We start from the raw sequence: 48,964 nt of genomic DNA on the forward strand, positions 1-48,964 counted from the left end.
CGCGCCGAGATCGATGAAATCTACAAGGCTCGCGACGAAGGTCGTCCCCCAGTTGAGCGCCAGAGAACCGGCGCGGACCTGGGGGCCGCTCTGGAAACCGTCAGGCACAAGGCGTTGATCTACCGTGGGCTCGCGGCGGAGGCGTCACGTTCGAATTTCGACGACGTGGCCGAAGCGCTCGAGCGGGCCAGCACCATCCTTGCCAGTGGCGGTCAGATGCAAGCTGACGGAGCCATCTACATGTCCCAAGACGAAGCAGCGTTCGACACGCTGATCACCGAGTTTTCTCAGAACATTCGCCAGATCGAGGCGGCGATCGACAGGGCGCCGGCGGCCGAGAGGCCGGTGATCGAGCGCAAGCTGACCGACGTTCTGGCCTCGGTCGCGCATTTGAACCCGCTCGGGGATCGCTCCGCCGCCCTGGTCGATGCTCCGTCCCGGGACGGCATCTATGCAAGGCCAAACGCCAGTGAAGATCACCTCGCGCGTCTTGACGATGGAGAGGTGGCACCAAAGCTGGCCGAAGCGTTGCAAGGCACGGGCATCGATGCCGAGGCTGTGGCCGCGCGCCTGCGGGAGGGGGCAGGCAATGCCGCATTGGAGCGCCAGTGGCTGGCACAGGATCTGCAGGGGATTGCCAAAGCAAGCGACCTCGATCTGGAGAAATCTGCGGACCGGGAAGACGCGCTCGACCGGCTGGAAGCCGTGCATGTTCGGCTGGGCGATGTTTTGACCGATGTACGCGTCCTGCGCGCGCCAACCGAGGTCGACGAGGTGGATGACGCTGAGGCAGCGCTTGGTGAACGGTTGACGACACCTGGGAGTGATCTCGCGCAAGATGGGTCCGACATCTTTGCCCCATCGGAGCGGCAGGCGTTCAGAGCGCTGGTGGCGCAGTTCCGCCGGACGGATTTCGATCATCCGTTCTTCGACGACCCGTCCGTCCGGCGGGCAGGTGCCGTGGAGGTTGAAGAGGCCCGCGCCGCGTTCGACGTCTACGCGCAGAAATCGCCGCAACATGCCGAACTGGCCTCAATGGCCTGGGAACAGATCACCGACAGTCGAATGCCGCCGCAATATGCGGTATCCGAGCAGGACCGCACGCTTCATGCTGGCGACATGGACCTCGCCTTGCGGGATCCTTCGGATCATCTCGGTCCGATTGCCGAAGAGCTCCGCACCCTCGCCCGCTATCGCACGGAGATGCCGGATGATGAATTCGGGAAGGCCGTCCAGGACGAAATCAATCACCTTCGTTCGCTAGGCGCGTCGCGTGCCTATATCAGCGAGCGCAGTTTCGAGATCGAGGACCAGGCGCGACAAGACTACGCCGAGCGCCGGTATCTGGAAGAGACAGCGCCAACCGTCATGGCCTTTGTGCGAAACGCCGACGTCGAGGGCCCGCTCTCCGAGTCAGAGCAGCAGGACATCGTCCGGCAGATAAACGAGCGACTAAGCCACGACGCAATCGACGCGCTGCGGGCCGGTAACGCGGACGTCCTGGACACATTCACCGAGGATCCGCTGCGCCAGCTGGAACTCGCCAAGACCTATCTCCAGAGCAGCGAGGTCACTGCGCACGGCCCGGCGATGGAGCGCGTTCTCGATGCATTGGCGGAAGAACAGATAGAGGCGCAGCGCGCACGCCACGCTGCGGCAGATGGCGAGAAGGGGATCACCCATGGATAAAGGCAAGATTGCCTTAGGAGTGTTGAGCCTCGTGCTGGTCGGTCTCGCCATGGGCTATGTCGTGGCGACCGGCTTTGTCATGTTCCGCTATGGGCTTTCTCCCACCCGTTTCGACGTCACCCTGCTTGCCCGCGAATATCGGGGTCTGTCTCAGTCTGCACCGAAAGACTTCCTCTGGGTGAACCTCATCCTTGGCAGCTTCGGCCTGGCATCGCTGATGCTGAGCGTCACGCTTCTGGGGGATGCATTGACCCGCTTCGGGACGACGCATTGGCAGACCCGCAGCGAGATGAACAGGAACGGTTTCTTTGCCAAGCCCGACGGTGGCTTCCTTCTGGGCAAGCTCGGCTCCCCGAAATCCAAGCGCCCGTTCCTAGTCTCAAAAACCTTCCCCCACGCGCTGATCGTGGCGCCTACAGGCCGGGGCAAGGGCGTGGGGTTCGTGATCCCGAACCTGCTGACCTACAAGGGCTCCGCCGTGGTGCTCGACGTGAAAGGCGAGAACTTCCGCGAGACCTCGCGCTTCCGCGCCAGCATGGGGGACAAGGTTTTCCGCTTCGCGCCGACCGACTGGGACCGACCAACACATCGCTATAATCCGCTGGCGCGCATTGCTGCCATGACCAACCCCGACCGGCAGCAGATGGAGCTTAAACTCACCGCGAAGCTCTTCCTGCAGACCGACAACGAAAAGCTGAGCGGCCTTCTCGCAGGCGGTATCGACTTGTTCGTGGCGGCCGGTCTTCTGGCCTTCGAGCGCGGCGTGCCGACCATCGGCGAGATCTACCGCATCACCGCCTCGGGGGGCGACAAGCAGAAGGAATATCTGAAGCGTTCGCAGGAGGTGAAGAACACCTCGGCCAAACTGATCTTCGAGCGTATGGCCTCGACCAACAACGACACCCTCACCTCCTACCTCTCGCTTCTCATGACATCGGGTCTCGACACCTGGGACAACCGCGCGATCGACGCGGCCACCGCGACCTCTGACTTTTCCTTCCGGGATATCCGCCGTCGCCCACATGCGATCTATCTTGCGGTCGAATCCGAGATGATCCGCCCGCTTGCCCCGCTGATCCGCCTCTTCTTCTCGGACCTGATCGCCTCGCTGCAAGCACAGGAACCCGGCGATGACGAGCCCTGGCCGGTGATGATCATGCTCGACGAGTTTGACCGGCTCGGGAAAATGCCAATCGTCGCCGAAAGCATAAAGACGCTGCGCTCCTTCGGCGGCAACCTCGCCATCGTGACCCAGACGATCCCGGCGCTGGACGAGATCTATGGTGAAAACACCCGCAGGTCGCTGCAGGGCGGCGCCGGGGTAAAGCTCTACCTCACCCCGTCCGAGCAGAAGACCATCGAGGAATTGAGCCAGGCTGTCGGCAAGACCACCAAGCGTGTGGTGACCCGCTCCCGTGCTGTTGGACGCAATCCATTCGAAGGGCGCAGCGTCTCGGAGAGGACAGAAGATACCCCGCTCCTGACCGAGGATGAGGCCCGACGCATGGACCTCGACGAGGTCATCCTCGTGATCGACGCGCAGATGCCGATCCGGGCAAGAAGGGTGAAGTATTTCGAGGACCCGGCGTTGAAGGTTCTGCACGCCTGTCAATCGGGAAGCTTCCCATATCCGGACGAGGACGGCCTGCGGCGGGATCGGCAGATGTCTGAGACCCGGGAAACGGTGGAGAGGTTGAAGCAAGAACTGCAGGAAGTGCGGGCGGCTGCGGGACCGCGGGAAGTCGGCCACAATGTGCCTAACGCATCGAAAACTGACCCTGTCAGCGCAGCGAAGGCCCGCGGCCGCGCGGCTCGTGCTGCTGCAAGCGGAGGTGGCCAAGGTCAACTGTCGCTTGATGTTGAGGGCCTAGGTATCACGAACACAGACCGGACAACGCTTGCTTCGGCAGTTCAGACAACGAGAGCTATCATCGCGGAGCACGGATGAGTTTCGCAGGAGTTGACGTTCATTCTCCTCGCGGCGAATGTAACTGAAGAGCCCAAAATACCGGATGCTGCGGACTCGTCGAACGTCCTGTCTAGCCAGGTGACTTCAAGCAAATCGTCAATTCGGTCTTAGCGCGTGCCTACCGAAATTGAGGGTTTGAGATGCAGGTGATTTCTGATCTAGGCTGACGAGATCAATTCATCAGGTAGCAAAACAGCATGATAAATGAGACAAGTGACCTTGCCCGGTCTGAAAGGCCCAAAACGCTGCGGGCCAGAACACTCGGTCTGAAGCTCGACGGTAGCACAGGGCAGTGGAATTCGATTACAGATGTCGAAGGTGTTTCAGTTGGGTACACGACGCTGATCAGTGGCAGCGGCGCACTCGAAGTCGGTTCTGGGCCAATTCGAACCGGGGTGACAGCCATCTTGCCCAGACCGACAGATCAGCTTTGCGATCCAGTAATGGCAGGCATATTCAGTTTGAACGGAAACGGAGAGCTTACCGGGTCGCACTATATCGAGGAAACTGGAAAGTTTTCCTTGCCTATAGCTATTACGAACACGCATTCCTGCGGTCTTGCACGTGATGCGGTCATCAAATGGGCTGCCGCAAGGTTCCCTGATGTCTATGCCGACGGATTTGCGCTTCCGGTCGCCGCCGAAACCTATGATGGATTTATGAATGACATCAACGGGTTTCACGTCACAGACGCACATGTAATTTCCGCAATCGAACATGCCACGACTGGCCAGATACAAGAAGGCAGCGTTGGTGGCGGCACGGGGATGAAGTGCTTTGGTTTCAAGGCTGGATCAGGGACTTCCTCGCGGTTGGTGCAGTTTGATGGCCACACTTATACGGTCGGCACATTTGTACAGGCCAACTTTGGCGGCCGGACAGACCTGACCGTAATGGGCTATCCTCTGGGTAAAGAGATGAAAGAACCCGCTATGGTCAGGAATACTCATGACCCTGATTTAAGTTCGATCATCGTCGTAGTCGCGACTGACGCGCCAATTCTGCCGCATCAACTGAAGCGTTTGGCGCGCAGGGCGACGCTTGGGGTCGGCAAAACCGGCGGCATTGGCCGACACGGGTCCGGAGACATCTTCTTGGCATTCTCGACAGGGAACACAGTTCCGGATTTTCGCGCTTCCGAGCGCTTGCTTCGCCTTGAGATGGTACCGGATGAACATCTTGACAGGTTCTTCGAGGCGGTCGTCCAATCCACTGAAGAGGCGATACTGAACAGTATGATCGCAAATTCGGACATGACCGGTCGCGACGACAACTTTGTGCCAGCAATTCCACACCGAGAACTCTTGCGCGTAGGATTGTAGGTCCAAGGGGATAGCCCCCCGACCAGCCACAAAGCCGACCTTGGATCAACAGCGTCGAATTCACACTTTGTCCCGCATTGTGTGAGTTCATGCACAGTGCGGCGAAAGGCTGCTTTCTCCTTTCTACTCTCGCAAACGTTTTGCTCGTTCCGCCATTCTGACCACCTGCGCGCTTGTCGTTGCCGCGGCGCTCCGCACAGCGGCAGGCGTCTGCACCGCGCCTCGTCCGATTACTTCGCTTGTCGTGAGCGCACCGATCCGCGCCCGGCCCTTCACGCCGTCGGTATTGAAGATCCCCCGCATGATCCCGGTCGATCCAGCGACCACAGCGGGCGCTGCGGCTACCATCAGGTTCCCAGAGATCCCCCGCACAATCAGGGGCGTTGCAGCGACGAAGCCCTTGGCTAGGAACACCATGACGAAGAACGGCACGAGCGATCCGATGTTGGTTGCCGAGTTTGGATCACCGAGCTGCGCGAGAAGCGAATTCGCCATGCCGACGACGGTCGAAAACATTGCTGCGATGACGATGGGGTAGAAGGCATAGCTGACCGTCGTCGAGACCCACCTATGGAAGAAATCCTTGGTCGCGTCGAAGAGCGACAGAGCGATCATGATCGGAGCAAGGCCGAGCATGAGGGTCAGCATCATCTTGGCGAATATGAGGACGATGCCGGTCATGAAGCCAAGGAGGCTCAAAAGAATAAGCCCGATGCCGCCTAGGATCGCGCCCGTCATCCAGTTCAAATTGCTGCCGATGGCATTCAGGTACTGGCTGAATTTTTCGATCAGGATGTCGAATTCGCCGGCAAAGTGTGTGGCTCCGGCTCCTCCGCCGCCAACCGAAGACACCAGCGCGCCAGCGACGTAGTCCAAGCCTCCAATGACGGCGTTCGCTACTGCATTGAAGTTTGCCCAGTTGAAGGCGAAGAGCCCTATCAGCATCAGCTTGATCAGGTACCAGAAGAAGCTGGCCCCATCCATGCTGCGGAACTGGAATGCCATGTTGATGCAGACGCCGATTAGCGAAAGCGTGACCATCAGCAGGACGATCGTGCCGGTATTGCTTGCCACGGCCCCGAACTGGGACTCAGCCGCATCGACAAGGAACGCGTCTGCCGTTCCGACCATCCAGCTGACGACGCCCATTACCAGTTGCCTTGAGCTTCGCAGATTGTACGCACGCTCGGCTCGAGTTGCTTCCTTACTTCAATCCAGTCGCGGCGAAACGCTGAATGCTCGGCTTGGCTAAGGCCTGCATACCTTTCATGATACTCGCCATCGGAGCTACCCCAAGCGGGAAAGCGGGTTTCACAGCCGCAGTCGCCAGATTCAGCGATCTCCTCCCAGGCCCGAATTTCGTACAATTCCATCAAAGCTGCTGCCTTGTAGGCTTCCCGCGGATTGATTTCGTCCATCCAGGTCGGGCGCGCCGGACGATCGTTGCAAATCCGGTACTTTTGAGGCGACATATCGACCGTGAGATCGTTTGAGATCGGAGGCGAAGTCTGCGCCACAAGGGGGCCCGCCAAGGCGGCAAGCATGAGTGCGAGAATTGGTTTTCGCATCTGGGGGGTTCCTTTTTTACTCAGCGGCAACGGAGGGGCTCTTGTTGCCTCTGCCGTCGACCGTGTCGAGGTTCAAATCTGTGGTTTGACCCGGGAGGAAGAACTCGGTGATCCCGCGCGCGCCTTCATGGCGGCCTGCCTGAATGATCACGTCGATCGAGCCCTCAATGTAATCGATCATGTCGGCATAGGTCATCGGCACATCGGTTTTCAGGGCGGCGATGGCGAGGCGGCGAACAGCAAGTTGTGGGGTCTCGGCATGCAGCGTAGTCAGCGATCCACCGTGGCCGGTGTTGATTGCCTCGAGAAACGTCATCGCCTCGCGACCGCGGACTTCGCCTAGGACAATCCGGTCGGGTCGCATGCGAAGCGTTGAGGCCAAGAGCACATCGGCACTGCGGGCATCCGTGTCCCGGTCCGCGATCAACGTCACGGCATTGGGCTGCTCGGGGCGCAGCTCGGCCGCCTCCTCGATGGTGATGATCCGCTCTTCGGGCGGAATCAGCGAAAGGATCTTGCGCGCCGCAACCGTCTTGCCGGTCGACGTGCCACCCGAGACGATCATGTTGAGCTTGTTCTCGACGCAAAACCGCAGCGCGGCGCCGATGTCGCCGGATGTCACCACATCGCGCAGTGCGGCGTTACGTTCGCGGCGCAAGCCTTCGAGGCTGCGCTCCTTGCCATAGAGAAATCCGAGCCGGATCGCCTCTAGCGGCAGGGAGGAGAAAAACCGCAGTGATATCGAAAACCCGCCCTCGACTGCCGGCGGCTGGATCACCTGCGCGCGGATCGGGCGATCTCGATATAGGATCGAGACCGAGACGATAGGCTTCTTGGTGCTGAGTGTGGTCGAGGCGGCGGAGGCAATCTGGTTGCCGAGGTCCTTGATCTCGGTTGGGCTCAGCGGGCTGCCGAGACCTCGCATGAAGTGGTCGCCCTGGAATTCGCCCCAGATTTGTCCGTCGGGATTGATGCAGATCTCGATCGTGTCGTCGCGCAGGACCTCGGGGCCGAAACGGTCGAGCGACGCTTCCAGATAACTTGCAGCCATGTCAGAAAATCTCGAGGTCACGATCAACCATGACCGTGATCCGTGTACCCTGATCGACATGTATCACTGGCCGGATCGCCAGATAGTCCTGCATCACGCTTTGCGTGCTATCGCGCAGGTCGCTGCCGACATCACTCGCAACATCGGCCGCCGCCTCGCTGTCGATTTGACCCGCTGCAGCCGCAGGCAAGGCGCCGATCAAGGAGATCAGCGCGGCGGAGCCGAAGCGTTGCGCGAAACGGGTGTCGACAAACCCGGTGGTGCCAGTACGGCCGAGTTCGTCTCCACCGAAGGCGCTGATCTGCACGGTCTGATTATCGGGCAAGATGATCCGATCCCATGCCACCATGACGCGCGATTGGGCAAGTGCGACATCGGAGCGGTAGCGCCCGATCAGCCGCGCGCCGCGCGGGATCAGGATACGCGTTCCATCGAAAGAATGGACGTCTTCCGAGACGATGGCGCGGATCGCGCCGGGCAGTGTGCTGTCGAGGGCCGTCTCTGTCACAGCCTGAATCATGGTGCCTTGAACAACCGTGTTCGATGGGTTCGCGATCACTTCGGCACGTGTCACCTGTGCTGGTTGCGCGCCCGAACGAACAAAGGCTTCATCTGCATTCAGACGCGCGGCTTCCAGCGTATTCTCCCTATCCGCACCCGCGCCCATCCCGGAGAACGCGATCATAGGAGACGCGATGCGCTCTGCGCGGGCCTCAGCTTCGGCTGCGCGCCGCCTTTCGAGTTCGGCCAGCCGCAATTCTTCTTCACTTGGTCCCAATGAGCTCGGCTCTGGTGGTACAAGCCGTGCAAGCTCCAAGTCCATGCGGAGCTGATTCAATTCGCGATCCCGCTCGGTCAGTTGCCGCTCGAGGGCACGCTGCGCCTCGGCGGATGCTTCCTGTAAGGTGGCAATTTGCGCCGTCAGGTCCGCAATCGCCTGCTCCGCCCCGCTATCCGCGGCCTCGGCCGGTCTTGCGCGCAGTTCCTCGAGTTCCGCTCTCAATGTCGCAAGACTTTCCATCAGCGCGAGTTCCGACTCGCTCGGACCTGTGTCCGCAGGCGGGGCTTGGCTGGGCTCCGGGGCAGAAATCAGCGCCAGATCTCCGAATCCGGGGCCGCTGCTCTGGAACTCTTCCGGCGCGGCGGTCGCCATTGGCGCTTCTGCCGACGGCTGCAGGGCAGCCCATGCCAGACCGCCTGCTGCCGCGATGCCGACGACCCCAAGGATCGCGGCAAGCGGCGCAGGCCGCTTGCTTGCCTTCGCTTTGCCTGTCGAGCCTTCGAGAGCCGCGAGGCGCGCGGCGAGGTCTTCCGTACCTTCGGTCATGATGTGGCCTGTCCTGCGTCCTGGACGCAAACCACCTCTTCGCCAAGTCGAAGGACCCATTGTCGGTTGACGCCGGACACGCGGATGACGCCGTCACTCAAGGCTTGGCTGTTCACCGCGCGTTCCCTGCCGTTCGAATAACGGAAGATGGCGGGCACCGGCGCATTCCGTGCGAACCGGAAATACGTGAAGGTACCATCATCCCAGATGGCCGTCGGCGTGAACTCTTCTCGGGCGCTGACCGCATAGTTCGCATTCGGCGCATCGGCCGCAACCGCCCTGGTGGGTTGCACGCGGTTTTCAGGATAGCGGAACTGCACGACATAATGCGGCGTCTCCCGGGCTTCGACGACATGGAAGTAGTAGGAGCGGCGGTTGGTGTAGACGGTGATGTTGGTGGCGACGCCAGATGCTGTCGGCTTAATGGCGAAGGCACGGCCACCCGGGACACCGTCGAATTGAAACCCGACCGTATCGCCGGCGATGATCGAGCGGATGGTTTCACCCTCACCGAATTCGACCGTGGTGACGCGGGTCAGAGTCGTGACGACACGGTAAACTTGGCCTTCAGTCCAGGTCGCTACGCGCACGCGGTTGTCATGAGAACCTGGGCGGGGCGTGGTCTCGGCCAAGGCAGTCGATCCCGCGAACGTGAGAAAACTGGCGGCCAACAAGGTAAAGATTGGAGTGCTAGTCATTCGGAACGGTCCGATCGGATGGCATATTGGGTGACGGTGAAACCGAAAGGGTTTTGCCAGACATCGTCGATCGCGCGGGTCCGCTCGGGCCGGAATTCGAACATCAACGTGGCAGTGAACGATCCATCCTGTACCCCCTGCGGGCTTGTCAGGCGCTTTCTGAGCCGGACCTGGGCGCGGTTATCGCCAATAAGGGTGATCGATGCGATCTCAACGGCCATCTCGGCCGCAGCCCCGTATCGCGTCGGCGGATAGTTCTCCTGACCCGATGTCCACATCTCGCGCATGCTGGCCTCGACCGACCCGGAAGACTGCGCCAGGACACGGCGGACACGAAGATCGTTGTCGAGCTGGTTGTAGGTTTCGCGGTCGAGAATGTAGCGGTAGATTTGCGCTTCGATCACGGCAGGGCGTTCGGCGAGCGACACGGTTTCAACCGTGGCATTGGGGAGCGCCATCCCGGTCGCGGGATCGTAGGGGACAACCACGGGAGGCGGCGTCTCGACCATCAGCGCGACAGCCGCAGCTGTCAAACAGCCGAATACACCAAAGCCTGCTCCAGAAAGGCCGATCATCCGCCAAAGCTGTTCCCGGCGCAGGGCACCGTAGACAAGTTCCTCTTCCACGAGTTCGCGCGCAGTCATCACCCCTGCCCTACTCATGGCTCAAGGTCCGGCAAGGTGAAGTCCATGTAGCGGCGTTCTTCGGCAACGGTGGCGGCGTCAACCACGCCTGCATTGCCTGCGCCTAGGGTTTGAATCGCTTCCAGCTCCCACATCCGGGTCATAGCGATGGCGAGTTCCGCCGTGACGCGGGTGTTGTGATCCATCGAGGCTTTGAGATCCTCCATGTCCGGGATCATCTCGACCAGACGTTCCACCCGTTCGAGAGACTGTTCCGCCTCTGCGTGGCTGTTCTGCGCCGCTGCCGACATCACAGCACCTGTGGTTGCCCGCGTGGCCACGCCTTCAGCGCCCGGATTGCCGCTGGTGGCGATTTCGCGGAGAGAATCCTCGTCGAACCCGGCACTTGCCAGCGCCTGTTCCATCTGCGTGCGCATGGGCCCGGCATTGGGCCCGATGAGAGCGCTCCAATCGCCCGCCTGGATGCCTCGGATCAGGCCGGGGATGTCTTCGAAGTTGGCCTCAAGCAAGGTGTCGAGGTCCCCGCCCATGGCAAGTCCGAGGATGCTGCGCGGCCCGGTGAGCGAGGCATACATCTCGTTCAGCTGATCGAGTTGGCTTTGCAGCATGTCCAGTTGCTCCAACGCATTGTCCAGAAGATCCGTCTGGATCCCGAAATCCTGCAGCATCTGTTGAAGCTGGCGGATTTCCTGAGCAATGTTCTGAGTGTCCACCGTGGGCACACCCTGTGCCGCGACAGGTCCGGTGACATTGAGGGTGAGCGCGAGAGCAATGCTACCGGCGAAAAGGGAACGGGGCAGGCGCAGGTTCAACGCAAATCCTCCTGACTGAAATCCATGAATTGCCGCTCGGCAGCCTGGGCCGCCGCCAAGGCGATCTGCTCGGCACTGAGTGGCTCGGTTCGGGCGGCCTTGATCCGGGTCCGGATTGCGACCAGCCGGGCCTGTTCGGCCCGGGCATAGGTGTTGAGCGCGATGGCCTCGTGGAGATCCTCGGTCTCGCCAATGCGGGTGATGATGTCCTGCACGCGCAGGGCGGCCGCGCGGACTGAGACCAGCGAGTAGTCGCCATAGACCCCTGCGCCGTGGGCCGAGAGGCTGAAACTCGCATTCGCCAGAAGGACCGGGTCGATGGTGCCGAGCGCATCGATGCCGCCCATGGCCGCGAGGTAGCTGTTGTACTGCTGCGGGATCACCACGACATAGTGCTGGGTTTCCGCGAAAGGCGGCACACCGCCATAATCCTGCACATTGCCAGGACCGGCGTTATAGGCGGCGAGCGCATGGATAATGTTGCCATCGAACATGTTCAGCATTTGTGCGAGGTATCGCGCACCGCCGGTGACCTGCAGATAGGGATCGTCGTAATAGGCCGGGTAGATCCCGAGATCGCCCGCGGTACCGGGCATGATCTGGGTAAGTCCGAAGGCCCCCACGGGTGAGCGTGCCCCGATCTGGAAACGACTTTCCTGCCAGATCAGCGCCTGCAAGAGACAGCGCCATTGCACGAGCGAAAGACCTGCGCGGCCGACCCCGGACAGACTATGGGTGTCGCGTGCTGCGCGGATGATCAGCTCCTCGATCCCCTCCCTGGCATCGCCGAACATCCGCGCTGCCGCTGGATTGGTGTCCTCGGGCGCATAAAGACTGGCGGCCGCGCTTTCGACGTCGTCGACCGCCCCCTGCCCCGCCTCGAGCCCCGCCACGGTTCCGGCCACGTCTCCAGCGCCAAGCGACATGGCATCCATCAGCCCTTCGAGGGAGGCGAGTTGCTGGCGCTCGATTTCGGCCAGTTCCTCCTCTCGGCTTAGCCGGACCTGCTGCAGTGCCAGGTCCCGATCGGTCTGCTCAAGGATGGCCTGCCGCTCTGCGAAGAGGCGCAGATCGAAGGTCGGCACGCCTTGGGCGACCGCTGGCCCCGCCGTGGGACCTGCCAGTGCAAAGCCGATCATCGAGAGAGGAAGCCAGGTCCGCATTGGCTCAGCCGCCCGCCCCCAAGAGGACGAAATCGCAGGCCGTGTCGCGGCGCGTGACCTCCGCCCCCATGGTCGAGATCGTGGCGGTGGCGGTTCCTGCCTGCGCAGGAGCCTCGCGAAAATTGAAGCAGTTGGCTTGCGGGGGGTTATGCTGCGCACAGGCTGTCAGGGTCAGGCCGAGCCCGAGCAGCACTACGCTGCGAATGATGGTACGGGTCATGTCACTCTCCAGAAATCAGGACGTTCGCGATAATCGGCGCCGACAAGCGCTTCGCCCTTCTCCATTCCGCCAAGGATGGTCACGAGCGGGCCGAGCGCGCTGAGATCGGCATCGATCACGACGGAACCACGGTCGTCGCGTACAAGCGCGAGCCGCGAGGCCGAGCCGACGCCCAGAAGCACGTCGAGCTCTTTCTCGGTCAGGCCGAGCATCGCGTAGTCAGCGGCGGAAGCACGAATGTTGGGCAAGAGCACCTGCGTCGGCACCGCTTCCACGATGGTCTTGCCGGTGCGCGTGCGCTCGAGCTGGCTGGCATATTGCGTCATCATCACGACGACGGCGTTCTGCTTGCGGGCGGTCACCAGCCAGTTGCTGAGGCGCTCCGCAAAGTAGGCGTTGTCGAGGGCTTTCCATGCCTCGTCGATGACGATGATGGTGGGCTTGCGGTCCTCGATCACCCGCTCGACCCGGCGGAAGAGGTAGGACAGGACCGCCATGCGTTCCCGCTCGCTCTCGGAATCGAGGATGCCGGTGAGGTCAAAGCCCGCGACGTCTCCATCGATGCTGAAACTGTCCTCGGCATTGGCCCCGAAGATCCAGCCGTAGCGACCCTCGGCCGTCCATTCCTGCATACGCTCGAAGAGATCGCCCTCGTCATCGGTCGAGACCAGCAGCGAGGCGAAATCCGACCAGTTCCGTAGACCCGCATGTCCTGCGCTGGCGTTCTGGCGCACGACTTCCTGCAGTCGGTTGGTCTGAACCGGGGTTAGCGGTCGATCGCGCCGCTCCAAGAGGCTCGCGAGCCAATCAGCAAGCCATGCCTGGCCCCGCACGTCGATCTCGGTCTGGAGCGGATTGAGGCCCGTGGGGCGCCCCGCCCGCACGGTCGAATAGCTGCCGCCGAGCGCGCGGACGGCCATCTCCATGCCCGCGCGATAGTCGAATACGAAGACCCGCGCACCTGCCCGCCGTGCCATGGTCATCAGGAAAGCCGCCAGGACGGATTTGCCGGAGCCGGGACGGCCGAGGATCAGCGTGTGGCCTCCCGTGGGCTCGCGATCCGGCGCGCCCTGTTCGTGGAAGTTGAAGCGAAAACCACTGCGCTCGGGTGTCGGAAAGAGCGTGATCGGCACGCCCCAGGGGACTTCCCGCCCTGTCTTTCCGAGCGGGGTGCGGTGGAAGGTAGCGAGATCGGCGAAGTTGTGGTTCGTGATTGCGGCCTTGCGGCTGCGCGCCCCTGTGTTCCCGGGATGCTGCGCCATGAAATGCGCCCGCGCCCCGAAGGCTTCCGAGATCAGGTTGATCCCGGAGGTGGCGGAGATGTTGCGGATTTCGGCCGCGATGTCGTCGAGGGCGGCCTGGGATCGCGCATAGACAGCTACGGTCATGTGGTGCTCGCCGAAGATCAGGCGTTTGGATTCCAGATCGTCCTGCGCGAGTTCCAGTTCCTGGGCGAGACTGACGGCTCCGTCATTGGCGGCCTGCATTAGCCGCAGCTGCCGCTTGATCCGGCCCGCCATAATGTTGGCGTTGATCGGCACAAAAGAGTGCGTGACCACCATGTCGACGGGCAGATTCAACTCGTCGAGCATCAGGCTATCGGTCTTGGCCGGGTAGTTCTTCACCGCAAAGATCGCCCCGAGCTTGTCGCCGACGGCACCGTCCGAGAGTGCGATGGTCGTGCCGCGGAAGGTGACGCGCGTATTGGCTACGTCCTCGGCGATCACACCGAGGCGCGACCGGGGGAAGAGCGGGTGCTCCTCGCCCGTGTTGAGTGAACCGAGGAAGCCCAGAAGCTCGCCGGTGCTTGCGGCCAGAAGGCGGGGCTTCAGCTCATCGAAGGAGGACAGCAGAAAGCCCACAACCTCGTCGAGCTTGCGCAAGCGGCGGGTGGTGTCGGCCGCATGTCGCGAGCGAGACGCCCCAAGTCCGAACGGCAAGCGGCTGCTCACCTCGGGGCGCTTCAGCACGGTCAGGGTCAGCGTCTTGTCGCGCAAGCCCGCGCGGCCGAGATGCGCGTGCCATCGTTTGTCGATGGCAGCAGCGAACCCCTCGCCCGGAATGGGCGGCAGGGTCACATCGACCGCTTTCGAGACCTTGTGCAGGTAGAATGAGAACTCGGTCCCGACCTGCGCCACGATGCCAGCCAGCAACCCTCCGATCCGGTCGAGATGCCCGTCCTCGCTCGTGATGCTGTTCACCCCCTCGAGCCGGATGCATTGCATCAGCTCGTTGCCGCGTGTCCGGATCGTTCGGTCGTTCACGAGGCTCACATAGGGCAGCATCATTGAGAGCCGCTTCTCGCCCTTGACCCATGCGGGTAGCGCGGTCAGCGGATCGATGGCGTTCTCAACCGCATCGGCAATTCCATCACGGGGCATAGCTGTCGCCTCCGTGCAGCTTGCGGTTCGTGGTCGGCGGGGTTTCCTGCAGGGTGATCACCAGGACATCGAGGAAATTCGGATCCCAGTCTGCGGCTTTCCAAAGCGCCGGCCAGGCCAGCCCCGCGAACACAGCCACCACCCAGCTCTGCACCCAGAGGAATAGAAGCGTCGAGCCGAAGAGCCAGACCATGGCGTACATGATCGGCAAGCCCATCAGCTTGGGTGGCCTGAGAAGACCGATGAACACGCGGGACTGGTCAGCCATGGATAGAGCTCAGGTGGTCCAGATGGCGGCGACGATGGTGGGTGCTGCGGCGATGCCCGCGATTGCAACCACGACCCAGAGCGCCTGACGAAAGTCGAGGATGCCAAAGAGCCAGGAAAGGAACACCCCGATCAGTGCGAGCGTGCCAATCACGATCCCCAAGGGACCGGTGATCGCATCGACAATTCCTTGAAGCAGGGTCTGTACCGGCGAGAGGTCGATGCTCTGTGCAAGCGCTGGACCCGCCAGCACGATAAGGGCCATCGCGCCGAGCGCGACGATCGAAGGTCTCGATGTCATGAAAGATCTCCTCTGAGCCGCTCAAACACGGCAGTCACACGGGCCACATGCCCTTGGGTTTCGCGAAAAGGGGGAATGCCGCCGTGGCGTGTGACCGCCTCCGGACCAGCGTTGTATGCCGCAAGGGCCAGAGAGCCCTCGCCGAACTGGTCGAGCATCATCAGCAGGTAGCGGGCTGATCCGTCGAGATTCTGCGCAATGTCATGTGGGTCCACGCCGAGGTCGCGGGCGGTATCCGGCATAAGCTGCCCGAGGCCTATAGCCCCGACAGGGCTACGTGCAGCCGGATTGTATGCGCTCTCGACTTCAATGTTGGCGCGGTAAAGGAGCGCCCAATCAGTGACGGAAAGCCCCGCGCGACGCAGCGCACCATGCCCGGCATACCGTAGAGCCGTGGTCTCGATCGCATGGAGGATTTCTGGGGTGGCGCCGGCGGCAGATCGGGCCGGGATCGCTGTCTCGACAGTGGCGCCAGGAACGCGAGGTTCTGCGAAGAGAAAAAGGCGCCCGTTTGCCTCTTGAGAAGTGGAAATCAATTGGCCGTCTGGGCCAACCGAAAAGATGAAACCGTCGGCCAGGGCCGGGGGCGCGGAACAAACGCCTGTACCCAAAGCAACGACGAGCGCAGTCGCGCGGTCAGCTGCCTTTGACCGGAGGCGCGGCGTGGCGTTCGCGGCCACCTTCTTCAAGTGGGATGCTAGCGGTCGTACAGCCCATGTCGGCCAGGAAACTGACAAGGCCAACGATGGTTTTGAAGTCGCGGAGCTTGAGGACGCTTCGGCTGGTGACGAGCATCTTATCGTCACGCCCATCAGTGGCGACGGCGCGGATGACCCACGAGCCGTACCAGCTGTTATGGCGCTTCTCTGCTCTCTCCTTGCAGACCACCTCAATGAGGTAGCCCTCGGCGAGCAAGCCGCGCAGTCCGTCTTCTGTAACCACATTCGGGGCTTCTTCTATCATGGCCTTCCCTTGGGTCCTTGTTCTGCCTGGGTGCAGTATCAGGCCCACGGGGTCGCAACACCGTGAGCGATACAAAACAACATTAATGATAGCAAGACAATAATAACGTGTTGACGAAGTTCGCCTTGCTCCGATAACGGTGATAGCCGACAGAATGATAATCTTAAAGGCGGCAAAGGAGTTTTGCCCTGCGGCTGTTTATTGCGCGCAACGCACCGTTGCTGTTCGCGTTCCTGCTTGGAAGCATGCCGATAGCCGCAGCAGCAGATTGCGTACCTCCCGAACGACCGTTCTTGCCTCAGTCGCAAGACGACATGCGTGCCTACGCCGATCTGATCAGAAGCGATTTCGAGGCCTACATTGCCGATGTGCAGGACTACTTCCGTTGTCTCGACGCCGAGCGCGCTCGCGCCTTTGTTGAGGCGAGGGAGGTCAGTGATGACTACGCTAGGTTCCTGAATGCTCTCGAGTAAGCGACTACGGGTTTGTGCCGCCAGTAGAAATCAACCGTTAGACCAACGCTCCGTCAGTCTCCAACGCAATGATGTTTTTCAAGCGGGCGATCATGTCGTCACCGCTTGCGACATCTACGCTCGCACATTCATTGATCGATTAGGATTTCAGCAGTTTTTTCAAACTTCTACGAAGAATGTATGAAAAATTTGCCCACACGTTTTGGTGACTTGCCGACATTTTGTTTCAGCAATACAGCTTCAAAAATGATGTACAGGATTCGGGCCGTTTTTGGGATACTCCAGATTGCCTCCATATTGGTGGCAGTGACCCTGATGCCGTCCAATGCATCAGCCATGGTTTCGTGCTCTGTTGAACAAGTCGCTCAGGAGTCTTCAAACGAGCGCCACCATCATGAAACGGACATTCCGGCTGCAGATATCGACCATGGAGCAGACCACTGTGCGTCACATATCTGCGTGGTCGGTGACTTCGTAGGTGCCGAAAGTTGCACAAAGCAGTCCGCTAATGTTTCCCTCCGGTCCTGGGATATTGCGTCCCTAGTCCGTTCGGCCACACCCGAAGGTTTGCGGCGCCCTCCTCGCGCCTGATGCACCTGTAGCCGCAGTTTGACTGCGACCATCTGCATCTGACATTTCGAGGAAATCTAAGTGAAAATTCTGCTTGCGGCATCCTTGCCGCTGTTCGGGGCCGCCTGCTCGGCGCTTCCTGAACTTGAAACCGTGCCAGCGCTTACGGCGGCGGTTACATCGCCTGTGGTCGCGTCTGCGCAACCCGGGCCTGTTGTTGCTTACGCGGGCTACTCGGTCGGAGAACCGGCCGAATGGCGGATGCTGAATGATGAACAACGGGAGGGTGGCGAATGAAACTGCCTCTTCTCATGGGGTCCATGTTGCTGGTGTCCGCCTGCGCCAGTCCTGCCGTTCTTGAGCGTGCAAAACCAGATCGCGCGGGCTTTGGCAGTGTCGAGACGGGTGCACGCCAGGCTCTAGGGGCCACACCGATCTGGAACCTGTCTGCCGCGGACCTTGAGGAAACGCGCAAGAGGGTTCACGCCATGGTGCATGGTAAGACCGTCAGCGCCGACACCGCAGTGCAGGTTGCCCTGATAAGCAGTCCCGCACTTCAAGCCAGCTTCGCTGAGCTAGGTCTGTCCTCAACTGACTTATGGGAAGTGGCTATGGGGCCGGTGCCCTCGATCGGTGTGTCAATCTCCGGGTTGGCTGGCGATGTCACTCGCACACTTGAGGCAACATTAATCAACTCCCTGCTCGACGTGGCAACATCCGCACCGCGGACCCAACTTGCGGAGATTCGCTTCAGACAATCCGAACTTGCTGCGCTCGCCGACACGATAGACTTGGCCGTTGAAACCCGCCGGGCCTGGATTGAGGCGGTTGGCGCTTTCGAAGCCGCTGCACTGATCGCTCAAACTCAGGGCACTGCCGAGGCAGCGTCCGAACTTGCTGTGCAACTGGGCCGTACCGGCGCGATGAGCAAGGCCGATCAAGCAAGGGAGCATGCCTTTACTGCTGAGCTTGCCGCCGAACGTGCAGCCGCCCAATTGGAGGCGCAATTGGCCAAAGAAAAACTGCTTCGGCTGATGGGGCTTTGGGGTAGCGACACCACTGTATTCGTGCCGGACTCGCTGCCCGCCTTGCCTGGTGGCCCGCGCGTTGCAGGAAATATCGAACAGCTGGCACTGGCAAACCGCGTAGACCTGGCATCTGGAAAGCTGGAACTCGAGGCGCTCGCGCTGGACTACCGTCTGACCGGGCAAACCCGTATGGTCTCGGACGTCCAGTTGGTGGCTGGTTTCGACCTGGAACGTGCAGCCGGAGAAACCGAGGCCAATCCAGCGCTTGCTCTAGATTTCGAGATCCCGCTCTACGACACCGGTCCGCTGGTGTCGAAGCGTGGCCGCATGGCCTATCTGCAGGCAGCGAACAGGCTGGCCCAGCAGGCCGTCGATGCGCGTTCGGACGCACGCATGGCCTATAGGGCCATCACCGGTCGCCATAGCATCGCGCGGCATTGGCGCGACTCTGTTTTGCCTCTGCGACGCCAGATCGATGACGAAGCGCTGCTGTCCTACAACGGCATGCTGACCTCGACCTTTGAATTGATCGCTGATGCCCAGGAGGGGCTCGCTTCGCGCCTCTCTGCCGCAGAAGCGAAACGTGACTACTGGCTTGCCGAAACAGACGCGACCGCGGCGATTTGGGGCGGGGCAATTACTCTGACCGGAGGTAGCGAAGAATGATGAACCGTCGTCAATTACTGGGCGCGGGATTGACCGCGAGCGCTGGAGCTGTGCTGGCGAACGCCGGGGCCGCGCAAACACGCTTTCGCGATCTGCCCGAGGCCGCCTTTACCGACAGCCCCTATACACAAGTTCCCCCAAGGCCTTCGGATCGGTTCGACTACAACCCCGTTGTAACACTGAACGGATGGTCTTTGCCGTATCGCATGAACGGAGATGTAAAGGAGTTCCACCTCGTTGCAGAGCCTGTTGAAAGGATTATGGCGGACGGGATGATTGCGCGGCTCTGGGGCTACAATGGCCAATCCACCGGACCCACAATCGAAGCGGTCGAAGGCGAGCGGGTGCGTATTTACGTAACCAACCGTCTTCCGGAACATACCAGCGTGCATTGGCACGGACTGATCCTGCCATCGGGAATGGATGGAGTTGGTGGTTTGTCGCATCCCGGCATCCCGCCGGGTAAGACCTTCGTCTACGAGTTCGACCTCATCAAGTCCGGCACCTTCATGTACCACCCGCATGCGGACGAGATGGTACAGATGGCCATGGGCATGATGGGGCTCTTCATCGTGCATCCGCGCGACCCGGCGTTCATGCCGGTGGACCGGGATTTCGCGTTCCTCCTTGCGGCCTATGACATCGACCCGGGGACCTACATCCCGCGCGTGGCCGAGATGACCAATTTCAACATGTGGACCTGGAACAGCCGGATCTTCCCGGACATCGATCCTCTGGTGGTCAACAAGGGGGACCGTGTCCGTGTGCGTTGTGGCAACCTGACGATGACCAACCACCCAATTCACATGCATGGCTATGACTTTCAGGTCACCTGTACTGACGGAGGCTGGGTGCCGGAAAGTGCCCGTTGGCCCGAGGTCTCGATCGACATTCCTGTAGGCGCCATGCGCGCCTACGAGTTCGACGCGATTCACGAAGGTGACTGGGCGATCCACTGCCACAAGTCGCACCACACCATGAATGCTATGGGCCACGACATCCCTACATTTATTGGCGCCGACAAGTCCCGCCTGACCCAAATGATCCGCCGCCAGCAGCCTGGCTACATGCCGATGGGCACGGCGGGTATGGCGGATATGGGCGAGATGTCGATGGAGATCCCCGAGAACACCGTGCCGATGATGACCGGATGGGGGCCGCATGGCCCATTGGAAATGGGTGGCATGTTTAGCGTGGTGAAGGTTCGCGAGGGCATCGACCGCGACGATTACAGCGATCCTGGCTGGTACGACAACCCGCCCGGAACACAGGCCTACGAATGGACGGGCGAGCTGCCCGAACATGCATACAACACCAGTCCGAAAACCGTGATCACGCCGCGCGGCGGCGTGCGGCAGGGCTGATGCCAGAGCACAGGAGAAACACGCTCATGAAAACTGCACTTTTGACATTGGGGCTGGCCCTGATTCCCGCCCTCGCAATTGCGGACGCCGGGCACGGCAACGGTCAAATGGCCATCGGCATGCCTGCGATGCATGGCCATGAACCCACGCGAACCATCGATGTGATAATGCGTGAGGACTACGACAAGGACGCACCGTTCGTCTTCGAACCCTCCTCGGAAATGACTTTTTCTGAGGGTGAAACCGTGCGCCTGCGCATCACGAACATGGGTGAGGAAACCCACGAGTTCGTGATGGATTCGATGGCACAAAACGCTGAACACAAAGAGCTGATGGCCAAGTTCCCTGAGATGGAACATGACGACCCTAACGCTGTGCGCCTTGAACCAGGTGAAGAGGCGGAGATCCTTTGGACTTTCAACAAGGCCGGCAACTTCGAATTCGCCTGCCTGCTGCCCGGCCACTATGAAGGCGGCATGCACGGCGCCCTTACTGTCAACTGATCTCAAATCAAAGGAAACCAATCATGACCAAATTTTTGACGCTCGCCGCTGCCCTTCTGATGACCGCTGGAACTGCAATTGCTGCTAGCGATAGTGCCATGTCCTCGGGCACGGTGACCAAGATCGATGCCAAGTGGAACAAGATTACTGTCGACCATGGCCCGCTGGAAAACCTCGACATGCCAGCAATGAAAATGGTCTTCGTTCTCGCCGATCCCGCGATGCTGGAAGGGCTGAGTGAAGGCGCACAGATCAACTTCGTTGCCGACCGTGTGAATGGCAAGCTGACTATTACAGAGCTGGTGCAGTAACTACAGGTCGCGCGCCCTGTCTCGCAGGGCGCGCGATTTCATTCGTCGTCGGAGATCATGAGAAAGTTGCGTCGTCTACGACAGAAAGATCCGCAAGAATTGGACAATCCGGTCGGTGATCGCCAGCACACTGGTGCACGAGAGACGAAAGAGTTTCTTTCATCGACATGAGTTTAGAGATCTTTTCATCAATCTGGCGCAGGTGCTCCTCTGCGACGGCCTTTACCTGCGCACTTTCTCGATTGTCATCGTTATAGAGCGCCAAAAGCGTACGGCAGTCTTCGATTGTAAATCCCAAGGCTCGCGCTCGTCCGATGAATGCCAGCTTATGAAAATCGATCTCTCTGAAGCTTCGATACCCGTTTGCAGCGCGCAAAGGTGTTACTAGACCGATATCCTCATAGTAGCGAATGGTCTTGGCCGGCACTCCTGACCGCTCGGCAACATCACCAATGTTCATTTCTGCCTCCTCTCACTCGGCCGGGACGGGGGCGAAGTCCTCCACCCGCCCAGACTCTTGGCGCTCGTCCATCGCCGGTCTTACGCGCCGCAGCCGCAAGGCGTTCGTCAAGACAAAGACCGAGCTAAGTGCCATCGCACCGGCAGCGACGACCGGTGACAGCAGCACGGCGAAACTCGGATAAAGCGCTCCGGCGGCCAAGGGTATCAAAGCCACATTGTAACCAAAGGCCCAACCAAGGTTCTGTTTGATGTTTCGCATGGTGTGTCGCGAGATCTCGAAAGCGTTCACAACGCCGCGAAGATCACCGGACATCAATACGACATCTGCGCTTTCGATCGCCACATCCGTGCCAGTGCCGATGGCGATGCCAACATCCGCGTGGGCGAGCGCGGGTGCATCGTTGATGCCATCGCCAACAAAGGCCAATGTGCCCTGCTGGCGCAGATTTTCCAGTGCCGCCACCTTGCCGTCGGGCAAGACCCCCGCGATCACGTGGTCGATACCAGTCTCTTCGGCAATTGCTTCTGCCGTTTCGCGTTTGTCGCCGGTAATCATTGCCACCTTCAAACCCAGACTGTGCAGTGCGGCAATCGCGGCTCGGCTCGAGGGTTTGACCGGATCGGCGACGCCAATCGCAGCCACCGCCTTGCCATTGATTGCGGCGAAGAGTGCGGTGCGACCTTGCCGTGCGAGCATAGTTTCAGCCTCTGCGAGTTCACCAAGATCGATCCCTTCGCGCTGCATCATTCGGTCAGCTCCGACAACAACCTCGGCCCCGTCAACGATGGCGCGCACGCCATACCCTGTAATCGAAGTAAACGCGCTCGGTTCCGACAGTCTGATGTTTTCCGCCTGCGCGCCGCGCACGATAGCTTCGGCGATCGGGTGTTCTGATCTGGCTTCGACCGATGCGACTGCCGCAAGAACGGTGCAGCGCTCGGCTCCTTCCGCCAGCACAAGGTCGGTCAGCGCGGGACGTCCGGCGGTGACGGTGCCGGTCTTGTCCAGAGCGACAACCTTGACGTCCCCCAATGCTTGCAGAGCATCCCCCTTGCGGAACAACACGCCCATTTCAGCAGCGCGACCGGTCCCGACCATGATCGACGTCGGCGTCGCCAGTCCCATCGCGCAGGGACAAGCAATGATGAGAACTGAGACACCCGCGACCAGCGCATAGGTGAGGGCGGGATCAGGGCCGAATATTAGCCAGACAAGGATCGTCAAGGCGGCGAGGGTCATCACAGCGGGGACGAACCAAAGCGTGATCCGATCCACCAACCCTTGAATGGGGAGCTTGGCGCCCTGCGCATCTTCGACCATGCGGATGATTTGGGACAACGTGGTATCCGCACCAACACGCGTTGCTTTATAGGTCAGACTGCCCGCGCCATTGACCGTACCGCCCGTGACAGGATCACCAGCCGACTTGCCGACCGGCACGGGTTCCCCGGTGATCATGCTTTCATCGACATGGCTTTCGCCGTCCACAACCTCACCGTCCACGGCGAGTCGTTCTCCGGGGCGCACAACAATCAGATCTCCGGTGCGCAAGGCATCGATCTCGACCTCGACCGCATCGCCGTCACGCAAAATACGCGCCGTACGAGCCTGTAGGCCGAGCAGCTTCTCGATTGCAGCCCCTGTTCGCCCTTTCGCTCGCGCTTCGAGCCAGCGCCCGATCAGGATCAGGACCACGATGACCGCGGCGGCCTCGAAGTAGACAGCGCGGACGGCCTCGGGCATCAGCGACGGGAAGAACGTTGCGACAACTGAATAAAGATAAGCTGCGCCTGTGCCGACGGCGACCAGACTGTTCATGTCTGGAGCACCTTTCAGCAAGGCCGGAAACCCTTTCAGATAGAACTGTCGGCCGGGCCCAATGAGCACAGCCGTTGTGAGGATGAACTGGATCAACCAGCTGGCCTGCTGTCCTATGGTATTGTTGATCGCCATATGCACGGCCGGGATCAGGTGCCCGCCCATTTCCATCAGGAAAACCGGCAAAGCGAGTGCTGCGGCCAGTGCCACCCGGCGTGCCAACCCGCGCGCTTCCTCTTCTTTTCGCGAAGTGCGATCCTGTGTTGCCGTGGCCTCGGCCACGCTGGCTGGATATCCGGCTTGCTCGGATGCACGGATGAGGGCCACAGGGTCGGTCATGCCCTCAAGATATGTGATGCGCGCATTTTCCGCCGCAAGATTAACGTTGACCTCCAACACGCCGGGAACCGAGGCAAGTGCCTTATCGACGCGCCCGACACAAGAAGCACATGACATGGACGCGATGTTCAGCGTCACGGATGCCGTTCGCGCTGGATACCCGAGATCTTTCAGGGCTTGGACCGCATCTTGCAGGTGGGACGAACCATCCACGCTGAAACGCGCAGTCTCGTTCGCGAGGTTCACCGAGACATCGGATATTCCCCTCAACGCGGCTAGGCCCCGATCCACGCGCCCTACGCATGAGGCGCAAGACATTCCTTCAATCGAGAGTGTCACTTTGGATTGATCTGTCATTTCAGTCTCCTGGAATCCCATTTGACACCCCAAATAGGAGTTCCAGTGACTGGAAGGTCAATACCCAATTTGAACTTTCCTGGCTTCGCTTTAAAAATCTACGGAGACCCTTGACCTTCCCCCCACTGGAAGCCCCATCTGCACTGAACAAGCTGTCACAGAGGAGACATCGACATGAAATTCAACGTTCCCGACATGAGTTGTGGTCATTGCACCAGTACGATCGAAAAGGCGATCAAGGCAGCTGACGCAAATGCGAGCGTATCTTGCGACATTCCGGCCCGCACGGTTTCTGTTGAAGGTGCACTGTCAACAGAACGGCTGACGGCCCTGCTTCGTGAAGCTGGGTACGAAAATACCGTGACTGCCTAATCTATGGGTCATCGCACCCGTCGTGACGGGTGCGATGACCTAGCGATTTCTAGCGACGGATTTGCCTGGTTTTCTGAGGTTCCGCAGATCATGAGCGCGAAGGCAACAGGATGAGAGCACTGCCTAGGAGGCAAAGAAGAATGCCTGCAATGTCCCAGCGGTCCGGTCGGCTCCCCTCCACTAGCCACATCCAGATCATGGACGCCGCTATGTAGACGCCCCCGTAAGCTGCATATGCCCGACCGGCCATTTCGCTTTCTGCGCGCGTCAAAAGCCATGCGAAGAGTGCCAAACTTACCAGACCTGGCCCGACCAAAAGCGGCGAACGATCGAGCCGCAACCATGCCCAGAAAGCAAAACATCCAGCGATCTCGGCAAAGGCAGCAATAAGATACCAAAGGTAAGTCATCTTCTCGCCGCCTCTTTCAGTGGTAGGCCGTGCCTAGGTCTTTTGGTCTGTAGGGGCTCCGACTCATTCGCCTGCATCATTGCTCATCGGGCGTGATGTCAGAACCCACCGCAGAGTGCTAGTTTGCCGACGCCCGCACGTTGTCGACCAGTTCCGTGAGCTTATCGCTTTCCACGAAGCCTGGAACCAGATTGTCGCCGATCACAAATGAAGGCGTGCCACTGAAGCCGAGCGACTGCGTCAACCGCATCGAGGTCGCGATATGCTCTTCAATTTCGGGGCGCTCCATGTCAGTTTGAAGGCGTTCGATGTCGAGACCGACCTCTTGTGCTATCCTGAGAACGCTTGCTTCTTCCGCCCGGCCGTTCATACCCATTAGGGCCCAGTGGAATGCCTCATACTTGCCTTGCAGCCGCGATGCGAGTGCAGCTTTGGTTGCAAACACGGATCCGTCCCCGAGAATTGGCCATTCGCGATAGACCAGACGCACATTGGGGTCAGCCTCCAGCAGTGCCAGAACTTCCGGCATAGCGCGGCGACAATATGGGCAGTTGTAATCGAAAAATTCGATAACGGTCACATCCCCATCGGGATTGCCGAGAACCGGTGCATTCGGGTCTTGCTCGAGCAATTGTCGCTGATCGCGCAAGACGGTTGCCTGCGCTTGTGCCTGGGCTTCGGCGTCCTGACGTTGAAGTATTTCGACTGCTTCCATGATGATTTGCGGATTCTCGCGGATAGCCTCATATACAAGTTCCTTGACCCGCGCTTCGTCCAGGTCTGCGGCCTGCACTGCCATTGGAAGTAAGGCAAATGACGATACGAGCATCAAATTTCTGAAAATCATGTCCATTATCCCTCTTGTTCTGCTGCTGTGCGTGCGGCCTGAGCATTGCGCTCTCGCTCTGGCCAGGTCGACTTAATGAAGCCGAGAATGTTCCAAATTTCCTGATCTGTGAGTTTGCCGGCGAAGCCCGGCATGCCACTGTCGAAATCTGAGCCCTGTTGTCGCATCAGTTCCGCCCCCCCGAGCTTGGTGTAGGAGAACAAAATCTGGTCACTATGGTGCCAGGTATGACCGTTGCGATCATGCGGCGGCGCGGGCAGGCGGCCATCTGAACCAGGGCTTCGCCAGTCTGGTTGCCCTTCGAGATTGGCGCCATGGCAGGACGCACAGTTTTCAGAATAGAGAGCTTGCCCCAGTTCGATATTGACGTCGTCAAACGGGGAAGAACCCTGGGAGGCATTGCCGCTGAACCACCAGGTTGCACCTAGCCCAATCAGGCCAATGGATGAAATTACCGCCAGGTAAGCTGATCTCATGCGACCTCCAGCCACGTCATCATGCCGGATGCCGCGTGCGAGAGCATGTGACAGTGAAACAGCCACTTTCCCGGATTGTCGGCAACGAAGGCGATCTCGCGAGTCTCGCCACCGAACATCAGCAAGGTATCCCGCAGGGGACCAACTTCACCGCCCTCCAGCACCTCCCGGAAATGCATCCCGTGCAAATGCATGGCGTGGGGGAAGGATGTATCGTTGTAGATCTCCACTCGCGCTGTTTCACCGCGTGACAGGCTAGCCAGTGGCTTCTCGGTCATGCCCACGGTACCATTGAAAGCCCAGAACTGGTTCGCGTCGACCAGTTGGCGGAACGTTTTTCGCTCACCCTCAAGTATGGCTGCGTCAAGGTTGCCCATTGCCCCGCCTTCCATGTTGAGCCTGATGCGTCTCGCCTGCTCCAGTCCCGGCACATCCATATTAGGGTTCGGTGGCAGAACTTGGGGGACATCCCGCACAGCGGAGGCCAAAGTGCCGGTCACGCGAAACTCGGTTTGGGCAAATCCCTGGCCGTCTTCAAGCCGCACCAGATGAGCACTTTCCCCTTCATCCGCAATGACGTCGACAAACAAATCCGCTCGTTGGCCCGGCCCAAGGATGATCGGTTCGCTGATCTCACTCGGCGTCACCAGTGGCATTCCGTCGAACGCCATCACCCACCCCTTTAGACCTGACAGGCCCAAAACAAAGATCCTGGCATTTGCCGCGTTGATCAACCGAAGCCGCATCCGCTCACCCTGGCTCACGTTGAGCGTAGAATTGAAGCTTCCGTTGGTGGCGACAAAGTTGCCACGTCGGCCTGCATGGCTACGATCATGAACGGCTTCAAAATCTGGGTCGAGTTGTGCGGTCTCCGGGTTGAGGAGCCAATCGTCAAGAATAAGGACTTCATCGCGATCAACATCCGGGGCTATCGGTTCTTCGACGATCAACGCTCCGTAGAGCCCACGAGCGACCTGTTCGACGGAGCGATTATGCGCGTGAAACCAAAAAGTTCCTGCATCTGGAACGGCAAAATCGTAGTCGAAGGTTTCGCCTGTGGGGATGGCATCTTGGGTGAGCCCGGCCACGCCGTCCATCGCATTTGATATCCGCACGCCATGCCAGTGCAGGGACGTCGCCTGCGGCAACTTGTTGACGAGCCGACGTTGAAGACGCGCGCCCTGCCGAACACGGATCACGGGGCCAGGAAACTTTCCGTCATAGCCCCAAATCTCCGTCTTGGGGTAGTCCGGAGGGGCGAGTTGTACGGCGCCACTTTGCGCTGTCATCACCTGAAATTCAGGGGTGGCTGCAGATCCGGCCTTGGGGAAGAAGCTCAACGCACTCATTGCCAACCCCGATTGAATGAATGCTCTTCTGGTGTGTGTCATTTCGTTCTCGTTTGTTGTGCGAGCCAGTTTTGGCTCACACATTGTCTCTATTGCAGTCACATGTCTTTATTAGCAGCGGCGCCCTCGCCCTGAGCGACCCGGTCGGCTCGAGGTTCGTCACCATCAAGCAAGTACACGGCCATCGCTTCCAGATCATCGGGGGACAAAAAGCGCGTATTGCCCTGCACGACCTCCACCATGCTGCCGCCGAAAGCGTCGCCTGACGGCGTCACGCCAGTACGCAACGCATAGGCGAGGTTGGAAACGGTCCAGCCGCGTTCCGCCAGAGAGTTCGGCGTGATCGAAGGCGCCTTGCTCCCCCCTGGCAATGCCTCATTTCCAGCAAAAACCGCGTCAAGCAGGCGCCCGCCTCCGATATTGCGTGGCGTGTGGCAAGCACCGCAATGTGCTGCACCTCGAACCAGCTCGCGACCGCGGTTCCATTGTGCGTTTTTCTCGTCAATGGGTTCCGTGGGTGGATCGTAGAGATAGGCCGCCCGCCATAGCTTCAGGCCCCATCTCTGATCGAAAGGAAACTTGACATCATGCTCAAGCGCTGCCTCGGCGACTGGTGGCACGGTCTGGAAAGCTGCCCAAAGGTCGGCAATGTCCTGATCCGTGAAATCCGCATAGAACGGATAGGAAAAAGCGGGATAATACGGCTCTCCGCTAGGACTAATGCCCTGGCGAACCGCCTTGGCGAACTGCTCAACCGTCCACCCCCCGATGCCGTTCTCTTTGTCTGTCGTCAGATTGGGCGGAAAAAACGTGCCAAAATCTGTCGCCAGCCCCGCGCCGCCTGCGAGTGCGGCGCCGCCAGCCTCTGAATTGGTGTGGCATGAAATGCACCCGGATACGCGAGCCAAATAGGCGCCGCGCTGGACATCACCCGTTTGCGTGATCGACGCGGGCACCTTGCCAATCGGCCAGATCACAAGGCCGCCGACCACAAGGGCGCAAAGCGCCCCTGCAGCAAAGACCAGTTTTTTCATCCGGCACATCTTTACTTCGCCTCGTAGCGGAATTTCGCGTGACATGCCGAACATGTCTGGGTCACCATGTTGAATGCCCCATCTGCGGGCATCGAGGCATAGTCCATCATCGGGCTTCCTGACGAAGTTCCCATCATGGACGAAGCTCCCATCATGCTTCCGGGGGATTGCGTGCCCATCATGGAGCCTGCATCCATTCCCGCACCTGACGCCATAAGCCCGTTGTCGGCGGCCTCGGCAAGACCTTCGCTAACCACCTTGAGCTGCTCTGCGAGCGCACTGAATTCTTCCCAATCCGACCAGATCTCGGACTTTGCTTCGGACGGTTTCCCAGCAGACCCTTCGGGAAACAATTCGGTCATGCCTTCGCTATGTTCGACAAAGACGCGTGCTCCCGTACGAACAGCTTCAGCATCATAGGTGATTTCACCACGCATCATCGGAGCCAGTTCTTTGACCGATTGCCCCATGGCCATCATGCCGTCCATGCGTTCTTTGACGACACCTTCCGCGCCACCATGTGCAAATGCAGCTGCGGCCATTGTCGTTCCAGCCAAGAGGCCGATCATCAGTTTGCTTTTCATCGTTCCGTATCCTGTATTTCCATGCTTGATAGATTTAATTTGATGAGGCGTGGTTGCCCCTAGGTCAGGATAGGTGTTTGGGAGGCGGGGTGTCCCTTAGGACATTCCGGTTAGAAAAGCTCTGATCTGGATGTTCGCGAGGCAATTGCGACAAGTTGGTCGAAGCTCTCGGAGCTGATAAAATGACAATTACCATATTTTTCGAGCAGTCCGGCCCCGGATCGCAATGCCCGGGGAGAAGATTATCTGCATCTTCCTCATGAGAGGTCTGATGTTTTTGCGCACTTCGTTCGGAAACTTTGGCAGCGACCGTTTCATGGCCAATTGCATCGAGAGATCCCGCCGGGAGGACGACAAATAACGCGATCGAGACCAACAGGAGAATCTGGATCGCGCTACGGAATATGTTCAGCCTGGCGACCAAAGTCAGTTGATCCCGTTCGCGCGCTGCAGTTCGCGCACGTATCCCGCAATCATCTTCACATCACCTTGGGTGAGGCCTTCAACGGGAGGCATATTGCCAAAATTCCAGTGATGAGATTGGACGCCGTTTTGCGCCGCATTCAGGAACGCGGCATCCGAATGGTGGTTCGGCTCGTAGATTTTGTGAACAAGCGGAGGAGCGACCCCATTCTGGCCTGCGGCATTTTCACCATGACAGCTGGCGCATTTTGCCTCGAACGCGCGTTGCCCCATTTGGGCTTGCGGAGAGAATTCAGCTGGAAGGAGTACATTGGCAATGGGCGCGCCCTGAGGTATGCCGCTCGTGTCCGGCGGAACCATTGAGTGTCCTTGAGCAGTCTGCGCCGGGGCCGGCTGCAACGCCTGCCAACCGACCGCTCCAAGGCCGAGCACGAAGAACCCGCCAACGAACCATCCCCAGAAATTCATAGTGTTTTACTCTCCTGCATGTGATCCGTTCAGATCAACTTAACCTGCGTCCCGACCGGCGTGCGGTCGAAGACCTCTTCTATATGTTCGTTGTAAAGGCCGATGCAGCCGTTTGATGATCTACGCCCGATTTTCCGCGTGTCTTGAGTTCCGTGGATCCTGTAGTATTGCCACGACAGATAGAGCGCACGCGTTCCCAAAGGATTGGAGGGATCTCCTCCAGGCACATAGGCTGGCCATTCCGGGTTGCGTTCACGCATTGAAGGGGTCGGCGCCCAACCTGGATTTTCCCGTTTCTCGACAACTTCTGTATACCCGCGCTTCGTCAATTCATCAGTCAAGGGAACAGAGGTCGGGTAAATCCGCATCTCTTCATCTTCTGTCCAGTGTTGGAGCACCTTTGTGACAGTATCCGAAATGATGATGCCCTTCCCGAGACGGTCAAAGTGATCACGCCAATTGTGGAGAACGAACGACGAGATATTGCGTCTTACCACACCAGCCTCTTCCGCCCGGAGAGTGTGGGGGGTCATCAAGAATGCGCCTGAAATTGCAATCAGGCTCCGCCTGTTCAAACTCGGTCTCTCTGCCATTTGTTCGTCCTTGGTTACTCAATTGGACGAGACAGGCATTGCTCAGATGGGGCTGAATCTCAACCGCAACAGGCCGCAAGATTTGTATCGAAGTGTATCCTTGACCTTCCAGCGGGAGATCAAGCTAAACAGGATACGTTGACCAAAATCAGAGGTGGATTCCATGCAAGAGGATAGCGAGTCAGGTGGCAATCGCCACGGAAAGTTGATGCACTGGGGCATGATGGCTTGCTGTGCTGTCATGCTTCTACCCATCGCAGCTTTCCTGATTGGCGGAGGCACCGTCGCAGGCCTTTGGGCAAACGCTACCGTCTTTGCGCCTCTGGTGCTCTGCGTTGGCGCCCATTTTGTGATGCACAAGATGATGGGGCGTTCATGCCATGGAAGCGACAAGCACAAGAAGACCGCCCCCCAGCCAGTGCTGATTGAAGATATGACCGACAGCGCCGTCCGGCGGTAAGTCGAAATGAGAACAAGAGCGCGGCTGGCGACTGTCTTCTTGGGAGCGATTTTCGTGAGCGCTTGTTCCGGCGGACCAGTCCTGTGCCCGACAAACCCGCCGCCAACTTTGTCGACAAAGTCACCAGAGCTGGAGCTGCCCAATGGATGTCGTCTGGCAGGGCCTATCTCCAACGGTGTGGGCCAGTTGGATTGTGTAAACGGCCGATCAGGCTTTGTTGCCACTCAAGTTCAAAGCCTGGAGATAGTGCGATGACCATCTGGCGCTCGCCAATCCGTCTTGCTTTCTGCGGTACCCTCGCTGCCGCAATGTTCTGGCTCTTGATCCCCTTTGCTGCAACGGCCGAGGTATCAGTCGCCCACAAGGTCACTGCGGTGGAAGCGCGGCTGATCTCCGCCGAGGATGCCGTTTCCGCCGAAGCTCAAACGCTCTCCGCCGGTCTGGATCTGAACCTTGCTGACGGATGGAAAACCTATTGGCGTTCGCCTGGCGAGGTTGGCATTCCGCCACAGATCGACTGGAGCGGGTCGACGAATGTCGCGGGCGTTGATTTCCTATGGCCTGCGCCCGAGCGGTTCACTGCCTTTGGCATCGAAAACTTCGGCTATCATGATGAGGTTGTCTTTCCACTTCAGATCACCCTGAAGGATCCTGGGGAACCTGTCGAACTCAGAGCAAACGTCAAGCTCTTGACCTGCTCAGCAGTTTGTGTCCCCCAGGATTTTGACTTGGCACTTTCGTTGCCTCAGGGGAACTCAATCGATCAAGTCTCGGCTAATCGTATCGGGGCATTTCTCGCACGCGTTCCGGCGGAAGGAGGAGCGGCAGGCGTGACCGCCGCCACATCCCATATAAACGATGATTTCACCCGCCTAACGATAGAAATAGCTGCCACGACTGCCTTCAAAACCCCGGACGTCTTTCCTGAAATTGGTGATGGCAACACGTTGGGGAAGCCCGACATTCGCCTTGGGGCAAGCGGGCGAACGCTTTGGGCTGAATTCCCAATTCTTGCCTACATGGCAGATACAGACGCGCCGCCACGGGTAACCGTGACGGACGGGCCGGATCACGCCCTCACCGTCACGCCAGATCGGGCAACAACCGCCCCAACTCCCCCTTTCAGTATTGATCGGGTGGTCCCCGGCATTGATCAAGTGATCTGGATCGCCATCATCGCTTTTCTTGGGGGCTTGATCCTGAACGCCATGCCTTGCGTGCTTCCTGTTCTGTCGATCAAGTTATCTTCTGCCCTGAAATCCGAAGGACGCGGCAATGCCCAAGTCAGGGCAGGCTTCTTGGCCGCCGCCGCCGGAGTCATGGTCTTTATGTGGGCACTCGCGGCTGTTCTCTTCGCATTGCAAAAGATTGGCGTTGCCGTCGGTTGGGGGCTCCAGTTCCAGAGCCCAACGTTCCTGGTTCTGATGCTCCTGATCCTTGGTCTGTTCACCGCAAACCTGTTTGGACTGTTCGAATTCTCTTTGCCTGCCGCCCTGACAACGCGGTTGATGAAAGCAGGAGGTACGGCCGGGTATGGAGCGGATTTTGCCACCGGATTTTTCGGGGCGGTCATGGCTACTCCCTGCTCCGCGCCGTTTCTTGGAACAGCTATCGCATTCGCACTTGCGGGGCGGGTGATAGACATCGCTGTCGTTTTCACCTTTCTCGGGTTAGGTCTGGCCAGCCCATATCTGTTGGTGGCCATCGTGCCGAACGTTGTTCGGTTCGTGCCCAAGCCCGGCCGCTGGATGATCGCCTTGAAAGCCGGCCTTGGCATTCTCCTGATGGGTACCGCGGCATGGCTGTTCTATGTCCTGCTCGGCGTTGCTGGATCGCGCGCGGCCCTAACAGTTGCATCTCTCGGTGCGGTTATGCTCTTCATAGCGGCATCGCCCTGGGTGCCAAGATCTCTTCGCTGGCCCTTTGGGCTGGCGCTGGCGGCACTCGCGGTCGCGGCCGCGCCATTCTTGGCAACACCCGCCGCACCCGATGCCCAAGCAGGAAAAATTGCCTGGGTCACATTTGACCGCGGCGATATTGCCCGTCGAGTATCACGCGGAGAGGTCGTTTTTGTCGATGTAACCGCCGATTGGTGTTTGACCTGCAAAGCCAACAAGGCGCTCGTTCTTGAACGCGACCCGGTTCTTTCGGCATTGAACAGCTCTGGTGTCACGCCGATGCTGGCCGACTGGACCCGCCCAGATGACGCGATCACCCGTTTTTTGGAGACCAACAACCGTTACGGCATTCCATTCAACGCGGTTTATGGGCCGTCTGCTCCCGAAGGAATTATCCTATCTGAAATATTGTCGACTCAGGATGTTCTTGCTGCTCTGCACGCGGCGCGTCCGGGGGCCGCTCAAGCAACGCTCATCGAGGACGATGTGAAGGTTTCCAGATTTGGAAACACTTTGGAGCAAAGTGCCGACTGAGTAATTTCGCCTAAGCTGCGCATCAAGGACGCCGAGTCAGGCAGCATTTAACGCCCTGATTTAGATCAACCACACCATCTGGATAGCGTGTTATAATCACCTAGGAAGGACTCAAATCATGCGATCAAGGCCACATATCGATGTCAGAAGAGTGTCGCGTATTCGCGTCAGCTTCGTCCTGATATTGATCGGAGCCTTGTTTTTCGGTCTCATTGCCGATGGTTTGCATGCGCATGAGGGCGAGCCTGCCGGGTTAGAGACGCAGATTGTTCAGGTCACCGACGCAAATTCCTCCGTCCACGTTATTCTGGACGCGGATTGCGGAATTCATCCCGGTTGCGCCGCTGCTCTGATCCCTAACGGGCTTGTCAGCGCAGTAGTTTCGAACCGTAGCACGCGAATGGTAATGTCGTGGCGGCAATCGGCGTCTTTCGCCGATGACGAATTCATACACGTCCCCATTCTCTTCTGAGCATTCCAGTCAGCGAGGTAGCGAAGCGCCTCCCTTTCGGCTTTTACGCCAATCGTGACGCTTAGGTTTTTCGACAGGCTCGTAGTCTGGATGTCCGGATTCTACCTGACCGCGCTCCTCACTTCATTCGCTCCTATCAACCGTGGATCCGCCGGTTTTCTGCCCTCGCCACGGCCACCGCATGATCTCGACCAGATAAAGGTTCCAAAAATGAACATGTCGTCCCGCATCGCCTATACGCTCGCCACTTTGTTCGTGTCAGCACCAGCTTTGGCCGCTCCGCCTACGGTCTTCATTCCAGAGGGCAGCGCCAATTCAGTCCTGATGGTTCAGGCGGAGACTGGAAAAGTCCTGCGTCGGATCAATGATGTCGAGGCGGTCCACGGTCTCGCAGGCGCACCCGGCGTGCCGTATCTGGTCGCCGGCAGCTATTCGGAGATCCCGCGCGAGGATGTCGCGTCGCTAGAAAAGCCCTCCACCGTGTCTGCAGACGATCACGCCGCGCACCACGCACCAAAGGCCGCGCCAATGGGGCCACCGGATGCCGGGATCAGTCTTCTCTCGATTCTGGACGCAAAAAGTGGCGATATCCTCCGCCGGATAGAGGTGCCGGGTGCCGTACATCATACGGCAGTTTCCCCTGATGGACGCTTTGCCGTTGCGACCCATCCGGCAGGTGACGGAATATCGGTGATTGACTTGGCGACTTTCGGCATGACGGCATTTGTCCCGACTGGATCGATGCCGAACTATGCAGCGTTCGGAACTGATCCAAATCTCGTCTACGTCTCCAACACCGGTAACGGAACGATCAGCGAAGTAGATCTGTCGCGGGGTATCGTTCGTCGCAACTTCATTGCAGGTGACACCCCGGAACATATGGCGGTTTCGCCCGAAACTGATCGACTCTTTGTCGCAGACGCGGACGCAGGTCAGGTTCTGGAACTGTCTTTGAGTACCGGTGAAAAGCTGCGGACCTTCGAAATTGGCGGCGAGATTCATGGACTGGGGCTGTCAAATGATGGGGCAACTTTGTTCGTCGCGGGTAGGGGAGAGGACAAACTCGCCTCAGTTGCACTCGCTACCGGGGAAGTGCGCACAGCCACGCTTGCACCAGAACCCTACCACCTGACGGTAATTCCAGGCTCCGACATCCTTTATGTCTCAAGCCGTGCAGAGCCCGTGGTTTGGCTCAACGATACCAGCTCACTGCAAACGCGTGAAACAGTTTCTGTCGAAGGAGAAGGACATCAGATGGTGGCGCTTCCCTGAAGGGCTGCCGATGGGAATGAAAGGCACAGGATCATGGCACAGGACACTCGCCCAACACTTCGTTTTCTGGGAGCCGCCGGAACAGTAACCGGATCGCGCTATCTGATTGAAACCGGGGATCGCCGCATTCTAGTTGATTGTGGCTTGTTTCAAGGCTTCAAATCGCTGCGGGACCGCAACCGCAAGGCGTTTCCGGTACGCCCCACCACCATTGACACCGTACTTCTGACGCACGCGCATCTCGATCATTCAGGCTATCTGCCTGCGCTGATCCGCGGCGGGTATCGAGGGAAGGTGATGTGTACCGAAGCGACGGAGGAACTCTGCGGCCTGATCCTGCCGGACAGCGGCCATATCCAGGAAGAGGAGGCACGTTTTGCCAAAAGGCACCGATACTCCAAGCACAAGAACCCCAAGCCGCTCTACACGTTGAAAGATGCTCAGGCGGCGCTTGAGCATTTGCACAGAGTTCCCTTCAACAGCACAGTCGATGTTGGTGACGGAATATCCGCAGAGTTCATCCCGGCGGGCCATTTGCTCGGTGCGGCGCAGATCCGTATCAGACTGCCAGGAAGGACAATCCACTTCAGTGGCGACCTCGGCCGACAGAACGACGCACTGATGCGACCGCCACAACCGTTCTCAGGTGCGGACGTGTTGGTTTGTGAATCCACCTATGGCAATCGCCATCACGCAGCCATCGACGCGGAGGAAGAGCTTCTGCCAATCCTGAAACGTGTTTTCGGGCGGGGCGGTACGGTTCTCATCCCCTCATTCGCGGTTGGGCGCGCGCAGGGGCTTATGTATCACATTGCACGCCTGCAAAACCGCGGCGAGATCCCATATGTGCCGGTTTATCTCAACTCGCCAATGGCGATCGACGCGACCGAAATCTACCACGGCCATCACGAAGAACATCACGTTGCCTGGGAGGATTGCCTTGCGATGTTCCAGATCGCCAAGCGGGTCACTTCGGTCGAGGAGTCGAAGAAGCTGAACACGCAGCATGGCCCGATGATCATCATTTCGGCGAGCGGCATGTTGACCGGCGGGCGGATCCTGCATCACCTCGCCAGCTTCGGCGGCGACCCGCGCAACGCAATCCTGCTGTCGGGCTTTCAGGCTGGCGGTACCCGCGGGGCGGCACTGGCCGCTGGCGCGGACAGTCTGCGCATGTTCGGTCGAGATTTCCCGATCAGGGCAGAGGTGATCCAGCTCGAAGCCTTTTCCGGACATGCCGATGCCGAAGAGTTGCTGGCCTGGATGCGCGCGTCGGATCGCGCGCCGCGCATGACCTATGTGACTCACGGCGAACCTTCTGCCTCGGACCGGCTGCGCTGGCGGATCGAACATGAACTCGGCTGGCCTGCCCGCGCCCCCGAACACCTCGAAACGATCCGGCTGGACAATCCAAAATGACAGAAATCGACAATACGCTCGCCCTGTCCCGCGCGGGGATCGACACTTACCGGCAACCCGTTGTCTTCATGCGCGAAGACTGCCACGTCTGCCGCGCCGAAGGCTTCGCAGCCCTGACCCGGATCGAGGTCACGCTCGGCGACAGGTCGGTGATTGCCACGCTGAACGTGTTGACCAATGGCGACTGGCTGCCCGACGACACTGCCGCCTTGTCGGAAGAAGCCTGGGCCGCCCTGAAGCCCCAACCGGGGGACCGGGCAAGTTTTACGCACCCGGAGCCACCGGACTCCGTCTCAGCGATCCGCGCCAAGGTCTATGGAGAAACCCTTGAGCAGCAAAGGTTCGACGCAATCATTCGTGACGTCCTCGATCATCGTCTCTCCGATCTCGATCTGGCAGCCTTCATCACCGCCTGCGCGGGCGACCGGCTTTCGATTGCGGAAACCATCGCACTGACCCGATCCATGCAGGCGGCGGGCGAAACGCTGGATTGGGGCGGCGCCGAGATCTACGACAAGCATTGCGTCGGGGGGCTTCCAGGAAACCGCACCACGCCGATCATCGTTTCGATCATCGCGGCGGCGGGGCTGATGATCCCCAAGACCTCTTCTCGCGCGATCACTTCCCCCGCAGGCACGGCCGACACGATGGAGGTCATGGCTCCCGTCTCGCTCGACATCCCCGCGTTGAGACGCGTCGTCGAGGCTGAGGGCGGGTGCATCGTTTGGGGGGGCAACCTCGCTCTCAGCCCTGCGGACGATGTTCTGATCCGGATTGAACGGCCACTCGATTTCGACAGCGACGGACAGCTGGTGGCGAGCGTCTTGTCGAAGAAGGCTGCGGTCGGTGCGAAGCGCGTGCTGATCGATGTGCCCGTCGGACCAACGGCCAAGGTCCGCTCGGCGGAAACCGCCGCTGCGCTGGCAGAGCGGCTCCGCGCCGTTGGCAAGGCCATCGGCCTGACGCTCTCGATCCATCAAAGCGACGGGACTGCACCTGTCGGACGCGGAATTGGACCCGCACTTGAAGCCCAAGATGTCCTTGCCGTGCTACGCCGCAACGAGAACTTCCCTGTCGACCTGCGCGACCGTGCACTCGACATCGCTGGAGCGCTGCTGGACCTTGTCCCCGAGACGGGCGGCGCGGGCGGGCGAAAGGTGGCCGCACAGCTGCTCGACAGCGGCGCTGCCGAGGCGAAGTTCATTGCGATTTGCGATGCACAAGGCGGTTTCACTGAGCCCGGTGAGGCGCGTTATCATGCGGTGATCACCTCCCGCACGGCGGGGCGCCTCATTGCGATTGACAATCGCCGCATCGCGCGCACAGCGAAACTCGCCGGCGCACCGCGGCAGCAGCTCGCAGGGCTGCGCCTTCTGGTCCAGATCGGTGACCATATCGAATTTGGCAAGCCGCTGTTCGAGATCCACGCCGAAACGCTGGGAGAACTGGAATACGCCCGCTCCTATGCCGAGGCGCAATTGGGACTTTGCACAATTGAGGAGGCAAACTGATGACCATTATCGCCCCCTTTCCCGGCATGGAGCCATTGGCGCGCAGAATGGCGGCGACATCCGGTGCCGAAATCCAGCCGGTGGACTTGCACCATTTTCCCGATGGTGAAACCCTCGTGAAGCTCGGCGGCGATCCTGCAGGACGCGAAATCGCCTTCCTCGCCACGTTGCGCGATCCTGATCGGCTGGCGTTGCCTCTGCGTTTCGCAGCTCTGACGGCGCGCGAACTTGGGGCCGCGCGTGTGGGGCTGGTCGCGCCCTATCTTGGCTACATGCGCCAGGACAAGCGGTTTCATCCACGCGAAGCTGTGAGCGCCCCGATCTTCGCGGGATTTCTTGATGAATGTTTCGACTGGGTGATGACCGCTGACCCCCATCTGCATCGCAACCCGAGCCTTTCAGCGCTGTTCCGCATTCCCGCATATCGTGTCGCCACAGCCCCTCTGCTGGCCGACTGGATTGCGGCGAACGTTCCAGAGGCCGTGCTCCTTGGGCCTGACAGCGAAAGCCAGCAATGGGTGGCTGAAGTCGCCAGGCTCGCCGGACGCCCCTACGAAGTGCTGACAAAACATCGCTCCGGGGATCGGCAGGTCGAGATCAGCCTGCCGGGCAGCGCCGTTTTCCGACAGGGGACACCCGTGATCCTCGATGATATCGCCTCGTCCGGACACACGCTGATCCGAACGCTCGAACAACTCGAGCAGGCCGGTGCCCGACCTGCGACTTGCGTAATTATCCACGCGGTTTTCGCACACGGCGCAGAGGAAGCAATCCGCCATGCCGGTGCCGCGCGGATCGTCAGTACCGATACGATTCCACACTCAACGAACGCAGTCTGCGTCGGCGAGCTGTTAGCGACAGAAATGAAAGTTGCTCAATGCGCCACTTGACCTTCCAGTTACTGGAAGAATTAGGTTTGAGGCAATGAGCTAGAAATACGGGAAAGGATCCCCGAATGAACAACCATCACGAACATGCCAACGGATCTGACGATCAAGTTCCTTCTGGCTACGCGGGCACGGTCTTCACTTGCCCGATGCACCCCGAGGTACGCCGCGCCGAACCGGGAGATTGCCCGAAATGCCAGATGCATCTGGTGCCGGAGGGCGAGCCCTCGCAACACCACGCCCATCATCAGCACACGGGCGACGCGGTGGAGCCAAACCACTTGGACTCGGTTCCCAACGACTACACTGGCCCGGTTTATACCTGTCCGATGCACCCTCAGGTGCGCCAGACGCATCCCGGGTCTTGTCCGATCTGCGGTATGGGGCTGGAACTGGAATCGGCCGCCATGGAAGCGGAAGGCCCGAACCCGGAGCTTGTGGACTTCAGCCGTCGTTTCTGGGTGGGGGCCATTTTGACCGTACCGCTCCTTGTGCTGACCATGGGCCCCTATCTTGGCCTGAGCGGGGTGCGCGAGATATTCGGTGAACGCGTCACCCTCTGGGTCGAACTCGCGCTCGGGACACCCGTTGTCTTTTGGTCCGGCTGGCCTTTCCTTGTTCGTGGCTGGAACTCGTTCCGGACAAGGAACCTCAATATGTTCAGTCTCATTGCCATGGGTGTAAGCGCCGCATGGCTGTTCAGCATCATCGCCGTCCTGGCACCGGGCATATTCCCCGATGGGTTCCGGGATGCCGAAGGGCATGTCGGCGTCTATTTCGAGGCGGCGGCTGTGATCGTCACGCTGGTCCTTGTGGGACAGGTGATGGAGCTGCGCGCTCGCGAAGGCACTGGCAAGGCGATCCGTGCTCTTCTGGATATGGCCGCCAAGACGGCACGTATTATCCGCGACGACGGAAGCGAGGAAGAGGTTCCATTGGAACAGGTCCAGGTCGGCGACCGACTACGTGTGCGACCCGGTGACAAGGTGCCGGTCGATGGTATGGTCGTCGAAGGCAGGTCCTCAGTTGACGAAAGCATGATCACGGGCGAGCCGGTACCGGTAGAAAAGGTCGGAGGAGACCCTGTAACGGGCGCCACGATCAACGGAACCGGCAGCCTGATCATGGAGGCGACGCGCGTCGGCGCCGACACGATGCTGAGCCAAATCGTCGAGATGGTGGCCAATGCGCAGCGGTCTCGCGCGCCGATCCAGAAATACGCCGACAAGGTCTCCGGATATTTCGTGCCTGCAGTTATTGGCATCGCCGTGCTGGCCTTCATTGGCTGGGCCATTTGGGGCCCGGTCCCGGCCCTTTCCTATGCTCTTATTGCGGCCGTTGCCGTTCTCATCATCGCTTGTCCCTGTGCCCTCGGCCTTGCGACACCGATGTCTATCATGACGGCGACGGGGCGCGGCGCGCAGGCGGGTGTCCTGATCAGGAATGCAGAGGCACTGGAACGGTTCGAGAAGGTCGATACCCTGATCGTCGACAAGACCGGCACGCTGACGGAAGGCAAGCCGAAACTTGTCGGCGTCTACCCTGAACCGGGTCACGATGAGGTAGAAGTGCTTCGGCTTGCCGCATCGCTGGAACGCGGCTCCGAGCATCCTCTCGCGGAAGCCATCGTACGCGGTGCTGAAGAGCGTGGCGTCGACCTGGCAAAAGCCGACGCCTTCGAGGCGGTCACCGGCAAGGGCGTCAAAGGCACGGTGGACGGGCGGGTAGTGGCGCTCGGCAACGTGAAACTCCTGACTGACCTCGGACTTGATGCAGCAGAGCTTCGGGACAAGGCGGATGCCCGTCGGGATAATGGCGAAACGGTTATGTTTGTCGTCGTCGAGAATGACGTTGCCGGTCTTGTCAGCGTCGCAGACCCGGTAAAGGCGACCACACCGGCCGCCCTGAAGGAACTGCACGCACTTGGGTTCCGTATTATCATGGCGACGGGAGACAATGAGCGTACCGCTAGGGCCGTCGCGTCCAGTCTAGGCATCGACGAGATCCGCGCCGATGTGATGCCGGAAGACAAAGCGAAGATCATCAAGGAACTTCAGGCCAAGGGGCACAAGGTTGCCATGGCCGGCGACGGTGTCAACGATGCACCTGCCCTGGCTCAGGCCGATGTCGGGATTGCCATGGGCACCGGCGCCGATGTGGCCATTGAGAGCGCAGGGTTCACGCTCGTCAAAGGGAACCTCGACGGTATCGTGCGTGCGCGCAAACTCGCCCGCGCGACCATGCGGAACATACGCCAGAACCTGTTCTTTGCTCTGATCTACAACACTGCGGGCGTGCCCGTCGCTGCGGGGATCTTGTTCCCATTCCTCGGGATCTTGATCAGTCCGATGTTTGCGGCCTTTGCCATGAGCGCTTCCTCAATCTCGGTCGTCCTAAACTCCCTTCGGCTACGGCGCGCGCAGATTTGAGGGGAAACAAGAACGATCGCGAGGTCCATCAGACCGTTCAATAAACAGTATTGGGTACAATCCATCGCCGGAGAAGGGGCAACAGCGTTCAGACAATCACCTGCAAACCAAGGAGACCAAAATGACCTACATTTCCAGACAGATGATCTTAGCCATTGCTGTGGTGTGGGGGCTGCCAGTCGGCGCCTGCGCACACCGGGGTCATCCGGTCACCGATTCCGATAATATCCGGTCGGTCATTCCGATTTAATCCGGTCACGGATTCCGAGGTATCCGATCATCCCGGTTTCGAGTTGTGAGACCGGCTGCTGGGCGATCGTGCAGCAGGGTAGCCTTGCCGTCATCGAGGACGAGCAAGGAGCCCCAGAATGAGACGATTGCCAATGCGCAAGATTTCAGAAGCCCTTCGCCTGAGGGCCACCGGATTGTCGACGCGGAAGATCGCGAGGAGCCTGAACGTCGGGCAGTCGACGATCAGCGAGTATCTCAAGCGGGCGGAACGGGCCGGACTGTGTTGGCCGCTCCCGGACGGGCTGGACGAAGCCGCGCTGGAACGACGGCTGTTTGCACCGCCGGGCGGCCAAACGCGCCGAGGATTGGCGCAGCCGGATTGGGCTGCGGTTCATCGGCAACTCCGCCGCAAGGGGGTCACGCTGTCGCTGATCTGGGAGGAGTATCGCGCCGCCCATCCGGACGATGGCTATGGATACAGTCGGTTCTGCGACCTCTACCGTCGCTGGGAAGGCCGCCTGTCGCCCACCATGCGCCAGCACCATGCGGCTGGCGAGCGCGTGTTCGTCGACTATTCCGGCGATACCATCGAGGTGATCGATGGCGAGACCGGCGCGATCCGCGTGGCGCAAATCTTCGTCGGCGTCCTGGGTGCCTCGAACTATACCTATGTCGAGGCGACCTGGACCCAGAGCCTGCCGGACTGGATCGGCGCGCATGTTCGCTTGCTGGCCTTCTTCGGCGGTGTGCCCGAGCAGATCGTCTCGGATAATCTCAAGGCTGGTGTGACCAAGGCCTGCTTTCATGAGCCGCAGATCAACCGCACCTATGCCGAGATGGCCGCTCATTACGGCACGGCGATCCTGCCGGCGCGTCCCTACAAGCCTCGCGACAAAGCGAAGGCCGAGGTCGGCGTTCTTGTCGTCCAGCGCTGGATCATCGCGCGGCTGCGCAAACGGCGGTTCTTTTCTCTGGCCGAAGTGAACGCGGCGATCCGCGATCTGCTGCCGGGACTGAACGGCAAGATGACCCGGCACCTGGGCGCCAGCCGCCGGGATCTGTTCGAACAGCTCGACCAGCCCGCGCTCCGGTCGTTGCCCGCGGCCCCCTACGAGTATGCCGACTGGGTCGAGCGGCGGGTCGGCCTCGATTACCATGTCGAAGTTCATAAGCACTACTACTCCGTGCCCCACCAGCTCCTGAAGAAGACGCTCTGGGCCCGGATCACGGCCCGGACTGTCGAGATCTTCCATGAAGGACAGCGCGTGGCCTCCCATGTCCGAACGTCTGGGAACCGCAAGCATACGACCGTGGCCGCGCACATGCCCGCCAGCCATCGCCGATATGCCGGGCTCACCCCCGCCGAACTGCGGCGCATGGCCGAGAAGAACGGTCCCAACACGGCGAACCTCGTGGATCTGATCCTGCGCGCCAAGCCCCATCCCGAGCAAGGCTTCCGCGCCTGCATCGGGATCGTGCGCCTCGCCAAGCCCCAAGGCCGGGACGCCCTTGAAGCCGCCTGCCTGCGTGCTGGCGAGATTGGCGGCCTGTCATACAGCTCGGTCAAATCAATCCTCCGGAACAACCTGCATCGCCGACGGCCAGAGACCCCCGCGGAGGGCCCGGCGATCACACATCCCAATATCCGCGGCGCCAGCTATTTCCACTGATAAGGAGACATCCGAATGCTCGACCATCCCACCCTGAACCACCTGCGTGCCCTCAAGCTCGATGGCATGGCGGAGGCCTTCGCCGAGTTGCAGCGGCAAGACGATGCCGCCGAGCTCAGCCATGCCGAATGGCTGGGCCTTCTGATCGACCGCGAGGCCGCGAACCGCAGCACGAAGCGCTACCAGAGTCGGATGCGCGCGGCCAAGTTGCGCCATGGGGGCGCCGCCATCGAGGACGTCAATTACCGCGCCCCGCGGCAACTCGACCGGGACCTGTTTCGCCAGCTCGCGCACGGCGACTGGATCGGAAAGCGGCAAAATCTGATCATCACCGGCCCCTGCGGTGTCGGAAAGACCTGGCTGGCCTGCGCGCTCGGACAGAAGGCCTGCCGCGACGGTCGCACCGTCCTCTATCACCGCTTGTCGCGTCTGTTCGCCGATCTCGAACTCGCCCATGGTGACGGGCGGTTTCCCCGCTTGTTCCGCCAGATCATTCGCACCGACCTGCTCATCCTGGACGACTGGGGGCCCGAACGGCTGACAACATCGCAGCGCCGCGACCTGATGGAAATCGTCGAGGACCGCTACCAGAACGGATCGATCATCATCACCAGCCAACTGCCCGTCGACGCCTGGCACGACGTCATCGGCGAGCCGACCTTCGCCGATGCAATCCTCGACCGCATCGTCCACAACGCTCACAGGTTGCCCTTGGACGGCCCCTCACTGCGAAAGAACGAAACATGACGCGCGACAGGGCCACCGCCACGCGCGACGCCGCGCCAGCGTCGTGGGGCGCGCACGGCGCCGCGCGCGGCTCCCCTATCGCAAGCCTCGAAAAGCTTGACCGCATCAACCAGAGGCGACATCAAGAAAGCACGCTCAGTGGCGACGTCTCGCGGTGACCGGATATCCGGAACAGCTGACCGGATGTTGTCGGAATGCCCGACCGGATGCATCGGTGTGCGCATCGGCGCCCAAGACAGCGGGCATATGACAGATAATGGGGCGATGAGTCAGATGATGAGCTCCGGACTGTTCCTGCCAAACATGGATGCAGCCAAGGGGCGTGCGCTGTTCGCCTCGAAAGGCTGTGTCGTTTGTCATTCTATCAACGGGGTCGGAGGCGAGGATGCCCCCGCCCTTGATGCAGCGTATATGGACCTGCCAATGAACCCGTTTGAATTTGCCGCCCGAATGTGGCGCGGCGCGCCGGCGATGGTCGCTGCCCAAGAGGATGAGCTCGGCGGGCAAATTGAATTCACAGGTCAGGAGCTTGCCGATATCATCGCGTTCGTTCACGATTCCGAAGAACAGAAGGCATTCTCTGCCGGCGACATCCCCGAAAAGATTGAAGAAATGATGCACCAAATGGGTGAGGAGGATCACGACTGAAGCGTCAGGGGATATCGCAGTAGAATAAGGCAATGCGTCGAAAGTTTCATTTGCGCCCTAAGATGCCGATCCTATGGCGGACCGCTTCTGCGCCAGCCAAAGTAATCCAAATCCCGCGGCTAACATCGGCAAGGAAAGGACTTGCCCCATCGTAAGCCCCCAGTCACCAAACTGCACAACATACCCAATCGGATTGTTCACGTCTGCGAATTGAGCGTCGGGCTGGCGAAACAACTCTACAAAACTTCTCGCAAAACCATATCCGGCCAGGAAGAGCCCGCAAATTGCCCCTGGTGTCCTAAGCCATCCGCGCCGCCACGCAAGGAATAGGAGAGCGAAGCCAAGCAACAGGCCTTCCAAAAGGGCTTCGTACAGTTGCGAAGGATGCCGTGCGCAAATGTCGGTTATTCCCGGGCATGATTGCGCTGCGTCACCGGGAAATATGACGGCCCAGGGCATGTCCGATGGGCGGCCCCATAGTTCATTGTTTATGAAATTTGCGATCCGGCCCAAGAACAAGCCCGGAGGCGTTGCCAGAGCGAGAAGGTCAGCCATGCTCAGGAGCGGCATACGCTGACGGATGCCATAAACAAGCGCGGCAATGGTTACTCCAGCAAACCCACCATGAAATGACATTCCCCCTTGCCAGACCTTCAGAATTTCTAACGGATTGGCAAGATAGAACCCGCGCTGATAGAACATCACGAACCCTAACCGCCCGCCAACGATCACCCCGATGATAATCCAGGTCAAAAGATCCTCAATTTGGCGCGGTGTTAGCGGGGCGCCCGATGCAGGCCACAGAGCGGCGCGTTTGACCGTGGCAACACAAATTCTCCAGCCGACGAGAAGGCCGATGATATAGGCCAACGCATACCAGCGGAGAGTCAACGTAAACGTGCCGATCTCAACCGAAAATATATCCGGCCCGATATTTGGGAACGGAAGTGCGGACAAAGGCATGGACATTCTTTCTAGTCATTCGGGTGAGGTCGGATCGTGCACATACGCCGTTCGTGCTCTCTCATGGTTTGTTCATCGCGAGTGAAGCTTCCGCGGGCTATTGGCCCGACTGGAGTTCTTCCAAGGACTGCAAAATGACACTTTGGCGCGGGTCTTCGGAGGAAACGGGCACCAATAGCTCTTTGGCTCGACTGTACGCGTTCAAGGCGAGGTCAGTTTCGCCGAGCACCCTGTAGGCCCTGCCAAGACGCATCCATCCATCGATATCGTCTGGTTCAGCCTCAAGGCGTGTTGCCAAACGTTCCACCATGGATCGGATAAATGCATCTCGATCGACATCATCCATCTGGCTGGCCGCTTCGACATCTGCAGCAGTGGGGCCGGGCGAATTGCCTGACATTACTGGAGCATAATCCGACAAACTGATAGGCGCTCGGCCTAGTGCCGCACCTATCCGGTTTGCTTCCGCGACAAATGTTTCCATCCAGGGTGCGAACCCATCCACTTCGTCCAATCGCGTGAGAAGACGATTGTAGGCCTGCTCATTCGCACCCGCTTGCGCAAGCCCGACAGCATCGTAAAAAGTTCCAGCAGGATTGGTCGGATCGAGCTCAAGTGCTCTTGCAATGGCCCGCTTCGCTTGGGGTGTCACGATCCCCTGTTCGGAAACGATGAGAGCTTCCGCATAGATCGAAAACACAGCAGAATCGGCATTCATGGATTGTGTTGCACGCTCGTAGGCCGATGCGGCATCCGAAGCGCGGCCCAATTTCATGAAGGTCTGTCCAAGGAGCATCCAGCCCTCCAAGGCTCCGCCTTCTGAATCCGCCTGCAACCGCTGCAATAGCTTCTGCGCCAACGCTTCGATTTCACGATTTTGCGCGACCTCTGCCTGGCGATCCTCGAAAGCGATGCTGGATAGGTTTGGCGCTCCAGCAAAACTGTAATACCCCGCCGCGAACAGCGGCACAAAGACCGCAGCAGCCATGAGTATGACCCTGCCGCCGCCGCTGGATTCCCCGGTGTTTTTTACTCTCCCCACGGAGAGAACCCGCCGCTTGATTTCCTGTCGCGCCGCATGCGCCTCTGCGACTGAAAGCAGGCCGCGTTCAGCATCCCGATCGACTTCAGACAACTGGTCCTTCAAAACTGCGAGAGTCCTGTCTTCGGCCGGACCTTGCACCAAGGCAGGCTTCCACGCCGAAGCCGCAACAATCCCTGAGGCAGTCAAGGCGAGGACTGCCATTGCAATCCATATCATCGGTGGTCCCCTTCGCTGGATGAAGTGAAAATGCGTGCGACCTCGGCCTCCTCGTCATCGCTCAGGTCTGCGATTTTTTTTCTTTTTCGAGAGCCCATCAGGATGCCGCCACCGATCCCCAGAGCCAAGAGCCCAAGGAGTGGGGGGGTAAACCAGAGAGCGTAGGTCTCGGGTTTAAACGGAGGCTTCAGTAGAACGTAGTCGCCGTATCTCGCTTGGATGAAAGCAATTGCATCTTCGTTCGTGTCACCCGCAACCAACCGTTCCCGGACCAAAAGTCGTAGGTCGCGCGCAACGCCGGCGTTCGAGCTGTCAATATCCTGATTTTGGCAAACTACGCAGCGAAGCTGCCTGGAAACCTCCCGTGCCCGAGCCTCGAGGATTGGATCGGAGAGGATTTCGTCGGGCTCAACAGCCTGCGCAGACATTGGCATGATGAGTGCCAACACAAGGAAGAAACTACGCATGTCAGCTCCTCTCCTCTAACACACCCGCTTGTCGGAGAGCTTGGCGAAAGGCTGATACAGCCTCTTCACCGACGATCGGGCCGACGTATCGGTAGAGCACCGTTCCATCGCCTCCGACAATGAATGTCTCGGGCACACCCGAAATCCCCCACTCGATCCCGGCACGACCTGACAGATCCGAGCCAATACGTTCGTACGGGTTCCCGAGATTTCGAAGCCAATTGACCGCGTCTGCGGGTTGATCCTTGTAGTTGATCCCGAACAAACGCACGCCATCGCGCTCAACCAAAGCGCTCAGAACCGCGTGTTCGGCACGACAGGGAACGCACCAGGAAGCGAAGACATTGACGACGACTGGCGTTGGGTTTCCGAGCAGGTTTTCCCGAGACAGTCCCTGTACATCAAGACCCGGCACCGGCCCGAGATTGAACGAGGGAGCTGGCTGAGAAATGAGAACCGAAGGAATCTCGCTTGGGTCACGATTGGGATTCAGGCCCCACAAGAAAAATCCGCCGACAATCACTGCCAGTACCAAGGGAATAATCGCTACAGCTCGTTTCATTGCTCACTCCGCTGCGACCGGTTTCGTGGATCGTGCCTTGGAGCTTTGGGGTGCCCCGACACGGAAGCGGCGATCGGACAAGGACAGACTGCCGCCTATGACAAGCATGGCCGCACCCAACCAAAGCAAGCCGACGAATGGCTCATAGAGAATACGCAGAGTCCAGGCACCGCTCTCTTCGGCTTTGTCCAGAGAGGGTTCCGTGATCGAAGCGTATAGGTCTCCCGCCAGGGTTGACCGTATCGCCGATTCTGTTGTCGTACTTTGTGCGACCGGATAGCTGCGCCGCTCAGGTTTGAGAGCCGTCACGAAAGAGCCGCCCCTTTCGACGCGCAGGGTTCCCTGATCCGCAATATAGTTCGGGCCACGAACGCGCTGCACACCTTCAAATGTGACATCAAATCCCGCAATGTTGACACTCGTGCCGGGCTCTACAAATGCGATCTCTTCAGATTTCCAAACCGAAGAGCCAATCATGCCGATCATCAAGACCGCAACTCCCGCATGAGCGAGCGTCATTCCATGCGCCGCGCGGGGCAAATTGCGGGCACGCCGGATGCTTTCCTGGAGCGGAACCTCGAACAAACGAACCCGCAGCGCCCATTCACGTAAGGAAGCAAAAAACAACCAAAGCGCGATGAGGATCGAAAGATATGCCGTAAGCGCCCGATTGATGCCGCCTGCCTGATGGAGGCGGACCGAGATAAGACA

At 59.7% G+C, this 48,964-nt stretch carries 50 protein-coding genes; 21 read left to right on the plus strand and 29 right to left on the minus strand.

Going from position 1 to position 48,964, the window contains the following annotated elements; all coding sequences use genetic code 11:
* From G0A00_RS23120 to G0A00_RS23130, 3 genes are all read left to right on the plus strand, one after another.
* A partial coding sequence (locus tag G0A00_RS23120) for an endonuclease (RefSeq protein ID WP_164184183.1) occupies window positions 1-1,689 on the plus strand: 1,689 nt, incomplete at its 5' end.
* The gene (locus G0A00_RS23125; RefSeq protein ID WP_040545947.1) at window positions 1,682-3,637 is read left to right on the plus strand and encodes a type IV secretory system conjugative DNA transfer family protein; all 1,956 of its coding nucleotides are present in this window, start codon (window positions 1,682-1,684) and stop codon (window positions 3,635-3,637) included. The genes G0A00_RS23120 and G0A00_RS23125, both read left to right, overlap by 8 nt.
* Window positions 3,638-3,855: 218 nt before the next feature.
* A complete protein-coding gene (locus tag G0A00_RS23130) occupies window positions 3,856-4,980 on the plus strand; it encodes a P1 family peptidase (RefSeq protein WP_164184185.1) in 1,125 nt (374 codons plus the stop codon).
* A gap of 123 nt (window positions 4,981-5,103) precedes the next feature.
* Here G0A00_RS23130 and G0A00_RS23135 read toward each other — a convergent pair whose 3' ends face one another.
* From G0A00_RS23135 to G0A00_RS23200, 14 genes are read right to left on the minus strand one after another with little or no spacing between them, the layout of a single operon-like run.
* Window positions 5,104-6,129 carry a type IV secretion system protein gene (locus G0A00_RS23135; RefSeq protein ID WP_009574169.1) on the minus strand — a complete coding sequence of 342 codons (1,026 nt, stop codon included), beginning with the start codon at window positions 6,127-6,129 and terminating at the stop codon, window positions 5,104-5,106.
* Entirely contained in the window at window positions 6,129-6,548 is a 420-nt protein-coding gene (locus G0A00_RS23140) for a hypothetical protein (RefSeq protein WP_078572064.1), read from the minus strand. The genes G0A00_RS23135 and G0A00_RS23140 overlap by 1 nt, the downstream gene beginning before the upstream one ends.
* Before the next feature lie 16 nt (window positions 6,549-6,564).
* Window positions 6,565-7,599: an ATPase, T2SS/T4P/T4SS family gene (locus G0A00_RS23145; protein ID WP_164184187.1), complete on the minus strand. Its 1,035-nt coding sequence runs from the start codon at window positions 7,597-7,599 to the stop codon at window positions 6,565-6,567.
* A 1-nt stretch (window position 7,600) separates the two neighbouring features.
* Entirely contained in the window at window positions 7,601-8,926 is a 1,326-nt protein-coding gene (locus tag G0A00_RS23150; RefSeq protein WP_090062942.1) for a TrbI/VirB10 family protein, read from the minus strand.
* Window positions 8,923-9,624, minus strand: a complete 702-nt coding sequence (locus tag G0A00_RS23155) for a TrbG/VirB9 family P-type conjugative transfer protein (protein WP_149884459.1) — start codon at window positions 9,622-9,624, stop codon at window positions 8,923-8,925. Before G0A00_RS23155 ends, G0A00_RS23150 begins: the two co-directional genes overlap by 4 nt.
* Window positions 9,621-10,268 (minus strand): virB8 family protein, encoded by a 648-nt coding sequence (locus G0A00_RS23160; RefSeq protein ID WP_164184188.1) that lies wholly within the window; start codon window positions 10,266-10,268, stop codon window positions 9,621-9,623. Before G0A00_RS23160 ends, G0A00_RS23155 begins: the two co-directional genes overlap by 4 nt.
* Before the next feature lie 14 nt (window positions 10,269-10,282).
* Complete coding sequence (locus tag G0A00_RS23165) at window positions 10,283-11,080, minus strand: type IV secretion system protein (RefSeq protein WP_057796681.1); 798 nt, start codon at window positions 11,078-11,080, stop codon at window positions 10,283-10,285.
* The gene (locus G0A00_RS23170) at window positions 11,077-12,243 is read right to left on the minus strand and encodes a lytic transglycosylase domain-containing protein (protein WP_090062937.1); all 1,167 of its coding nucleotides are present in this window, start codon (window positions 12,241-12,243) and stop codon (window positions 11,077-11,079) included. The genes G0A00_RS23165 and G0A00_RS23170 overlap by 4 nt, the downstream gene beginning before the upstream one ends.
* Before the next feature lie 4 nt (window positions 12,244-12,247).
* Complete coding sequence (locus G0A00_RS23175) at window positions 12,248-12,463, minus strand: hypothetical protein (RefSeq protein ID WP_028095514.1); 216 nt, start codon at window positions 12,461-12,463, stop codon at window positions 12,248-12,250.
* Window positions 12,460-14,844, minus strand: coding sequence for a type IV secretion system protein B4 (locus G0A00_RS23180; protein ID WP_078572051.1), 2,385 nt, complete (start codon window positions 14,842-14,844; stop codon window positions 12,460-12,462). The genes G0A00_RS23175 and G0A00_RS23180 overlap by 4 nt, the downstream gene beginning before the upstream one ends.
* The gene (locus G0A00_RS23185) at window positions 14,834-15,112 is read right to left on the minus strand and encodes a type IV secretion system protein VirB3 (RefSeq protein ID WP_009574151.1); all 279 of its coding nucleotides are present in this window, start codon (window positions 15,110-15,112) and stop codon (window positions 14,834-14,836) included. The genes G0A00_RS23180 and G0A00_RS23185 overlap by 11 nt, the downstream gene beginning before the upstream one ends.
* 9 nt (window positions 15,113-15,121) lie before the next feature.
* Window positions 15,122-15,412 (minus strand): TrbC/VirB2 family protein, encoded by a 291-nt coding sequence (locus G0A00_RS23190; protein ID WP_054540759.1) that lies wholly within the window; start codon window positions 15,410-15,412, stop codon window positions 15,122-15,124.
* Window positions 15,409-16,092 (minus strand): lytic transglycosylase domain-containing protein, encoded by a 684-nt coding sequence (locus G0A00_RS23195; RefSeq protein ID WP_090063003.1) that lies wholly within the window; start codon window positions 16,090-16,092, stop codon window positions 15,409-15,411. Before G0A00_RS23195 ends, G0A00_RS23190 begins: the two co-directional genes overlap by 4 nt.
* Window positions 16,049-16,375, minus strand: a complete 327-nt coding sequence (locus tag G0A00_RS23200) for a hypothetical protein (RefSeq protein WP_010138156.1) — start codon at window positions 16,373-16,375, stop codon at window positions 16,049-16,051. Before G0A00_RS23200 ends, G0A00_RS23195 begins: the two co-directional genes overlap by 44 nt.
* A 245-nt stretch (window positions 16,376-16,620) precedes the next feature.
* Between G0A00_RS23200 and G0A00_RS23205 the strand changes: the two genes are divergently transcribed.
* The 6 genes from G0A00_RS23205 to G0A00_RS26635 all read left to right on the plus strand — a co-directional run bounded on the left by G0A00_RS23205 (window position 16,621) and on the right by G0A00_RS26635 (window position 21,290).
* On the plus strand, window positions 16,621-16,848 hold the full coding sequence (locus tag G0A00_RS23205; RefSeq protein WP_038147545.1) for a hypothetical protein: 228 nt from the start codon (window positions 16,621-16,623) through the stop codon (window positions 16,846-16,848).
* A gap of 651 nt (window positions 16,849-17,499) precedes the next feature.
* Window positions 17,500-17,715 carry a hypothetical protein gene (locus tag G0A00_RS23210; protein WP_009574146.1) on the plus strand — a complete coding sequence of 72 codons (216 nt, stop codon included), beginning with the start codon at window positions 17,500-17,502 and terminating at the stop codon, window positions 17,713-17,715.
* Window positions 17,712-19,112, plus strand: coding sequence for a TolC family protein (locus G0A00_RS23215; protein ID WP_009574145.1), 1,401 nt, complete (start codon window positions 17,712-17,714; stop codon window positions 19,110-19,112). The genes G0A00_RS23210 and G0A00_RS23215 overlap by 4 nt, the downstream gene beginning before the upstream one ends.
* The gene (locus G0A00_RS23220) at window positions 19,109-20,476 is read left to right on the plus strand and encodes a multicopper oxidase family protein (protein WP_038147513.1); all 1,368 of its coding nucleotides are present in this window, start codon (window positions 19,109-19,111) and stop codon (window positions 20,474-20,476) included. The genes G0A00_RS23215 and G0A00_RS23220 overlap by 4 nt, the downstream gene beginning before the upstream one ends.
* A gap of 26 nt (window positions 20,477-20,502) precedes the next feature.
* Window positions 20,503-20,979, plus strand: a complete 477-nt coding sequence (locus G0A00_RS26630; RefSeq protein WP_009574143.1) for a plastocyanin/azurin family copper-binding protein — start codon at window positions 20,503-20,505, stop codon at window positions 20,977-20,979.
* Between the two features lie 23 nt (window positions 20,980-21,002).
* Window positions 21,003-21,290: a copper-binding protein gene (locus tag G0A00_RS26635; protein ID WP_009574142.1), complete on the plus strand. Its 288-nt coding sequence runs from the start codon at window positions 21,003-21,005 to the stop codon at window positions 21,288-21,290.
* 55 nt (window positions 21,291-21,345) lie between these two features.
* Here G0A00_RS26635 and cueR read toward each other — a convergent pair whose 3' ends face one another.
* On the minus strand, window positions 21,346-21,750 hold the full coding sequence (gene cueR, locus G0A00_RS23235; RefSeq protein ID WP_038068304.1) for a Cu(I)-responsive transcriptional regulator: 405 nt from the start codon (window positions 21,748-21,750) through the stop codon (window positions 21,346-21,348).
* A gap of 12 nt (window positions 21,751-21,762) precedes the next feature.
* Entirely contained in the window at window positions 21,763-24,267 is a 2,505-nt protein-coding gene (locus G0A00_RS23240; protein WP_038068303.1) for a heavy metal translocating P-type ATPase, read from the minus strand.
* A gap of 174 nt (window positions 24,268-24,441) precedes the next feature.
* On the opposite strand from G0A00_RS23240, the gene G0A00_RS23245 reads away from it, so the two are divergent.
* Window positions 24,442-24,639, plus strand: a complete 198-nt coding sequence (locus G0A00_RS23245; protein ID WP_009573644.1) for a heavy-metal-associated domain-containing protein — start codon at window positions 24,442-24,444, stop codon at window positions 24,637-24,639.
* Between the two features lie 88 nt (window positions 24,640-24,727).
* On the opposite strand, the gene G0A00_RS23250 is transcribed toward G0A00_RS23245, so the two are convergent.
* The 8 genes from G0A00_RS23250 to G0A00_RS23285 all read right to left on the minus strand — a co-directional run bounded on the left by G0A00_RS23250 (window position 24,728) and on the right by G0A00_RS23285 (window position 30,762).
* Window positions 24,728-25,048, minus strand: coding sequence for a YnfA family protein (locus G0A00_RS23250; RefSeq protein ID WP_009573643.1), 321 nt, complete (start codon window positions 25,046-25,048; stop codon window positions 24,728-24,730).
* A gap of 118 nt (window positions 25,049-25,166) precedes the next feature.
* A complete protein-coding gene (locus G0A00_RS23255) occupies window positions 25,167-25,901 on the minus strand; it encodes a DsbA family protein (protein ID WP_090062994.1) in 735 nt (244 codons plus the stop codon).
* Window positions 25,901-26,371 (minus strand): cytochrome c, encoded by a 471-nt coding sequence (locus G0A00_RS23260; RefSeq protein ID WP_009573641.1) that lies wholly within the window; start codon window positions 26,369-26,371, stop codon window positions 25,901-25,903. Before G0A00_RS23260 ends, G0A00_RS23255 begins: the two co-directional genes overlap by 1 nt.
* Window positions 26,368-27,762 (minus strand): multicopper oxidase family protein, encoded by a 1,395-nt coding sequence (locus tag G0A00_RS23265; protein ID WP_028095398.1) that lies wholly within the window; start codon window positions 27,760-27,762, stop codon window positions 26,368-26,370. The genes G0A00_RS23260 and G0A00_RS23265 overlap by 4 nt, the downstream gene beginning before the upstream one ends.
* Before the next feature lie 56 nt (window positions 27,763-27,818).
* Window positions 27,819-28,754 (minus strand): cytochrome c, encoded by a 936-nt coding sequence (locus G0A00_RS23270; protein ID WP_009573639.1) that lies wholly within the window; start codon window positions 28,752-28,754, stop codon window positions 27,819-27,821.
* Window positions 28,755-28,765: 11 nt separating this feature from the next.
* Window positions 28,766-29,338, minus strand: a complete 573-nt coding sequence (locus tag G0A00_RS23275; RefSeq protein ID WP_009573638.1) for a cytochrome c — start codon at window positions 29,336-29,338, stop codon at window positions 28,766-28,768.
* 426 nt (window positions 29,339-29,764) lie between these two features.
* Complete coding sequence (locus G0A00_RS23280) at window positions 29,765-30,229, minus strand: cytochrome c (protein WP_009573637.1); 465 nt, start codon at window positions 30,227-30,229, stop codon at window positions 29,765-29,767.
* Between the two features lie 29 nt (window positions 30,230-30,258).
* Complete coding sequence (locus tag G0A00_RS23285; protein WP_229861856.1) at window positions 30,259-30,762, minus strand: L,D-transpeptidase; 504 nt, start codon at window positions 30,760-30,762, stop codon at window positions 30,259-30,261.
* A gap of 223 nt (window positions 30,763-30,985) precedes the next feature.
* Between G0A00_RS23285 and G0A00_RS23290 the strand changes: the two genes are divergently transcribed.
* The 11 genes from G0A00_RS23290 to G0A00_RS23335 all read left to right on the plus strand — a co-directional run bounded on the left by G0A00_RS23290 (window position 30,986) and on the right by G0A00_RS23335 (window position 45,000).
* A complete protein-coding gene (locus G0A00_RS23290) occupies window positions 30,986-31,282 on the plus strand; it encodes a DUF2933 domain-containing protein (RefSeq protein ID WP_009573635.1) in 297 nt (98 codons plus the stop codon).
* Between the two features lie 251 nt (window positions 31,283-31,533).
* On the plus strand, window positions 31,534-33,714 hold the full coding sequence (locus tag G0A00_RS23295; protein WP_009573630.1) for a protein-disulfide reductase DsbD: 2,181 nt from the start codon (window positions 31,534-31,536) through the stop codon (window positions 33,712-33,714).
* A 562-nt stretch (window positions 33,715-34,276) separates the two neighbouring features.
* Window positions 34,277-35,458, plus strand: a complete 1,182-nt coding sequence (locus G0A00_RS23300; protein ID WP_235953229.1) for a YncE family protein — start codon at window positions 34,277-34,279, stop codon at window positions 35,456-35,458.
* Between the two features lie 33 nt (window positions 35,459-35,491).
* Complete coding sequence (locus tag G0A00_RS23305) at window positions 35,492-36,877, plus strand: MBL fold metallo-hydrolase (protein ID WP_009573627.1); 1,386 nt, start codon at window positions 35,492-35,494, stop codon at window positions 36,875-36,877.
* The gene (locus G0A00_RS23310) at window positions 36,874-38,388 is read left to right on the plus strand and encodes a thymidine phosphorylase family protein (RefSeq protein WP_009573626.1); all 1,515 of its coding nucleotides are present in this window, start codon (window positions 36,874-36,876) and stop codon (window positions 38,386-38,388) included. The genes G0A00_RS23305 and G0A00_RS23310 overlap by 4 nt, the downstream gene beginning before the upstream one ends.
* Window positions 38,388-39,278, plus strand: a complete 891-nt coding sequence (locus tag G0A00_RS23315; RefSeq protein WP_009573625.1) for a ribose-phosphate diphosphokinase — start codon at window positions 38,388-38,390, stop codon at window positions 39,276-39,278. The genes G0A00_RS23310 and G0A00_RS23315 overlap by 1 nt, the downstream gene beginning before the upstream one ends.
* A 65-nt stretch (window positions 39,279-39,343) precedes the next feature.
* Complete coding sequence (locus G0A00_RS23320; RefSeq protein ID WP_009573624.1) at window positions 39,344-41,704, plus strand: copper-translocating P-type ATPase; 2,361 nt, start codon at window positions 39,344-39,346, stop codon at window positions 41,702-41,704.
* A 121-nt stretch (window positions 41,705-41,825) separates the two neighbouring features.
* Window positions 41,826-41,954 carry a hypothetical protein gene (locus tag G0A00_RS26800; RefSeq protein ID WP_255455374.1) on the plus strand — a complete coding sequence of 43 codons (129 nt, stop codon included), beginning with the start codon at window positions 41,826-41,828 and terminating at the stop codon, window positions 41,952-41,954.
* Window positions 41,955-42,072: 118 nt separating this feature from the next.
* Window positions 42,073-43,605, plus strand: coding sequence for an IS21 family transposase (gene istA / locus G0A00_RS23325; protein ID WP_164184190.1), 1,533 nt, complete (start codon window positions 42,073-42,075; stop codon window positions 43,603-43,605).
* Window positions 43,606-43,620: 15 nt separating this feature from the next.
* Window positions 43,621-44,352, plus strand: a complete 732-nt coding sequence (istB, locus tag G0A00_RS23330) for an IS21-like element helper ATPase IstB (RefSeq protein WP_038148989.1) — start codon at window positions 43,621-43,623, stop codon at window positions 44,350-44,352.
* A gap of 96 nt (window positions 44,353-44,448) precedes the next feature.
* Window positions 44,449-45,000 carry a cytochrome c gene (locus G0A00_RS23335; RefSeq protein WP_235953231.1) on the plus strand — a complete coding sequence of 184 codons (552 nt, stop codon included), beginning with the start codon at window positions 44,449-44,451 and terminating at the stop codon, window positions 44,998-45,000.
* 57 nt (window positions 45,001-45,057) lie between these two features.
* Here the strand turns inward: G0A00_RS23335 and lgt are convergent, their stop codons facing one another.
* The 5 genes from lgt to G0A00_RS23360 all read right to left on the minus strand — a co-directional run.
* Window positions 45,058-45,963, minus strand: coding sequence for a prolipoprotein diacylglyceryl transferase (gene lgt / locus G0A00_RS23340; RefSeq protein ID WP_028095401.1), 906 nt, complete (start codon window positions 45,961-45,963; stop codon window positions 45,058-45,060).
* Between the two features lie 97 nt (window positions 45,964-46,060).
* A complete protein-coding gene (gene ccmI, locus G0A00_RS23345; protein WP_038068299.1) occupies window positions 46,061-47,224 on the minus strand; it encodes a c-type cytochrome biogenesis protein CcmI in 1,164 nt (387 codons plus the stop codon).
* Window positions 47,221-47,691 (minus strand): cytochrome c-type biogenesis protein, encoded by a 471-nt coding sequence (locus tag G0A00_RS23350; protein WP_028095417.1) that lies wholly within the window; start codon window positions 47,689-47,691, stop codon window positions 47,221-47,223. The genes ccmI and G0A00_RS23350 overlap by 4 nt, the downstream gene beginning before the upstream one ends.
* Before the next feature lies 1 nt (window position 47,692).
* The gene (locus G0A00_RS23355) at window positions 47,693-48,253 is read right to left on the minus strand and encodes a DsbE family thiol:disulfide interchange protein (protein ID WP_038068298.1); all 561 of its coding nucleotides are present in this window, start codon (window positions 48,251-48,253) and stop codon (window positions 47,693-47,695) included.
* Window positions 48,254-48,256: 3 nt separating this feature from the next.
* A partial coding sequence (locus G0A00_RS23360; protein ID WP_304610780.1) for a cytochrome c-type biogenesis CcmF C-terminal domain-containing protein occupies window positions 48,257-48,964 on the minus strand: 708 nt, incomplete at its 5' end.

The sequence above is a fragment of the Salipiger sp. PrR002 genome (assembly GCF_010500775.1).
Taxonomy (GTDB): Bacteria; Pseudomonadota; Alphaproteobacteria; order Rhodobacterales; family Rhodobacteraceae; genus Salipiger.

Bases quoted from the DNA above. Each gene is read 5' to 3' on its own strand.
- G0A00_RS23125 (WP_040545947.1), top strand. From the start codon at position 1,682: ATGGATAAAGGCAAGATTGCCTTAGGAGTGTTGAGCCTCGTGCTGGTC.
- G0A00_RS23130 (WP_164184185.1), top strand. From the start codon at position 3,856: ATGATAAATGAGACAAGTGACCTTGCCCGGTCTGAAAGGCCCAAAACG.
- G0A00_RS23135 (WP_009574169.1), bottom strand. From the start codon at position 6,129: ATGGGCGTCGTCAGCTGGATGGTCGGAACGGCAGACGCGTTCCTTGTC.
- G0A00_RS23140 (WP_078572064.1), bottom strand. From the start codon at position 6,548: ATGCGAAAACCAATTCTCGCACTCATGCTTGCCGCCTTGGCGGGCCCC.
- G0A00_RS23145 (WP_164184187.1), bottom strand. From the start codon at position 7,599: ATGGCTGCAAGTTATCTGGAAGCGTCGCTCGACCGTTTCGGCCCCGAG.
- G0A00_RS23150 (WP_090062942.1), bottom strand. From the start codon at position 8,926: ATGACCGAAGGTACGGAAGACCTCGCCGCGCGCCTCGCGGCTCTCGAA.
- G0A00_RS23155 (WP_149884459.1), bottom strand. From the start codon at position 9,624: ATGACTAGCACTCCAATCTTTACCTTGTTGGCCGCCAGTTTTCTCACG.
- G0A00_RS23160 (WP_164184188.1), bottom strand. From the start codon at position 10,268: ATGACTGCGCGCGAACTCGTGGAAGAGGAACTTGTCTACGGTGCCCTG.
- G0A00_RS23170 (WP_090062937.1), bottom strand. From the start codon at position 12,243: ATGCGGACCTGGCTTCCTCTCTCGATGATCGGCTTTGCACTGGCAGGT.
- G0A00_RS23175 (WP_028095514.1), bottom strand. From the start codon at position 12,463: ATGACCCGTACCATCATTCGCAGCGTAGTGCTGCTCGGGCTCGGCCTG.
- G0A00_RS23180 (WP_078572051.1), bottom strand. From the start codon at position 14,844: ATGCCCCGTGATGGAATTGCCGATGCGGTTGAGAACGCCATCGATCCG.
- G0A00_RS23185 (WP_009574151.1), bottom strand. From the start codon at position 15,112: ATGGCTGACCAGTCCCGCGTGTTCATCGGTCTTCTCAGGCCACCCAAG.
- G0A00_RS23190 (WP_054540759.1), bottom strand. From the start codon at position 15,412: ATGACATCGAGACCTTCGATCGTCGCGCTCGGCGCGATGGCCCTTATC.
- G0A00_RS23200 (WP_010138156.1), bottom strand. From the start codon at position 16,375: ATGATAGAAGAAGCCCCGAATGTGGTTACAGAAGACGGACTGCGCGGC.
- G0A00_RS23205 (WP_038147545.1), top strand. From the start codon at position 16,621: ATGCCGATAGCCGCAGCAGCAGATTGCGTACCTCCCGAACGACCGTTC.
- G0A00_RS23215 (WP_009574145.1), top strand. From the start codon at position 17,712: ATGAAACTGCCTCTTCTCATGGGGTCCATGTTGCTGGTGTCCGCCTGC.
- G0A00_RS23220 (WP_038147513.1), top strand. From the start codon at position 19,109: ATGATGAACCGTCGTCAATTACTGGGCGCGGGATTGACCGCGAGCGCT.
- G0A00_RS26630 (WP_009574143.1), top strand. From the start codon at position 20,503: ATGAAAACTGCACTTTTGACATTGGGGCTGGCCCTGATTCCCGCCCTC.
- G0A00_RS26635 (WP_009574142.1), top strand. From the start codon at position 21,003: ATGACCAAATTTTTGACGCTCGCCGCTGCCCTTCTGATGACCGCTGGA.
- cueR (WP_038068304.1), bottom strand. From the start codon at position 21,750: ATGAACATTGGTGATGTTGCCGAGCGGTCAGGAGTGCCGGCCAAGACC.
- G0A00_RS23240 (WP_038068303.1), bottom strand. From the start codon at position 24,267: ATGACAGATCAATCCAAAGTGACACTCTCGATTGAAGGAATGTCTTGC.
- G0A00_RS23245 (WP_009573644.1), top strand. From the start codon at position 24,442: ATGAAATTCAACGTTCCCGACATGAGTTGTGGTCATTGCACCAGTACG.
- G0A00_RS23250 (WP_009573643.1), bottom strand. From the start codon at position 25,048: ATGACTTACCTTTGGTATCTTATTGCTGCCTTTGCCGAGATCGCTGGA.
- G0A00_RS23255 (WP_090062994.1), bottom strand. From the start codon at position 25,901: ATGGACATGATTTTCAGAAATTTGATGCTCGTATCGTCATTTGCCTTA.
- G0A00_RS23260 (WP_009573641.1), bottom strand. From the start codon at position 26,371: ATGAGATCAGCTTACCTGGCGGTAATTTCATCCATTGGCCTGATTGGG.
- G0A00_RS23265 (WP_028095398.1), bottom strand. From the start codon at position 27,762: ATGACACACACCAGAAGAGCATTCATTCAATCGGGGTTGGCAATGAGT.
- G0A00_RS23270 (WP_009573639.1), bottom strand. From the start codon at position 28,754: ATGAAAAAACTGGTCTTTGCTGCAGGGGCGCTTTGCGCCCTTGTGGTC.
- G0A00_RS23275 (WP_009573638.1), bottom strand. From the start codon at position 29,338: ATGAAAAGCAAACTGATGATCGGCCTCTTGGCTGGAACGACAATGGCC.
- G0A00_RS23280 (WP_009573637.1), bottom strand. From the start codon at position 30,229: ATGAATTTCTGGGGATGGTTCGTTGGCGGGTTCTTCGTGCTCGGCCTT.
- G0A00_RS23285 (WP_229861856.1), bottom strand. From the start codon at position 30,762: ATGACCCCCCACACTCTCCGGGCGGAAGAGGCTGGTGTGGTAAGACGC.
- G0A00_RS23290 (WP_009573635.1), top strand. From the start codon at position 30,986: ATGCAAGAGGATAGCGAGTCAGGTGGCAATCGCCACGGAAAGTTGATG.
- G0A00_RS23295 (WP_009573630.1), top strand. From the start codon at position 31,534: ATGACCATCTGGCGCTCGCCAATCCGTCTTGCTTTCTGCGGTACCCTC.
- G0A00_RS23300 (WP_235953229.1), top strand. From the start codon at position 34,277: ATGTCCGGATTCTACCTGACCGCGCTCCTCACTTCATTCGCTCCTATC.
- G0A00_RS23305 (WP_009573627.1), top strand. From the start codon at position 35,492: ATGGCACAGGACACTCGCCCAACACTTCGTTTTCTGGGAGCCGCCGGA.
- G0A00_RS23310 (WP_009573626.1), top strand. From the start codon at position 36,874: ATGACAGAAATCGACAATACGCTCGCCCTGTCCCGCGCGGGGATCGAC.
- G0A00_RS23315 (WP_009573625.1), top strand. From the start codon at position 38,388: ATGACCATTATCGCCCCCTTTCCCGGCATGGAGCCATTGGCGCGCAGA.
- G0A00_RS23320 (WP_009573624.1), top strand. From the start codon at position 39,344: ATGAACAACCATCACGAACATGCCAACGGATCTGACGATCAAGTTCCT.
- G0A00_RS26800 (WP_255455374.1), top strand. From the start codon at position 41,826: ATGACCTACATTTCCAGACAGATGATCTTAGCCATTGCTGTGGTGTGG.
- istA (WP_164184190.1), top strand. From the start codon at position 42,073: ATGAGACGATTGCCAATGCGCAAGATTTCAGAAGCCCTTCGCCTGAGG.
- istB (WP_038148989.1), top strand. From the start codon at position 43,621: ATGCTCGACCATCCCACCCTGAACCACCTGCGTGCCCTCAAGCTCGAT.
- lgt (WP_028095401.1), bottom strand. From the start codon at position 45,963: ATGCCTTTGTCCGCACTTCCGTTCCCAAATATCGGGCCGGATATATTT.
- ccmI (WP_038068299.1), bottom strand. From the start codon at position 47,224: ATGATATGGATTGCAATGGCAGTCCTCGCCTTGACTGCCTCAGGGATT.
- G0A00_RS23350 (WP_028095417.1), bottom strand. From the start codon at position 47,691: ATGCGTAGTTTCTTCCTTGTGTTGGCACTCATCATGCCAATGTCTGCG.
- G0A00_RS23355 (WP_038068298.1), bottom strand. From the start codon at position 48,253: ATGAAACGAGCTGTAGCGATTATTCCCTTGGTACTGGCAGTGATTGTC.